Annotated in this window: 51 protein-coding genes and 2 tRNA genes (2 of these 53 running past the window's edge); 38 read left to right on the top strand and 15 right to left on the bottom strand. The window is 74.1% G+C overall.

The window, feature by feature from the left end:
* Nucleotides 1–877, top strand: the 3' portion of a protein-coding gene (locus BJP25_RS21035) for an ABC transporter permease (RefSeq protein WP_075976700.1). 416 nt of this gene lie to the left of the window's left edge; 877 of the gene's 1,293 nt are visible here — the last part of the coding sequence; its start codon lies off the left edge, out of view; its stop codon occupies nt 875–877.
* A gap of 63 nt (nt 878–940) precedes the next feature.
* Here the strand turns inward: BJP25_RS21035 and BJP25_RS21030 are convergent, their stop codons facing one another.
* Nucleotides 941–1,972 (bottom strand): methionine synthase, encoded by a 1,032-nt coding sequence (locus BJP25_RS21030; protein ID WP_075976699.1) that lies wholly within the window; start codon nt 1,970–1,972, stop codon nt 941–943.
* Between the two features lie 150 nt (nt 1,973–2,122).
* On the opposite strand from BJP25_RS21030, the gene BJP25_RS21025 reads away from it, so the two are divergent.
* Entirely contained in the window at nt 2,123–3,010 is an 888-nt protein-coding gene (locus BJP25_RS21025) for a serine/threonine dehydratase (protein ID WP_075976749.1), read from the top strand.
* A 23-nt stretch (nt 3,011–3,033) separates the two neighbouring features.
* On the opposite strand, the gene BJP25_RS21020 is transcribed toward BJP25_RS21025, so the two are convergent.
* The gene (locus BJP25_RS21020; RefSeq protein WP_075976698.1) at nt 3,034–3,963 is read right to left on the bottom strand and encodes a LysR family transcriptional regulator; all 930 of its coding nucleotides are present in this window, start codon (nt 3,961–3,963) and stop codon (nt 3,034–3,036) included.
* A gap of 71 nt (nt 3,964–4,034) precedes the next feature.
* On the opposite strand from BJP25_RS21020, the gene BJP25_RS21015 reads away from it, so the two are divergent.
* The 6 genes from BJP25_RS21015 to BJP25_RS20990 all read left to right on the top strand — a co-directional run bounded on the left by BJP25_RS21015 (nt 4,035) and on the right by BJP25_RS20990 (nt 11,034).
* Nucleotides 4,035–4,760 (top strand): succinate dehydrogenase cytochrome b subunit, encoded by a 726-nt coding sequence (locus BJP25_RS21015; protein ID WP_075976697.1) that lies wholly within the window; start codon nt 4,035–4,037, stop codon nt 4,758–4,760.
* 9 nt (nt 4,761–4,769) lie between these two features.
* Nucleotides 4,770–6,710 carry a fumarate reductase/succinate dehydrogenase flavoprotein subunit gene (locus BJP25_RS21010; RefSeq protein ID WP_075976696.1) on the top strand — a complete coding sequence of 647 codons (1,941 nt, stop codon included), beginning with the start codon at nt 4,770–4,772 and terminating at the stop codon, nt 6,708–6,710.
* Nucleotides 6,707–7,450, top strand: a complete 744-nt coding sequence (locus BJP25_RS21005) for a succinate dehydrogenase/fumarate reductase iron-sulfur subunit (RefSeq protein ID WP_075976695.1) — start codon at nt 6,707–6,709, stop codon at nt 7,448–7,450. The genes BJP25_RS21010 and BJP25_RS21005 overlap by 4 nt, the downstream gene beginning before the upstream one ends.
* A 65-nt stretch (nt 7,451–7,515) precedes the next feature.
* Nucleotides 7,516–8,169 (top strand): hypothetical protein, encoded by a 654-nt coding sequence (locus BJP25_RS21000; protein WP_075976694.1) that lies wholly within the window; start codon nt 7,516–7,518, stop codon nt 8,167–8,169.
* Between the two features lie 137 nt (nt 8,170–8,306).
* Nucleotides 8,307–10,502 carry an NAD-dependent DNA ligase LigA gene (gene ligA, locus BJP25_RS20995; protein WP_233158189.1) on the top strand — a complete coding sequence of 732 codons (2,196 nt, stop codon included), beginning with the start codon at nt 8,307–8,309 and terminating at the stop codon, nt 10,500–10,502.
* 19 nt (nt 10,503–10,521) lie between these two features.
* Nucleotides 10,522–11,034 (top strand): GNAT family N-acetyltransferase, encoded by a 513-nt coding sequence (locus BJP25_RS20990; RefSeq protein WP_075976693.1) that lies wholly within the window; start codon nt 10,522–10,524, stop codon nt 11,032–11,034.
* Nucleotides 11,035–11,331: 297 nt separating this feature from the next.
* Here BJP25_RS20990 and BJP25_RS20985 read toward each other — a convergent pair whose 3' ends face one another.
* Nucleotides 11,332–11,985, bottom strand: coding sequence for an ACT domain-containing protein (locus BJP25_RS20985; protein WP_075976692.1), 654 nt, complete (start codon nt 11,983–11,985; stop codon nt 11,332–11,334).
* A 370-nt stretch (nt 11,986–12,355) separates the two neighbouring features.
* On the opposite strand from BJP25_RS20985, the gene gatC reads away from it, so the two are divergent.
* Genes gatC through gatB form a run of 4 tightly spaced genes read left to right on the top strand, consistent with a single transcriptional unit; the run spans nt 12,356 to nt 15,868 of the window.
* Nucleotides 12,356–12,655 carry an Asp-tRNA(Asn)/Glu-tRNA(Gln) amidotransferase subunit GatC gene (gatC, locus tag BJP25_RS20980; protein WP_075976691.1) on the top strand — a complete coding sequence of 100 codons (300 nt, stop codon included), beginning with the start codon at nt 12,356–12,358 and terminating at the stop codon, nt 12,653–12,655.
* Nucleotides 12,652–14,163 carry an Asp-tRNA(Asn)/Glu-tRNA(Gln) amidotransferase subunit GatA gene (gatA, locus tag BJP25_RS20975; protein WP_075976690.1) on the top strand — a complete coding sequence of 504 codons (1,512 nt, stop codon included), beginning with the start codon at nt 12,652–12,654 and terminating at the stop codon, nt 14,161–14,163. Before gatC ends, gatA begins: the two co-directional genes overlap by 4 nt.
* Nucleotides 14,163–14,366: a hypothetical protein gene (locus tag BJP25_RS20970; RefSeq protein ID WP_075976689.1), complete on the top strand. Its 204-nt coding sequence runs from the start codon at nt 14,163–14,165 to the stop codon at nt 14,364–14,366. The genes gatA and BJP25_RS20970 overlap by 1 nt, the downstream gene beginning before the upstream one ends.
* Nucleotides 14,363–15,868 (top strand): Asp-tRNA(Asn)/Glu-tRNA(Gln) amidotransferase subunit GatB, encoded by a 1,506-nt coding sequence (gene gatB / locus BJP25_RS20965; RefSeq protein WP_075976688.1) that lies wholly within the window; start codon nt 14,363–14,365, stop codon nt 15,866–15,868. The genes BJP25_RS20970 and gatB overlap by 4 nt, the downstream gene beginning before the upstream one ends.
* A gap of 422 nt (nt 15,869–16,290) precedes the next feature.
* On the opposite strand, the gene BJP25_RS20960 is transcribed toward gatB, so the two are convergent.
* On the bottom strand, nt 16,291–17,478 hold the full coding sequence (locus BJP25_RS20960; RefSeq protein WP_075976748.1) for a PQQ-dependent sugar dehydrogenase: 1,188 nt from the start codon (nt 17,476–17,478) through the stop codon (nt 16,291–16,293).
* A gap of 20 nt (nt 17,479–17,498) precedes the next feature.
* Nucleotides 17,499–18,419, bottom strand: coding sequence for an alpha/beta fold hydrolase (locus BJP25_RS20955; RefSeq protein WP_075976687.1), 921 nt, complete (start codon nt 18,417–18,419; stop codon nt 17,499–17,501).
* Between the two features lie 82 nt (nt 18,420–18,501).
* Between BJP25_RS20955 and BJP25_RS20950 the strand changes: the two genes are divergently transcribed.
* On the top strand, nt 18,502–19,413 hold the full coding sequence (locus BJP25_RS20950; RefSeq protein ID WP_075976686.1) for a 2-hydroxyacid dehydrogenase: 912 nt from the start codon (nt 18,502–18,504) through the stop codon (nt 19,411–19,413).
* An 18-nt stretch (nt 19,414–19,431) separates the two neighbouring features.
* Complete coding sequence (locus BJP25_RS20945) at nt 19,432–20,058, top strand: DoxX family protein (RefSeq protein WP_075976685.1); 627 nt, start codon at nt 19,432–19,434, stop codon at nt 20,056–20,058.
* Nucleotides 20,059–20,164: 106 nt separating this feature from the next.
* Here the strand turns inward: BJP25_RS20945 and ilvD are convergent, their stop codons facing one another.
* Together ilvD and BJP25_RS20935 are read right to left on the bottom strand one after the other, a co-directional pair.
* Nucleotides 20,165–22,009 carry a dihydroxy-acid dehydratase gene (ilvD, locus tag BJP25_RS20940; RefSeq protein ID WP_075976684.1) on the bottom strand — a complete coding sequence of 615 codons (1,845 nt, stop codon included), beginning with the start codon at nt 22,007–22,009 and terminating at the stop codon, nt 20,165–20,167.
* A gap of 95 nt (nt 22,010–22,104) precedes the next feature.
* Complete coding sequence (locus BJP25_RS20935; protein WP_158075696.1) at nt 22,105–22,644, bottom strand: PH domain-containing protein; 540 nt, start codon at nt 22,642–22,644, stop codon at nt 22,105–22,107.
* A 336-nt stretch (nt 22,645–22,980) separates the two neighbouring features.
* On the opposite strand from BJP25_RS20935, the gene BJP25_RS20930 reads away from it, so the two are divergent.
* The 3 genes from BJP25_RS20930 to ilvC are packed head-to-tail and all read left to right on the top strand — an operon-like array spanning nt 22,981 to nt 26,423.
* Complete coding sequence (locus tag BJP25_RS20930; RefSeq protein WP_075976682.1) at nt 22,981–24,798, top strand: acetolactate synthase large subunit; 1,818 nt, start codon at nt 22,981–22,983, stop codon at nt 24,796–24,798.
* Between the two features lie 58 nt (nt 24,799–24,856).
* The gene (gene ilvN / locus BJP25_RS20925; RefSeq protein ID WP_075976681.1) at nt 24,857–25,363 is read left to right on the top strand and encodes an acetolactate synthase small subunit; all 507 of its coding nucleotides are present in this window, start codon (nt 24,857–24,859) and stop codon (nt 25,361–25,363) included.
* A gap of 46 nt (nt 25,364–25,409) precedes the next feature.
* On the top strand, nt 25,410–26,423 hold the full coding sequence (gene ilvC / locus BJP25_RS20920; protein WP_075976680.1) for a ketol-acid reductoisomerase: 1,014 nt from the start codon (nt 25,410–25,412) through the stop codon (nt 26,421–26,423).
* Between the two features lie 56 nt (nt 26,424–26,479).
* Here ilvC and BJP25_RS20915 read toward each other — a convergent pair whose 3' ends face one another.
* Nucleotides 26,480–27,184 (bottom strand): hypothetical protein, encoded by a 705-nt coding sequence (locus BJP25_RS20915; protein ID WP_075976679.1) that lies wholly within the window; start codon nt 27,182–27,184, stop codon nt 26,480–26,482.
* Between the two features lie 140 nt (nt 27,185–27,324).
* On the opposite strand from BJP25_RS20915, the gene BJP25_RS20910 reads away from it, so the two are divergent.
* The 7 genes from BJP25_RS20910 (at nt 27,325) to BJP25_RS20880 (ending at nt 35,960) form a co-directional block, all read left to right on the top strand.
* On the top strand, nt 27,325–27,600 hold the full coding sequence (locus tag BJP25_RS20910) for a DUF397 domain-containing protein (protein ID WP_075976678.1): 276 nt from the start codon (nt 27,325–27,327) through the stop codon (nt 27,598–27,600).
* Between the two features lie 1,685 nt (nt 27,601–29,285).
* Nucleotides 29,286–29,453, top strand: a complete 168-nt coding sequence (locus tag BJP25_RS34285; protein WP_158075695.1) for a hypothetical protein — start codon at nt 29,286–29,288, stop codon at nt 29,451–29,453.
* Between the two features lie 111 nt (nt 29,454–29,564).
* Nucleotides 29,565–31,157: a phosphoglycerate dehydrogenase gene (gene serA, locus BJP25_RS20900; protein ID WP_075976676.1), complete on the top strand. Its 1,593-nt coding sequence runs from the start codon at nt 29,565–29,567 to the stop codon at nt 31,155–31,157.
* A gap of 239 nt (nt 31,158–31,396) precedes the next feature.
* On the top strand, nt 31,397–32,434 hold the full coding sequence (locus BJP25_RS20895) for a 3-isopropylmalate dehydrogenase (RefSeq protein ID WP_075976675.1): 1,038 nt from the start codon (nt 31,397–31,399) through the stop codon (nt 32,432–32,434).
* Nucleotides 32,435–32,748: 314 nt separating this feature from the next.
* Nucleotides 32,749–34,416 carry a citramalate synthase gene (gene cimA / locus BJP25_RS20890; protein WP_075976674.1) on the top strand — a complete coding sequence of 556 codons (1,668 nt, stop codon included), beginning with the start codon at nt 32,749–32,751 and terminating at the stop codon, nt 34,414–34,416.
* Between the two features lie 29 nt (nt 34,417–34,445).
* Nucleotides 34,446–35,048 (top strand): lipoprotein, encoded by a 603-nt coding sequence (locus BJP25_RS20885; protein ID WP_158075694.1) that lies wholly within the window; start codon nt 34,446–34,448, stop codon nt 35,046–35,048.
* A 138-nt stretch (nt 35,049–35,186) separates the two neighbouring features.
* Nucleotides 35,187–35,960, top strand: coding sequence for a fumarylacetoacetate hydrolase family protein (locus BJP25_RS20880; RefSeq protein WP_075976672.1), 774 nt, complete (start codon nt 35,187–35,189; stop codon nt 35,958–35,960).
* Nucleotides 35,961–36,072: 112 nt separating this feature from the next.
* Here the strand turns inward: BJP25_RS20880 and BJP25_RS20875 are convergent, their stop codons facing one another.
* Nucleotides 36,073–37,299, bottom strand: a complete 1,227-nt coding sequence (locus BJP25_RS20875) for an FAD-dependent oxidoreductase (protein WP_075976671.1) — start codon at nt 37,297–37,299, stop codon at nt 36,073–36,075.
* A gap of 97 nt (nt 37,300–37,396) precedes the next feature.
* On the opposite strand from BJP25_RS20875, the gene gltX reads away from it, so the two are divergent.
* The 4 genes from gltX to BJP25_RS20855 all read left to right on the top strand — a co-directional run bounded on the left by gltX (nt 37,397) and on the right by BJP25_RS20855 (nt 40,238).
* Nucleotides 37,397–38,881 carry a glutamate--tRNA ligase gene (gltX, locus tag BJP25_RS20870; RefSeq protein ID WP_075976670.1) on the top strand — a complete coding sequence of 495 codons (1,485 nt, stop codon included), beginning with the start codon at nt 37,397–37,399 and terminating at the stop codon, nt 38,879–38,881.
* Nucleotides 38,882–39,203: 322 nt separating this feature from the next.
* Nucleotides 39,204–39,911, top strand: coding sequence for an HAD family hydrolase (locus BJP25_RS20865; RefSeq protein ID WP_408607173.1), 708 nt, complete (start codon nt 39,204–39,206; stop codon nt 39,909–39,911).
* 98 nt (nt 39,912–40,009) lie between these two features.
* A tRNA-Gln gene (locus BJP25_RS20860) sits at nt 40,010–40,081 on the top strand.
* Between the two features lie 84 nt (nt 40,082–40,165).
* Nucleotides 40,166–40,238 (top strand) — tRNA-Glu (locus tag BJP25_RS20855).
* Between the two features lie 618 nt (nt 40,239–40,856).
* Here the strand turns inward: BJP25_RS20855 and BJP25_RS20850 are convergent.
* Nucleotides 40,857–41,558 (bottom strand): IclR family transcriptional regulator, encoded by a 702-nt coding sequence (locus tag BJP25_RS20850; protein WP_198943566.1) that lies wholly within the window; start codon nt 41,556–41,558, stop codon nt 40,857–40,859.
* A 62-nt stretch (nt 41,559–41,620) separates the two neighbouring features.
* Between BJP25_RS20850 and leuC the strand changes: the two genes are divergently transcribed.
* The 3 genes from leuC (at nt 41,621) to BJP25_RS20835 (ending at nt 44,658) form a co-directional block, all read left to right on the top strand.
* Nucleotides 41,621–43,054 (top strand): 3-isopropylmalate dehydratase large subunit, encoded by a 1,434-nt coding sequence (leuC, locus tag BJP25_RS20845; RefSeq protein ID WP_075976668.1) that lies wholly within the window; start codon nt 41,621–41,623, stop codon nt 43,052–43,054.
* A 14-nt stretch (nt 43,055–43,068) separates the two neighbouring features.
* Entirely contained in the window at nt 43,069–43,671 is a 603-nt protein-coding gene (gene leuD, locus BJP25_RS20840; RefSeq protein ID WP_075976667.1) for a 3-isopropylmalate dehydratase small subunit, read from the top strand.
* Nucleotides 43,672–43,935: 264 nt separating this feature from the next.
* Entirely contained in the window at nt 43,936–44,658 is a 723-nt protein-coding gene (locus BJP25_RS20835) for an HU family DNA-binding protein (protein ID WP_075976666.1), read from the top strand.
* A gap of 433 nt (nt 44,659–45,091) precedes the next feature.
* Here the strand turns inward: BJP25_RS20835 and BJP25_RS20830 are convergent, their stop codons facing one another.
* From BJP25_RS20830 to cofC, 3 genes are all read right to left on the bottom strand, one after another.
* Nucleotides 45,092–45,955, bottom strand: coding sequence for an NUDIX hydrolase (locus BJP25_RS20830; protein ID WP_075976665.1), 864 nt, complete (start codon nt 45,953–45,955; stop codon nt 45,092–45,094).
* 3 nt (nt 45,956–45,958) lie between these two features.
* The gene (locus tag BJP25_RS20825; RefSeq protein WP_075976746.1) at nt 45,959–48,061 is read right to left on the bottom strand and encodes an RNA degradosome polyphosphate kinase; all 2,103 of its coding nucleotides are present in this window, start codon (nt 48,059–48,061) and stop codon (nt 45,959–45,961) included.
* Nucleotides 48,062–48,194: 133 nt separating this feature from the next.
* A complete protein-coding gene (gene cofC / locus BJP25_RS20820) occupies nt 48,195–48,857 on the bottom strand; it encodes a 2-phospho-L-lactate guanylyltransferase (protein WP_075976664.1) in 663 nt (220 codons plus the stop codon).
* 90 nt (nt 48,858–48,947) lie between these two features.
* Here cofC and BJP25_RS20815 point away from each other — a divergent pair, with 90 nt between their 5' ends.
* From BJP25_RS20815 to BJP25_RS20805, 3 genes are all read left to right on the top strand, one after another.
* A complete protein-coding gene (locus BJP25_RS20815) occupies nt 48,948–49,694 on the top strand; it encodes a lysophospholipid acyltransferase family protein (RefSeq protein WP_084794281.1) in 747 nt (248 codons plus the stop codon).
* A gap of 63 nt (nt 49,695–49,757) precedes the next feature.
* Nucleotides 49,758–50,708: an NAD(P)H-dependent glycerol-3-phosphate dehydrogenase gene (locus tag BJP25_RS20810; protein ID WP_233158188.1), complete on the top strand. Its 951-nt coding sequence runs from the start codon at nt 49,758–49,760 to the stop codon at nt 50,706–50,708.
* 121 nt (nt 50,709–50,829) lie between these two features.
* A complete protein-coding gene (locus BJP25_RS20805) occupies nt 50,830–51,930 on the top strand; it encodes a cystathionine gamma-lyase (protein WP_075976662.1) in 1,101 nt (366 codons plus the stop codon).
* A gap of 478 nt (nt 51,931–52,408) precedes the next feature.
* Here BJP25_RS20805 and pdxR read toward each other — a convergent pair whose 3' ends face one another.
* A complete protein-coding gene (pdxR, locus tag BJP25_RS20800; protein WP_075976661.1) occupies nt 52,409–53,842 on the bottom strand; it encodes a MocR-like pyridoxine biosynthesis transcription factor PdxR in 1,434 nt (477 codons plus the stop codon).
* Between the two features lie 34 nt (nt 53,843–53,876).
* Between pdxR and BJP25_RS20795 the strand changes: the two genes are divergently transcribed.
* Entirely contained in the window at nt 53,877–54,551 is a 675-nt protein-coding gene (locus BJP25_RS20795; RefSeq protein WP_084794279.1) for a pyridoxamine 5'-phosphate oxidase family protein, read from the top strand.
* Here the strand turns inward: BJP25_RS20795 and BJP25_RS20790 are convergent.
* Complete coding sequence (locus tag BJP25_RS20790; RefSeq protein ID WP_075976744.1) at nt 54,529–54,999, bottom strand: cysteine dioxygenase; 471 nt, start codon at nt 54,997–54,999, stop codon at nt 54,529–54,531. The two genes, BJP25_RS20795 and BJP25_RS20790, sit on opposite strands and share 23 nt — an antisense overlap.
* Nucleotides 55,000–55,295: 296 nt before the next feature.
* Here BJP25_RS20790 and BJP25_RS20785 point away from each other — a divergent pair, with 296 nt between their 5' ends.
* From BJP25_RS20785 to BJP25_RS20775, 3 genes are all read left to right on the top strand, one after another.
* Nucleotides 55,296–55,895 (top strand): sigma-70 family RNA polymerase sigma factor, encoded by a 600-nt coding sequence (locus tag BJP25_RS20785; protein WP_075976660.1) that lies wholly within the window; start codon nt 55,296–55,298, stop codon nt 55,893–55,895.
* Complete coding sequence (locus tag BJP25_RS20780; protein WP_075976659.1) at nt 55,892–56,638, top strand: anti-sigma factor; 747 nt, start codon at nt 55,892–55,894, stop codon at nt 56,636–56,638. Before BJP25_RS20785 ends, BJP25_RS20780 begins: the two co-directional genes overlap by 4 nt.
* A 93-nt stretch (nt 56,639–56,731) precedes the next feature.
* Nucleotides 56,732–56,925 carry the 5' end (the start) of a D-alanine--D-alanine ligase family protein gene (locus tag BJP25_RS20775; protein WP_075976658.1) on the top strand. The gene runs 901 nt beyond the window's last position, so only the first 194 of its 1,095 coding nucleotides appear in the window; it begins with the start codon at nt 56,732–56,734; its stop codon lies beyond the right edge, outside the window.

The following is a 56,925-nucleotide window of genomic DNA, read 5'->3' as shown; positions in this document are numbered from 1 at the left end:
CGCCCCCGGCGACCGTCCCAAGCCCGACGGGCAGGCCATCTCGCTCATGCTGACCGGGCTCATCGGGGACATCCGGCAGTTCCGGCCGTTCCCGCAGCAGTCGGGGCAGTGGTTGTCCTTCGACGGCGCGCCATCCCTGTCACCGGGGCTGGTGCTCAACAAGGAGGCGGCCGCGGGCCTCTCCCGGTACACCGTGCCCGCGCAGTTGCACGTCGACGGCGCCCCGGTCGACGCGACGCCGCGCATCCTCGGCGTGGTGGACGACGGGTCCAGCCAGCCAACGGCCTACCTGCGCGCCGATGAGCTGCACACCTGGCTCGACCCGGCCCGCGGGGCGCAGATGTCGCTGTATCTGTGGCCCTCGGCGGAATCGGTGGTGCACACGCTGCGGGCGCGGTTCGAGGCGGTGGGCTCGCGGGACGGCATCTACGAGCGCACGATCGACTCCCAGGAGCGCATCGGCTCGCAGTTGGCCCTGATGCGCTGGATCTTCCTGGGGATGGCCGTGCTCGTGCTGCTCATCGGCGTCGCGGGAATCCTCAACGTCGGCCTGGCGACGGTGGGCGAGCGCGTGGAGGAGTTCGCGCTGCGCCGGGCGGTCGGCACGCCGAGGGTGCTGCTGGCCGGGATCGTGCTGAGCGAGACGCTGATCACCGGGTTGCTCACGGCGGGGTCGGCGATCGGCGCCGGGGCGCTGGGGTTGCAGGCCGCCGAGCGGCTGTTCGGGTCCCAGCACGCCATGCTGCGCGACCTCGGCTTCCCCTGGCAGGCGGGCGTCGCCGGGATCGTCGCCGGTGTCGCCGCGGGCGTCCTCGGGGGGCTGCTGCCCGCGATCCGGGCCGCCCGCATCCCCATCGCCGCGGTGATGCGGGCCTGAACGGGCGGCGTGGAGCCGTGTCCGGCCGGTCGGGGGGTCGTGGCGGAGGATGAGACCCCCAGTTCACCAGGACTCGGGGTCCTCCGCGAACACCCGCCCCAGGTCCCGGGTGAGCGCGAGCGCCTTGCGCGCCCACGCGGGCGAGGCGCCCCCCAGCCCGCACGTGGGGGTCGGCACGGCCAGCTCGGGCAGCCGCACCCTGGCGAACCCCAGCCGGTCGGCCAGGGCGAGCGCGGGGGCGCCCAGCTGCCGCAGGGTCGGGGTGCTCGCCGGGTCGGTGCTCGGGACGACGCCGAGGAAGAACACCGCCCCGGAGTCCCACGTCTCGCCCAGCTGGTCGAGGTAGGCCGCGGACGCCCCGCCCAGCAGCGTCACGTCGAACGAGATGCCCGTGGCCCCCGCCTCGCGGAACAGCGCCACCGGCGGGCGCTTGGCGCAGCAGTGCACGACGACCGGCTGACCGGAGGCCTTCTTCGCCGCGTCCACCACCCGCTCCAGCACCTCGCGCGCCTCCGGCTCCGGCACCGGAGCCACCGTGCCGAGCCCCGAGGGCGTGGGCAGCGCGCCCGCGAGCACCGCCGTGATCGACGGCTCGTCGACCTGCACGACCACCTCGGCGCCGGTGCGCCGCTTGACCTCCGCGACGTGCCGGGTCAGCCCCTCGCCCAGCGACTCGGTGAACTCCCGCAGCGCGCCGGGGTCGGTGAGCACCCGGTGGCCCCGGGGCAGCTCCACGTTCGCCGTGAGCGTCCACGGGCCCACGACCTGCACCTTGACCAGCCCCGGCTTGGTCGTCGCGGCGGCCTCCTCCAGCGCGTCGAGGTCCCAGCGCATCAGGTCCTCGGCGCGCCGGTGGTCGACGCCGGGGTGCGCGGTCCAGCGGTAGCCCGAGGGCACGACCTCCACCGGCAGGTCCACCAGCAGCCCCGCGGTGCGCCCGACCAGGTCCGCGCCCAGCCCCCGGCCGGGCAGCTCGGTCAGGTGCGGGAAGTCGGGCAGTTCGCCGAGGACCACCGCGGCGGCCTCGCGGGGGTCGGTGCCGGGGAGGGACCCGATCGAGGTCGCCGCGCCCGCGGGCCAGGGTGTCGCGCTCATCCCGGAAGTGTGTCCGATGCCGCGACCTACAGTGGGGACGACCCCCCGGGCGCCGCGCACGGCGGCACCCCGCGCCGGGCAGTGCGGAGGCAGGCAGTGAGCAGGGCAGTGGACGGGACCACCGGGCGCGCGGCGGTGGACGCGGCGGCCGTGGACGCGGCGGCGGTGCGGGCGGCGGCCGGGCGGATCGCCCCGCACGCCCGGCGCACCCCCGTCCTGCGCACCGAGGTCGGCGGCAGGCCCGTGGTGCTGAAGCTGGAGCACCTCCAGCTCAGCGGGTCCTTCAAGCTGCGCGGCGCGCTCAACGCCCTGCTCGCGGGCGGCCTGCCCGACGCCGTCGTCACCGCCTCCGGCGGCAACCACGGCGCGGCGGTGGCCGCCGCCGCCCGCCTGCTCGGCGTCCCCGCCACCGTCTTCGTGCCCGAGTCCGTGCCGGAGGTCAAGGCCCGCCTGATCGAGGCCCAGGGCGCCCGGCTCGTGCGCGGGGGCGCGACCTACGCCGACTCCGCCCTGGCCGCGGTCGCCGCCGCCGACGCAGGCGGCGCGCTGTACCTGCCCGCCTACGACCACCCGCTCGTGGTCGCGGGCCAGGGGACCTGCGCGGCGGAGGTCGTCGCGGAGGTCCCGGAGGTCGACAGCATCGTCGTCGCGGTCGGCGGCGGTGGCCTGGCGGCGGGCACGGCCCTCAGCGGCGTGCGCACCGTGGCGGTCGAGCCCACCGGGTGCTGCGCCCTGCGCGACGCCCTCGACGCGGGCCGCCCCGTCGACTCCGCCACGGACTCGATCGCCGCCTCGGCCCTGGGCGCGACCAGGGTCGGCGACCTGCCGTTCGCCGTGCTCCGCGACGCGCAAGCGCTTTCGGTGCTGGTCGACGACGCCGACATCCTGGCCGCCCGCGACCTGCTGTGGTCGGAGTTCCGGCTGGCCGTGGAGCCCGCCGCGGCGGCCCCGCTGGCCGCCCTCCTGGCCGGTGCGGTGCCCGGCGACCTGCCCGCCCTGATCGTGTGCGGCGCCAACTCGCAGTGGCTCGCCGGCTGAGCGACCCTGCCTGCCGGGCCCGGTCAGCGGTCCGCGGCGGGCACCTCGACGCCGACCGGCAGCGCGTCGGCGGCCACCAGCGCGTCCAGGTGCCCCAGCAGCACCGACCGGAACGCCCGCGCGGCCGCCGTCGGGGGCACGTCCGTGCGGTGCGCCAAGGCGATGGTGCGCCGGATGCCCGGTCCGGACAGCGGGGTGGCGCGCAGCCGCGGCCGCCCGGGCAGCACCAGGCTCGGCACCAGCGCCAGGCCCAGGCCCGCCTCGACGAACCGCAGCACCGCGTCCATCTCCCCGCCCTCCACCGCCAGCACCGGCTCGAACCCGGCCGCCCGGCACGCCTGCAACGTCGTCTCGCGCAGGTCGTAGCCGGTGCGGAACATGCACAGCGGCCTGTCCCGCAGGTACTCCAGCGGCACCTGGTCGGGCAGGTCGTCGGCCGCCGAGGCCACCACCAGGTGCTCGCGCAGCACGGGGGTGCTGGTCAGCGCCGGGTCCACGCCCTGCGGCGGGACGATCACCATGGCCAGGTCGAGCTCGCCGCCGAGCAGGGCCGCGGTCAGGTCGCGGGAGCCGCCCTCCTCCACCAGCAGCCGGATGCCCGGGTACTGGTCGTGGAAGGTGCGCAGCGCGTCGGCGAGCACGCCCACGCAGACGCTGGGGGTGGCGCCCAGCCGGATGCGGCCCCGGCGCAGCCCCACCAGCTCCGCGACCTCCTGGTGCGCGGTGTCCACGTCGGACAGGATGCGCTTGGCCACCGGCAGCAGCGCCTCGCCAGCCGGGGTCAGGGTGATGTTGCCCCGGGCGCGGGAGAACAGCGGCGCGCCCAGCTCCGACTCCAGCGCCTGCACCTGCTTGCTCAGTGAGGGCTGCGCCACACGCGCCCGCTGCGCCGCCCGCGTGAAGTGCCGCGTCTCGGCCACTGCCAGGAAGTACGCGAGCTGCTGGAGCGTCATAGCCCCAGGCTATCGTGTCGAGCCCGATCATGTATTGGACGACTTGTCGCGGGCGCTCCTAGCGTGGCGGCATGACCACCACCCAGGTCGCGGGATCCCAGCAACGGCACCGGAAGCGGCAGTCGGCGCTGCTGCGCCTGTGGTCGTCCACGGTCGGCAAGAAGGCCGTCATGGCGGTGTCCGGCGCGGTCCTGCTCCTCTACGTCGTCGCGCACATGGCGGGCAACCTCAAGGCGTTCGCGGGACCGGGCGCGCTCGACTCCTACGGGCGCTTCCTGCGCGAGTTCGGCGCACCCGTCCTCGGGCACGGCGGGCTGCTGTGGGTGGTGCGCGTGGTGCTGCTGCTCGCCGTGGTGCTGCACATGACCGCCGCGGTGCAGCTCGCCCGCCGGGCCCGCCGCGCCCGCCCGGTCGGCTACGCCAAGCGCGCCAAGGTCCAGGGCAGCTACGCCGCCCGCACGATGCGCTGGGGCGGGGTGATCATCGCCCTGTTCGTGGTCTACCACCTGCTCGACCTCACCGCGGGCGTGCTCAACCCCAACGGCGTGCCGGGCCAGATCCACGCCAACGTCGTCGCGGACTTCCAGCACTGGTACGTGGTGCTCGCCTACACCCTCGCCGTCGTCGCGCTCGGCTTCCACCTGCGGCACGGGGTGTTCAGCGCGCTGCGCAGCCTGGGCGTCGCCAGCGCGAAGCGGGCCGCCGCCGTGCGCGCCACCGCCCTGGGCGTGGCCGTGGTGGTCACGGCCGGGTTCCTGTCCGTGCCGTTCGCCGTCCTCTTCGGAATCATCGCCTAGGAGCCCGCCGTGCACCCCTCCGCAGAGCAGCCCTGGACCGAGGGCGAGCCGATCACCGACACCCGCGCGCCGGACGGCCCGCTGGAGACCCGCTGGGAGCGCCGCCGGTTCGCCGCCCGCCTGGTGAACCCGGCCAACCGCCGCAAGCTCACCGTCATCGTCGTCGGCACCGGCCTCGCGGGCGGGTCCGCGGCGGCGACCCTGGGCGAGCTGGGCTACAACGTCCTGTCCTTCTGCTACCAGGACAGCCCCCGCCGCGCGCACAGCATCGCCGCGCAGGGCGGCATCAACGCCGCCAAGAACTACCGCGGCGACGGCGACAGCGTGCACCGGCTGTTCCACGACACCGTCAAGGGCGGCGACTTCCGCTCCCGCGAGTCCAACGTCTACCGCCTCGCGCAGGTGAGCACCCAGATCATCGACCAATGCGTCGCCCAGGGCGTGCCGTTCGCCCGCGAGTACGGCGGGCTGCTCGACACCCGCTCCTTCGGCGGCGCCCAGGTCTCCCGCACCTTCTACGCGCGCGGCCAGACCGGCCAGCAGCTGCTGCTCGGCGCCTACCAGGCCCTCGCCCGCCAGGTGCACGCCGGGACGGTGAAGACCCACCCGCGCACGGAGATGCTGGACCTGGTCGTCTCCGACGGCAGGGCGCGCGGTGTCGTCGTGCGCGACCTGGTCACCGGGGAGATCTCCGCGCACCTGGCCGACGCCGTCGTCCTCGCGACGGGCGGCTACGGCAACGTCTTCCACCTGTCCACCAACGCCAAGGGGTGCAACACCACCGCGATCTGGCGCGCCCACAAGAAGGGCGCCCTGTTCGCCAACCCCTGCTACACCCAGATCCACCCCACGTGCATCCCCGTCAGCGGCGACCACCAGTCGAAGCTGACGCTGATGAGCGAATCCCTGCGCAACGACGGGCGGGTGTGGGTCCCCGTGCAGGCGGGCGACACCCGCGCCCCCGGCGACATCCCCGAGGACGAGCGGGACTACTACCTCGAACGCCTCTACCCGTCGTTCGGCAACCTGGTGCCGCGCGACATCGCCTCCCGCGAGGCCAAGGACGTCTGCGACGCCGGGCGGGGTGTGGGCCCCGGCGGGTTGGGGGTGTACCTGGACTTCGCCGACGCCATCGCCCGCCTCGGCAAGGACGCCGTCGCCGCCAAGTACGGCAACCTCTTCGAGATGTACCAGCGCATCACCGACGAGGACCCCTACGAGGTGCCCATGCGCATCTACCCCGCCGTGCACTACACGATGGGCGGGCTGTGGGTGGACTACGACCTGCGCAGCACGATCCCCGGCCTGTTCGTCATCGGTGAGGCCAACTTCTCCGACCACGGCGCCAACCGCCTCGGCGCGAGCGCGCTCATGCAGGGCCTGGCGGACGGGTACTTCGTGCTGCCCGCGGTGATCGGCGACTACCTGGCGGACGGGCCCTTCGGCGCCGTGCCCGACCGCGACGTGGACGCGGTGGAGGACGACGTCCGCGCGAAGGTCGCCGCGCTGCTGGCCGTCGACGGCGACCGCACCGCCGAGTCGTTCCACCGCGAGCTGGGCAGGCTCATGTGGGACCTGTGCGGGATGGAGCGCAGCGCCGAGGGCCTGCGCAAGGCGCTGGAGCGCATCCCCGCGCTGCGCGCCGAGTTCTGGCGCCGGGTCAAGGTCACCGGCTCCGGCGACCGGCTCAACCAGGAGCTGGAGAAGGCGGGCCGGGTCGCGGACTTCCTGGAGCTGGCCGAGCTGATGTGCGTGGACGCCCTGCACCGCACCGAGTCCTGCGGCGGGCACTTCCGCGTCGAGTCGCAGACCCCCGACGGCGACGCGCGCCGCGACGACGAGCACTTCGCCTACGTCGCGGCCTGGGAGCACACCGGCGCCGAGCCGGTGCTGCACCGCGAGCACCTGGGGTTCGAGGCAGTCACCCCGTCCGTGAGGAGCTACCGGTGAAGTACACGCTGAAGGTGTGGCGCCAGTCCGGCCCGCAGGACGCGGGCGGGTTGGTGGAGTACGAGGTGGACGACGTCAGCCCCGACATGTCGTTCCTGGAGGTGCTGGACGTCCTCAACGAACGGCTCGTCCTCGCGGGCGAGGACCCCGTGGCCTTCGACCACGACTGCCGCGAGGGCATCTGCGGGATGTGCGGATTGATGATCGACGGCGTGGCGCACGGCCCCGAGCGCGCCACCACCACCTGCCAGCTGCACATGCGCCACTTCGACCCCGCGCACCCGATCGTCGTCGAGCCGTGGCGGGCCGCGCCGTTCCCGGTGGTGCGCGACCTCGTGGTCGACCGGTCCGCGCTCGACCGGATCGTCGAGGCGGGCGGCTACATCTCCGCGCCCACCGGCTCGGCGCCGGAGGCGCACGCCGTCGCGGTGCCCAAGCCGGACGCGGACGCCGCGTTCGAGGCGGCGGCCTGCATCGGCTGCGGCGCCTGCGTGGCGGCCTGCCCCAACGGGTCGTCGATGCTGTTCACCGCGGCCAAGCTCACCCACCTGGGCAAGGTGCCGCAGGGGCAGCCCGAGCGCTGGTCCCGCGCCAGGGACATGCTCGACGCCCAGGACGACCTGGGCTTCGGCGGGTGCACCCAGACCGGTGAGTGCACCGCCGTGTGCCCCAAGGGCATCCCGCTGACCACCATCGCCACCCTCAACCGGGACGTGCTCACCGCCGCGTTCCGCGACTGAGCGCCACCCGGCGGGGGAATCGCGGAACGGCACCACCGGGCCGGGCCCGCGGGCACAATCGGGGCATGACGTGGTTCCGCCTGCCCCAGCGCTCCGCCAAGCCCGCTCCCGCGCCCGAGCGCCCCGACCCGGCCGAGGCGGCCGCGCGGTTCTGGGACGGCTGGCACGAGCTGCTGCCGGAGGTCGCCGCCGCGCTGGGGGAGGGCGAGCCGCACCGGGTGGAGAACGCCCTGTGCGAGCTGGTCGCCGCGCTGCACCCGGACCTGCACTTCTCCCTCGACCGGGGGCAGGTGGCGATCTACTCGCTGGTGGTCTCCGGGCAGGAGGACCCGGCGCTGCGCCCGGTCACCGACGCCTGGAAGGCCGCTGCGCCGCCGGACGGCACCCTCTGGGAGTACCACGACTCCGTCCCGCCGGTGCCCGACCCCACCGGGGTGGTGGTGAACCTGGGCCCGCACCGGGTCGCGCTTGCGGACGTGCGGGTGCACGTGCAGGTGGACGAGGCGGCGGGCGTGGTCGACGTGGCCGTGCACCACCCGGTGCTCGCGGAGCTGGACGAGCCCGCCCGCGCCGCGCTCACCTTCCTGCCGCTCGACGCCGCCCTGGGCGAGCGGCTGGCCGGGCGGCGGCTGCGCAGGGTGGAGACCGCCGCGACCGAGCCCGTTGACTGCGTCGACCTGCTTGAGCTGCGCAGACTCGTGCGGGCGATGACCGGCTGAGGGCGGGTTTTGTCGTCCCCCGGCGATAGTGTGGGGGTGTGAACGGAGCTGAGCAGGACCCCCGCCACGACCCGACCGGCGACCTGGCGGACCCCACCGCGGACCTCACCGCCGTCCCCGCGCGGGCCGGGGGTGCCGTGGAGGTCGAGGGCGTCGAGGACGTGCCCGCGGACGTGCGGGAGCGCCACGCCGCCCTCAGCGAGGAGCTGCTGGGCCACCAGTTCGCCTACTACGTCCGGGACGCGCCCACCATCTCCGACGGCGAGTTCGACGAGCTGCTGCGCGAGCTCCAGGCGATCGAGGAGCGCCACCCCGCGCTGGTGACCCCGCAGTCGCCCACCCAGCGCGTCGGCGGCACCTTCTCCACCGAGTTCGCCGCCGTGGACCACCTGGAGCGGATGCTCAGCCTGGACAACGCCTTCGACGTCGACGAGGTGGGCGCCTGGGTGGACCGGGTGCGCAAGGAGGTCGGCGACGGCGCGCACTACCTGTGCGAGCTGAAGATCGACGGCCTGGCGATCAACCTGCTCTACGAGGGCGGTCGCCTCACCAGGGCCCTCACCCGCGGCGACGGCCGCACCGGCGAGGACGTCACGCTCAACGTCCGCACCATGCGCGACGTCCCCGAGCGGCTCACCGGCACCGACGAGTTCCCCGTGCCGGAGCTGGTGGAGGTGCGCGGCGAGGTGTTCCTGCGGGTGGAGGACTTCACCGAGCTCAACGCCGCGCTGGTCGAGGCGGGCAAGGCGCCGTTCGCCAACCCGCGCAACACCGCCGCCGGGTCGCTGCGGCAGAAGGACCCGAAGGTCACCGCGTCCCGCCCGCTGCGGATGATCTGCCACGGCCTCGGCAAGCGGGTGGGGTTCGAGCCCACCGCCCAGTCCGAGTCGTACCGGGCGCTGGCGGCGTGGGGGCTGCCGGTGTCCGCGCACACCAGGGTGATCGCCGACCCGGCGGAGCTGGCGGGCCACATCCGGTACTGGGGCGAGCACCGCCACGACGCCGAGCACGAGATCGACGGTGTGGTCATCAAGGTCGACGAGGTGGCCGCGCAGCGGCGGCTGGGGTCCACCTCGCGCGCGCCGCGCTGGGCCATCGCCTTCAAGTACCCGCCGGAGGAGGCGACCACGACGCTGCTCGACATCCGCGTCAACGTCGGCCGCACCGGTCGGGTGACCCCGTTCGCGGTGATGGCCCCGGTGAAGGTCGCGGGCTCCACCGTCGAGCTGGCCACCCTGCACAACGCCGCCGAGGTCGAGCGCAAGGGCGTGCTCATCGGGGACCGGGTGGTCATCCGCAAGGCGGGCGACGTGATCCCCGAGGTGCTGGGCCCGGTCGTGGAGGCCAGGCCCGCCGACGCGCGCGCCTTCGCGATGCCCACCGAGTGCCCGGAGTGCGGCACCGCGCTGCGGCACGAGAAGGAGGGCGACGTCGACATCCGCTGCCCCAACGCCCGCACCTGCCCGGCGCAGCTGCGCGAGCGGCTGTTCCACCTGGCGGGCCGGGGCGCGTTCGACATCGAGGTGCTCGGCTACGAGGCCGCCGCCGCGCTGCTCGCCTCGGGCGCCATCGCCGACGAGGGCGACGTCTTCGACCTCACCGAGGACGACCTGCTGGGCGTGGACCTGTTCCGCACCAAGGCCGGTGAGCTGTCGGCCAACGGGCACAAGCTGGTGCGCAACCTGGCCGCCGCCAAGGACCGCCCGCTGTGGCGGGTCCTGGTCGCGCTGTCGATCCGCCACGTCGGCCCCACCGCCGCCCGCGCCCTGGCCCGCGAGTTCGGCTCGGTGGCCGCCGTCGCCGAGGCCGACGAGCAGGCCCTGGCCGACGCCGAGGGCGTGGGCCCCACCATCGCCGCCTCGGTGCGCGAGTGGTTCGCCGTCGACTGGCACCGGGAGGTGGTGGCGAAGTGGACGGCCGCGGGCGTGCGGGTGGCCGAGGACCGCGACGAGTCCACCCCGCGCACCCTGGAGGGCCTGTCCATCGTCGTCACCGGCAGCCTCACCACCCACTCCCGCGACGAGGCCAAGGAGGCCATCCTCAGCCGCGGCGGCAAGGCCTCCGGCTCGGTGTCGAAGAAGACCGCCTTCGTCGTGGTGGGCGAGGCCCCCGGCACCAAGTACGACAAGGCCCTCCAGCTCAAGGTCCCCGTCCTCGACGAGCGCGGCTTCGCCGTCCTGCTCTCCGACGGCCCCGACGCCGCCCGCCCCCTCGCCACCACCGGCGACCCCACCGCCGGAGCCGCCCCGGCCGACGCCGGAGCGGGCACCGACCCCGCCGCGGGCGCCGACGGATCCACCACCCCCGACGATTCCCTCGACACCCCCGCCTGACGAGCACAGGGAGCCCCCCGTGTCCGACATCTCGGTCAGACCCGCCCGAGTGGACGAACTGCCCGCCATCGGCGCCCTCACCATCGCCGCCTACCGCGCCGACGGCTACCTCCCCGAGTCGGGAGACCCCACCGGCTACGCCGCCACCCTCTCCGACGCCGACTCCCGCATGCGCTCCGCCGAGCTCCTGGTCGCCGTCGACACCACCGGCACCCTCCTGGGCACCGTCACCATCGCCCTCCCCGGCACCCCCTACGCCGAGATCAGCCGCGAGGGCGAACTGGAGTTCCGCATGCTCGCCGTCAGCACCCGGGCCCGCAACCGCGGCGTCGGCGAAACCCTCGTCCGCGCCGTCTTCACCCGAGCCCGGGAACTGGCCCTGCCCACCATCGTCCTGTGCAGCTCCCGCACCATGTCCACCGCCCACCGCCTCTACGAACGCCTCGGCTTCCGCCGCCTCCCCGACCGCGATTGGCGCCCCGGCCCCGAAGTCGAACTGCTCGCCTACGCCGCCCCGGTCCCCACCTCCTGAGCCCCCACCGCACCTCCACGCACACCACTTCCCGCCCCCAGCAGCCAACGCGAAGTAGAGGCGAGCGCCCACAAGCCGAGCCCGGACAGCGGGCTCTGCCCGGTTGGGTGGATCCGCTTGGTCGGGGGAGGCGATCATGTGCTACCCAACGGGACGGGCGGGCGTCTTTTCAGCCCGCCTTTTCCCCGCCCGCAGCACATGATCGCCGTAGGGGCCCCGACCAAGCGGATCCACCCAACCGGGCCACCCGCCCAACTCCCCGAACCAAGCCCGCACCAAGCAGGCCGGCAAGCAGCCTCAGTCAGGCAGCACGACAGCGACGATCCCCGCCAGGTGCGCCAACCGCGCCACCTCGGCCGCCCGGAACATCGGCCCCCCGGGCCGCCCGACCAGCAGCACCCGGTCCGGCTTGCCCAGCGGTGTCGCGGCCAGTTCCGTGCCCAGCTCGCGCCAGGTGGCGGGCACCCAGCTCTCCTCGCCGTCGAGGACGGTGGCCCGGGGGAGGGGCAGCCAGGGCAGGGGGAGGGTCTGCACGTCGGGGGCGGCGGTGGAGGCGGCGATGCGGTTGCCGCCGCCGGGGGTGGCCGCGACGACGAGGGCCCAGCCCGCCCGGACGATCTTGGGCACGCCCTCGGTGAAGATGGCCAGCCCGGACTTGGGGTCGGCGGCCACCTCCTCGACCAGCTCCAGCTCGCGGTGGGTGTCCAGGACGCCCGCGTACGGGCGCACGGCGTCGACCTCGACGCCCTCGATGGACTCGGCGGCGGTGATGAGGACGTCGGGCAGGCGGCCGCCGGGCAGCTCGACCACCAGGTCGTCGATGGCGGTGCCGCCCACGCGCTCGACCACGTCGACGCTGAGGATGTCGGCGCCGATCGCGCCCAGCGCGGTGGCCACCGCGCCCAGGGTGCCTGGGCTGTCCGGGAGCTGGACCCGGATCAGGAACGACAAGGCGAACGCCTCCCGAACTCGGTGCGCGGAACCCTGCCGCCCGCGCCCTGCGCCGACCGCACATTCTCGCAGATGAGCCCGCCCGCGCTCGGTGGGACGCCGCCCGCGGGCCAGGTCACCGGTTCCGGCCGGGGTCGCGCGGACCCCGCCACCGGTGCCCCGCGCCCGCCCCGCCCACCGCCCCGACCTGGCCGCACGGCCCCGCGCCCGGCTGCGGTGCCCGCGGCCGACCACTTCCGCACCACGGTGTAGCACCCCCGCGCGCCCGGGGACAAGGCGCGGGCGCTCGGCAAATAGACTCCCCTGGTCGCGCCGGGACACCGCCCGGCCGCGACGAGGACCGAAGCAGACAACCCCGGGGGTTCGTCGAGTGCCCAGCATCTCCCGCGCCGAGGTGGCCCACCTCGCCAGACTGGCCAGGCTGGCCGTCACCGAAGAAGAGCTCGACCTGTTCGCGGGCCAGCTCGAGAAGATCGTGCAGGCGGTCGCCAGGGTCGGCGAGGTCGCCGACCAGGACATCCCGCCCACCTCGCACGCGGTGCCGCTGACCAACGTCTTCCGCGACGACCTGGTCCGCCCCGGGCTGGTGCAGCAGCAGGCGCTGGCGGCCGCGCCCGCCGCCGAGGACGGCCGCTTCCGCGTGCCGCGCATCCTGGGGGAGGAAGCATGACCGAGCTGACCAGGCTCACCGCCGCCGAGCTGGCCGAGAAGATCCACGGCCGCGAGGTGTCCTCGGTGGAGGCCACCCAGGCCCACCTGGACCGGATCGCCGCGGTGGACCCCGCCGTGCACGCGTTCCTGCACGTCGACGCCGAGGCCGCGCTCAACGCCGCCAAGGCCGTCGACGAGGAGCTGGCCGCCGGGCGCGGTCCGGTGTCGCCGCTGGCGGGGGTGCCGGTGGCGGTCAAGGACGTGCTCGCCACCCTGGGCTCGCCCACCACCTGCGGCTCCCGCATCCTGGAGGGCTGGCTGCCGCCCTACGACGCCACCGTCACCCAGCGGCTCATCGCCGCGGGCCTGCCCGTGCTGGGCAAGACGAACATGGACGAGTTCGCCATGGGCTCGTCGACGGAGAACTCCGCCTACGGCCCCACCCGCAACCCGTGGGACCTCGACCGCATCCCCGGCGGCTCCGGCGGCGGCTCGGCCGCGGCGCTGGCCGCCTTCGAGGCGCCGCTGGCCATCGGCACCGACACCGGCGGCTCCATCCGCCAGCCCGGCGCGATGACCGGCACCGTCGGCGTCAAGCCCACCTACGGCACCGTCTCCCGCTACGGCCTGGTCGCCTACGCCTCCTCGTTCGACCAGGCGGGCCCGTGCGCGCGGACCGTGCTCGACGCCGCCCTGCTGCACGAGGTGATCGCCGGGCACGACCCGATGGACGCCACCTCCATCGACGCCCCGGTGCCCCCGGTCGTCGACGCCGCCCGCCGCGGCGCCACCGGCGACCTGTCCGGGCTCACCGTCGGCGTGGTGCGCGAGCTGGTCGGGGAGGGCCACCAGCCGGGCGTGCTGGCCGCCTTCGAGGCCGCGGTGGCCCAGCTGCGCGACCTCGGCGCCACCGTCGTCGAGGTGTCCTGCCCGAGCTTCGACCTCGCGCTGTCGGCCTACTACCTCATCGCCCCCAGCGAGGCGTCGTCGAACCTGGCCCGGTTCGACGCCATGCGCTACGGCCTGCGCGTCGGCGACGACGGCACCCGCAGCGCCGAGGAGGTCATGTCGCTGACCCGCGACGCCGGGTTCGGCGCCGAGGTCAAGCGGCGCATCATCATCGGCACCTACGCGCTGTCGGCGGGCTACTACGACGCCTACTACGGCTCCGCGCAGAAGGTGCGCACGCTGGTCAAGCGCGACTTCGAGGCCGCGTACGGCCAGGCGGACGTGCTGGTGTCCCCGACCAGCCCGGTCACCGCGTTCCGCATCGGGGAGAAGGTCGACGACCCGCTGGCGATGTACCAGGTCGACCTGTGCACCATCCCGTCGAACATGGCGGGCGGCGCGGCGCTGAGCGTGCCGTGCGGCCTGGTCGACGGGCTCCCGGTCGGCCTGCAGGTGTTCTCCCCGGCGCTGCAGGACCACCGGGGCTACCAGGTGGCGGCCGCCTACGAGGCCGCCCGCGACGCCGCCGACGGCGGCGCCCTCATCCACCGCGTCCCGGAACTGGAGGTCGTGCGCTGATGGCCGCGACGAAGTCCACCACCAAGACCAAGGGCCTGTTCGGCGTCATCAGCTCGGTGGCCGCGGCCACCAGCGCCGCCAACGGGCTGCGCTCCGCCCGCGCCGACGGCGACAAGCTGGCCCTGGTCAACGCCCTGGGCAGCGCCGTCGTGGCGGTGACCGGGCTGCTGCTGGCCGCGCGCGCGCTGCGGGGCAAGCGGTGACCGCTGCGGTCGAGCTGGTCGACTACGACGAGGTCGTCGCCACCTACGACCCGGTGCTCGGGCTGGAGGTGCACGTCGAGCTGTCCACGGCCACCAAGATGTTCTGCGGGTGCCCCACCACCTTCGGCGGCGAGCCCAACACCCAGGTGTGCCCGGTGTGCCTGGCGCTGCCCGGCGCGCTGCCCGCGGTCAACGGCGCCGCGGTGGAGTCGGCCATCCGCATCGGCCTCGCGCTCAACTGCGAGATCGCCGAGTGGTGCCGGTTCGCCAGGAAGAACTACTTCTACCCGGACATGCCGAAGAACTTCCAGACCTCGCAGTACGACGAGCCGATCGCCTACAACGGCTGGCTCGACGTCACCCTCGACGACGGCGAGGTCGTGCGGGTGCTCATCGAGCGCGCGCACATGGAGGAGGACACCGGCAAGTCGCTGCACGTCGGCGGCGCCACCGGCCGCATCCACGGCGCCGACCACTCGCTGCTGGACTACAACCGGGCGGGCGTGCCGCTGGTCGAGATCGTCACCAAGACCATCGAGGGCACCGGCGCCCGCGCCCCCGAGGTGGCCCGCGCCTACGTGCGCACCCTGCGCGACCTGCTCAAGGCCCTCGACGTCTCCGACGTGCGGATGGACCAGGGCTCGCTGCGCTGCGACGCCAACGTCTCGCTGATGGCCAAGGGCGCCGCGGAGTTCGGCACGCGCACCGAGACCAAGAACGTCAACTCGCTGCGCAGCGTCGAGCGGGCGGTGCGGCACGAGATGTGCCGCCAGGCCGCGGTGCTGGGCTCCGGCGGCACCATCCGCCAGGAGACCCGGCACTTCGAGGAGGCCTCCGGCACCACCCGCGCCGGGCGGCCCAAGGAGACCTCCGAGGACTACCGGTACTTCCCCGAGCCCGACCTGGTGCCCGTCGCCCCCTCCCGCGAGTGGGTCGAGCAGCTGCGGGCCACCCTGCCCGAGCCGCCCGAGGAGCGCCGCAAGCGCGTGCAGGGCGAGTGGGGCCTGTCCGACCTGGAGCTGCGCGACCTGGTCAACGCCGGGGCGATCGACCTGGTGGCGGCCACCGTGCAGGCGGGCGCGCCCTCGGGCGAGGCCCGGTCCTGGTGGGTGTCCTACCTGGCGCAGCAGGCCAACAACCGGGGCGTGGAGCTGGGCGACCTGCCGATCACCCCCGCGCAGGTGGCCAAGGTGATCGCGCTGGTGGCCGACGGGTCGCTGACCAACAAGCTCGCGCGCGCGGTCGTCGACGGCGTGCTCGACGGCGAGGGTGAGCCGGAGCAGGTCGTCGAGGCGCGCGGGTTGAAGGTCGTGTCCGACGACTCCGCGCTCTACGCCGCGGTGGACGAGGCGCTGGCCGGGAACCCGGACGTGGCGGCCAAGATCCGCGACGGGAAGGTCGCCGCCGCTGGGGCGATCGTGGGTGCGGTCATGAAGGCGACGAAGGGGCAGGCTGACGCGAAGCGGGTGCGGGAGCTGGTGCTGGAGCGCTGCCAGGTGTGAGCGGGGTGCCTGCGGGGACGGGCTCAGGTGGGCCTGTCCCCGTGGCTCAGTGGGGCCTGTCCCTGTGGGCTCAGTGGGGGCCTGTCCTCGGGGGCCGCGAGTGTGTAACTCGGTGGAGGCGGAGTCAAGGGCGCCCTGCGGGCGTCGCTTCGCGATGGGCTTCGCCCACCCTTGACACCGCCTCCACCGAGCTACGAGCGGCCAGGACTGGGTCAGGCCGGGGGTCTGAGCAAAGCCCATGACTTCTTGCTCAGCTGAGCGGTGTTGGGGGTGCCGGCCTGTTGTGGGGGGCTGGGCGCGTGGGGTTGCGGGGTGGGGGTGGCGTTGGCCGAACGACGGCTCTACCGACCAGTGGGCTCGCCTTCGGCTTCGGGAGGGGAAGGGAAGGGGAGGGGTCTGAGGGTGGGGACGGGAAGGGGGGACTAGTCCTGGCCGCCGCCGTTGCCGGGTTGGGGCTGGACGACGATGATGACGGCTCGGTCGTCGCTGGTGGTGGGGGTGCCGGACTTCTTGTTGGTGGTGCCGCCGATGGCGATCTGCTCGGTCATCAGGTCCAGGCCGTCGAGGCTGCCGAAGCCGTCGGGGGGTTCGAGGGTGACGACGGGTTTGCCGGTGAAGGAGCCGTCGGGGGCCAGGGGGAGGCTTTCCATGTGGGCGGCGGTGGACATGGCGACCCAGAGGAGTTGGGTGGTGGAGGCGCAGCCTGCGACGCCGGGGCGTTCGGTCCAGCGCCAGGCCGGGGCGCCGAGGGGTTTGCCGGGGTCGAGCTTGTAGAGGACGTCGGCTTCGGGGGTGCGGTCGGTGACCCAGGCCTGGGAGCCGTCGAGGGAGGCGCAGACGCCCGCGGGGGAGGACAGGCCGGTCCAGGCGACGAGGCTGCCGGGGGTGGGGTTGTCGGTGGCGGGTTTGCCGTCGGCGGTGAGGCGCAGGACCTTGCCCGCCAGGGAGGTGGGGTTGGCCGCGGCGGCGGCGTTGCCCGCGGTGCCGGTGGCGAGCAGCAGGGCGCCGCGGTGGTCGTTGGCCAGGGAGCCGCGGTTGCCGGTGGTGCCCCGGGGGATGCCGGTGAGGACCGGTTTGGGGGAGTCGCCGGGGGCGATGCGGACCACACGGTTGTCGGTGGGGGTGGTGATGTAGGCGAAGACCAGTTGGTCCTCGACGTAGGTGGGGGACAGGGCCAGGCCGGTCAGGCCGCCGTCGCCGGTGGGGTCCACCGGGACGGTGGCGAACAGGGCCTTGTCCGCGCCCTTCTTCACCAGGTAGATGTTGCCGGTCGCGCGCTCGCCCACCAGGGCGGACGGGTTGGTGCCGTCGCCGGGGAGGGCCGCCACCGCGGAGACGGTGTCCAGGCAGGTTCCCAGCACCGCGGGGTGGAAGTCCTTGCAGCCGTCCGGGGGCGGGACCGAGGTGGGGGGCACCGCCGTGCCGCCGATGCCGCCGCCACCACCGCTGCCGCCGCCCTCCTGGGGGTCCGGGGCGGCCTGCGGGCTCAGCTGCGGGGCCGCCGACCAGCTCGACGGGGCGGGCTGGTCGGTGAAGGTGGCGCAGGAGGACAGCAGCAGGGCAGCCGCCGCCGCGGACGAGGCCGCGAGCACGCGGGACCTGCGCGGCATACCGGACATGGTCACCCACACTAGGCGCGCGGCCGTGAACCCCTGGTGAGCGTGTCGGAGCGGGCCCGCTCCACCGCCGCCACCCGGCGCACCAGCTCCGCCAGCTCCTCGACGACCACCCCGGGCGCCTCCAGCGGGATGAAGTGGCTCGTGGGCACCACCCGGGTCCGCGCGTGCGGCAGGCAGGCGACCGCGGCCACCGCCTGCTCCGGGTCGGCGAGCACGTCGTAGCGGCCCGCGAGCACCGTCACCGGCACCCCGACCCCGGTCAGGTCGCGCTGCGGCACGTCGGCCACCGCCAGCGCCAGGCGCACGTACCAGTCGGCGTCCTGGCCGACGAACCGGCGCACCGCCTTGGCCACCTCGTCCGGGTCCGAGGCCCCGGGCAGCATGAACCCCGAGTGCTGGAGCAGCGTCGCGGTCACCCGGTTGACGGGCACGTTGTGCAGCACGAGGTCCACCAGCGGGCTGATCCCGCCCATGAGCTTGGCGAACCCCAGCCCCAGCGCCCGGCCCACCGGCCGCGGCACCCCCAGCACGCCGAGCATCGCGCCGAACAGGTCGCCGGGCACCCCCGCGGCCAGCAGCAGCCCGGACACCTTCTCCGGGTGGCGGGTGGCCAGCTCGGTGGCCACCATCACCCCCATCGACCAGCCCATCACCACGCACCGGTCGACCCCGGCGTCGGCCAGCACGGCCAGCGCGTCGGCCACGTGGTCGTCGAGGGTGATCCTGCTCTCGTCCGCGGGCCGGTCGGTGCCCAGCGTGCCCCGGTGGTACCAGCTCAGCACGCGCACGCCGGAGTCCGGCAGCAGCAGGGCGGGCCAGGCCTCGGGGATCGTGCCCAACCCCGGGCAGAGCAGGACGACCGGGCCGTCCGAACCGGACTGCCAGGCGAGGACCCGGGTGCCGTCCGCGGACCGGACGTGGTGTTCGCGCATGGTGCCCCCAGTGTGCCGCACCGGCGGCCCGCGGCGGTCGCGGTGGCGCGGGACCGGCCAGGGGGAAACTAGTGTTGTCAGCGTGACGACCACGGTTCTGGTGCCGGACGACCACGGCCTCGCCGTGCTCTCCGGCGTCGACGGCGTGCGCGCTGTCCGCTACGAGACCTTGACCGACCTGCCTGACGGGGCGCGCGGCGCGCAGGTGCTCGTGCCCGACTTCCTCGCCGGGGACCAGGCGGCGCACGTCGGCGCGCTGCCCGACCTGCGGCTGGTGCAGCTGCTCACCTCCGGCGCCGACGCCTGGGTCGGCAAGGTGCCCGAGCACGTCCTGATCTCCACCTGCCGGGGCGCGCACGGCGGCAGCTCGGCGGAGTGGGTGCTCGCCGCGCTGCTGTCGGCCTACCGCGACCTGCCCTTCTTCCGCGACGCCCAGGCCGGGGGCCGGTGGGACCCGCACATCACCGACACCCTCCAGGGCAAGCACGTCGTCGTGGTGGGGGCGGGCGACCTCGGCAGGCAGGTGGAGCGCCGGGTGCTCGCCTTCGACGCCGCCTGCACCCTCGTCGCCACCACCGCCCGCCCGGGTGTGCGGGCCCTGGCCGAGCTGCCCGACCTGCTGCCCACCGCCGACGTCGTGGTGCTGGTCGTCCCCAACACCCCGCAGACCCGGCACCTGGCCGACGCCGCCTTCCTGGCCCGCATGCCCGACGGCGCGGTGCTGGTCAACGTCGCCCGCGGCCCGGTGGTCGACACCGGGGCCCTGCTCGCCGAGCTGACCGCGGGCAGGCTGCGCGCCGCGCTCGACGTCACCGACCCCGAACCGCTGCCCGCCGACCACCCGCTGTGGCGCGCGCCGGGGGTGCTCATCACCCCGCACGTGGCGGGCAGCAGCGGCGGGCACCGGGCGCGCGCCTACGAGGTCGTGGCCCGCCAGGTGGCGAAGTTCCTCGCCGGGGAGAAGCTGGACAACCTCGTGCAAGGGGCGTACTGAGCCGTTAGGGTCCGGCCCGTGAGCAGCGACGAGTTCTACCGGACCTCCGAGGCCACCACCGGCCCCGGGTACGACAGGGTCGGCTACGACACCGGGCCCACGACGACCTTCGCCGCGCCGGACACCGACCACGCCCCCGCGCGCACCCGGCCCCCGCACGAGTGGCACTTCGGCGCGGACCTGGCGCTGTTCGTGCTCCGGGTGACCGTCGGCGCGCTGTTCGTCGGCCACGGCCTGCAGAAGGTGTTCGGCCTGCTGGGCGGTCCGGGCATCGGCGGCACCACCGACCTGCTCACCGGGCTGGGCTTCCAGCGGGCGAACCTGCTGGCCTGGGTGCTCGGCGGCACCGAGCTGGGCGCGGGCGCGCTGCTCGTCCTCGGCCTGTTCACCCCGGCCGCCGCCGCGGGCGTGCTCGGCGTGATGGCCAACGCCATCTACCTGCGCATCGACGTGGGCGCCTTCGCGGGCGGGGTGGAGCTGGAGGCGGTGTACGCGGCGGCGGGCTTCGCGCTGCTGTTCGCGGGCGCGGGCAAGATCTCGCTGGACCGCAACAGCCCGTGGTTCCGCCGCGCGCCCGCGTGGGGCTTCATCTTCCTGCTCCTGGCCGCCGGGCTCACCGTCGTCACCCTCGTCGTGCTGCGCTGAACCCCTCCCGCCCCCCTCGTCCTGCGCCCGAACCGACGCGCCTGTCCTGACGCCGAACAGGGCCGCCCCCCGAAGCCGGGGAGCGGCCCTGGTCGCTCGTCGAGGCCTACTTGGACGGGTCGCGCACGGCGCCGGTGGAGGCGTCGGTGGCCATCCGGGCGTAGGCGCGCAGCGCCTTGGTCACCGGGCGGTCGCGCTCCTTGGGCTGCCAGGGCCGCTCGCTGGCCTCCATCTTGGCCCGCCGCTCGGCCAGCACGTCCTCGTCGACCAGCAGCTCCAGCGCCCGGGTGTGCACGTCGATGCGGATCTGGTCGCCGTCCTCCACCAGCCCGATCAGGCCGCCGCCCGCCGCCTCCGGCGAGATGTGGCCGACCGACAGGCCCGAGGAGCCGCCGGAGAACCGGCCGTCGGTGATGAGCGCGCACTTCTTGCCCATGCCCGTGCCCTTGAGGAACGAGGTGGGGTGCAGCATCTCCTGCATGCCGGGGCCGCCGGAGGGGCCCTCGTAGCGCACCACCAGCACCTCCCCGGCCTGGATGGTCTTGCTGAGGATGACCTGCACGGCCTCCTCCTGGCTGTCGACCACCCTGGCCGGGCCCTGGAAGGTGAACAGCTCCTCGTCGATGCCCGCGGACTTGATCACCGCGCCGCGCTCGGCCAGGTTGCCGCGCAGCACCGCCAGCCCGCCGTCGGCGGTGAAGGCGTGCGCGACGTCGTGGATGCAGCCCGCCTCGGCGTCGGTGTCCAGCGACGACCAGCGGTTCGAGGTGGAGAACGCCTCGGTGGTGCGCACCCCGCCGGGGGCGGCGTGGAACAGCTCCACCGCCCGCTCCGACGGGTTCGGCCCGCGCACGTCCCACTCGGTCAGCCACTGCTCCAGCGACGGCGAGTGCACCGCGTGCACGTCGGTGTTGAGCAGCCCGCCGCGCCACAGCTCGCCCAGGATGGCGGGGATGCCACCGGCCCGGTGCACGTCCTCCATGTGGTAGTCGGAGTTCGGCGAGACCTTCGACAGGCACGGCACCCGGCGCGAGATCGCGTCGATGTCGTCGAGGGTGAACTCGACCTCGCCCTCCTGGGCGGCGGCGAGGATGTGCAGCACGGTGTTGGTCGACCCGCCCATGGCCATGTCCAGCGCCATCGCGTTCTCGAACGCCTTGCGGTTGGCGATGCTGCGCGGGAGCGCGGACTCGTCGTCCTGCTCGTACCAGCGCTTGCACAGCTCCACGATCGTCGTGCCCGCCTGCTCGAACAGCGCCCGGCGCGCGGCGTGCGTCGCCAGCGTGGAGCCGTTGCCCGGCAGCGCCAGGCCCAGCGCCTCGGTGAGGCAGTTCATCGAGTTGGCGGTGAACATGCCCGAGCACGACCCGCAGGTGGGGCACGCCGAGCGCTCCACCGCGGACAGGCCTTCGTCGTCCACCGCGGAGTTCGCCGAGGCGGAGATCGCGGTGATGAGGTCGGAGGAGGGGTACACGACGTCCCCGACCACGGCGGCCTTGCCCGCCTCCATCGGCCCGCCGGAGACGAACACGACCGGGATGTTGAGCCGCATGGCCGCGTTGAGCATGCCCGGGGTGATCTTGTCGCAGTTGGAGATGCACACCAGCGCGTCGGCCTGGTGGGCGTTGACCATGTACTCCACCGCGTCGGAGATCACCTCGCGGGAGGGCAGCGAGTAGAGCATGCCGCTGTGCCCCATGGCGATGCCGTCGTCCACGGCGATGGTGTGGAACTCCCGCGGCACCCCGCCCGCCGCGCGGACGCCCTCGGCCACGATGTCGCCGAGGTCGCGCAGGTGCACGTGGCCCGGCACGAACTGGGTGTAGGAGTTGGCGATGGCCACGATCGGCTTGCCGAAGTCGCTGTCGGTCATGCCCGTGGCGCGCCACAGGGAGCGGGCCCCTGCGGCGTTGCGGCCGTGAGTGGTGGTGCGGGAGCGCAGCGTCGGCACGGCTCCTCCATGATCTTTTCGTAGCTCGGTGACAAGGTCCTGGTGCGACGGGGCCGCGGTCGGCGGTCGTCGGGCGGGGAGCGGTAGGGCTCAGGCTACTCCGCGCCCGCGGGGCCCACGCCCCGCTCGCCCGCGCCGGGCACCCGCGCGCCGCCGCGGCCGTCCTCGGCGGACTGGTCGGGCTCGGCGGGGCTGGCCTGGTCCGCCCCGGCGGGGACCTGGTCGGGGGCGGGCCCGGGGTCCTCGGCGTGCGGGGTCGGGTCCGGCACGCGCCCGCCGCTCATCAGCGACAGCGCGGGCAGGTGGCGCACCCGCACCTGCGGCAGCGCCACCTCGGCGCCGTCGTCGAGCACGGCGGTCACGCCCTGCTTCTCCGACAGCTTCAACCCGCCCAGCCGCTCCCAGCCGAAGCGGGTGGTGCGGGTGGCCGTGCGCGCGACGACGTCGACCTCGGTGACCACGGTGCGCACGCGCACCACCCACGCGGTGATCGCGATGGGCACGAGGTAGACGAGCCAGAACAGCGGCGCGCCGAAGGCGAACGGTGTGGCGCAGATCGCCAGCAGCGCCGGGGCCAGCACGGCGATGCCGGGCACGCGGAACACGAGACGGGTCGGGACCTGCTGCTCTGCCACCCCCTGATGGTGCACCCGGCGCGCCGCGCGCACACGCCCGGGGGTGCCCCGGTGTCCCACGGACGGGTCCACATCACGGGATGGCCGTCCCGCAGAGTTGACGCCCTACTGCGGGCGGGCTAACGTCCTGCGACGTGACCGTCCAGTCCATCCTCGTACTTCCGCCGCGCGTTCGCCGCTGACGGAAGCCACACCCACGCGACGAACGCGCGACCCTCGTGCGACCCCAGTGGTCGGCGGGGGTTTTTTGTTGCCCAGACGAGCCCAGAGCAGCCCAGCACCCAGCAGGCCCGCCACCCCCGGGCCGACCCACCCGAGCACCCGCGAGGCAGACCGATGACCAGCGCAGCACCCCGGCCCCCGGCCGCGGCGACCCCCACCGCGCCCCGCCCCAAGCCCGCCCCGCCGACCGGCACCCCGGTCCGCGTGACCGGCGCCCAGTCGCTCGTGCGCTCGCTGGAGGCGGTCGGGGCGGAGATCGTCTTCGGCATCCCGGGCGGCACCATCCTCCCGGCCTACGACCCGCTGCTCGACTCCACCAAGGTCCGGCACGTGCTGGTGCGCCACGAGCAGGGCGCGGGCCACGCCGCCACCGGCTACGCCCAGGCCACCGGCAAGGTCGGGGTGTGCATGGCCACCTCGGGCCCCGGCGCCACCAACCTGGTCACCCCGCTGGCCGACGCCAACATGGACTCGGTGCCGGTCGTGGCCATCACCGGGCAGCAGTCGCGCAACCTCATCGGCACCGACGCGTTCCAGGAAGCCGACATCTGCGGCATCACCATGCCGATCACCAAGCACAACTTCCTGGTCACCGACCCGGTCGACATCCCGCGCACCATCGCCGAGGCGTTCCACCTGGCCAAGACCGGCCGCCCCGGCCCCGTCCTGGTCGACATCCCCAAGGACGTGCTGCAGGAGACCACCTCCTTCAGCTGGCCGCCGGAGCTGCGCCTGCCCGGCTACCGGCCCACCACCCGCCCGCACGGCAAGCAGGTCCGCGAGGCCGCCAAGCTGATCAAGTCGGCCAAGCGCCCGGTGCTCTACGTCGGCGGCGGCGTGGTCAAGGCCGACGCCTCCGCCGAGCTGCTGGAGCTGGCCGAGCTGACCGGCATCCCGGTCGTGACCACCCTGATGGCGCGCGGGGCGTTCCCCGACTCGCACCAGCAGAACCTGGGCATGCCGGGCATGCACGGCACCGTCCCCGCCGTCGGCGCCATGCAGAAGTCCGACCTGCTGGTCGCCCTCGGCGCCCGCTTCGACGACCGGGTCACCGGCACGCTGAGCAGCTTCGCCCCCGACGCCCAGGTCGTGCACGCCGACATCGACCCGGCCGAGATCTCCAAGAACCGCCGCGCCGACGTGCCCATCGTCGGCGACTGCAAGGAGATCATCGTCGAGCTGATCGCCGCGGTGCAGGCCGAGGCCACCCCGGCCACCGACCTCGCCCCCTGGTGGGCCACCCTCAACGGCTGGCGGGAGACCTTCCCGCTGGGCTACGAGTGGCCCGAGGACGGCACGCTGTCCCCGCAGTACGTCATCGAGCGCATCGGCGCGATCGCCGGGCCCGAGGCCGTCTACGCCGCGGGCGTCGGCCAGCACCAGATGTGGGCCGCCCAGCACATCAAGTACGAGAACCCGCGCACCTGGCTCAACTCCGGCGGCGCCGGGACCATGGGCTACTGCGTGCCCGCCGCGATGGGCGCCAAGTTCGGCCGCCCGGAGGCGGTGGTGTGGGCCATCGACGGCGACGGCTGCTTCCAGATGACCAACCAGGAGCTGGCGACCTGCGCCATCGAGGGTGCCCCGATCAAGGTCGCGGTCATCAACAACGGCAACCTGGGCATGGTCCGGCAGTGGCAGAACCTGTTCTACAGCGAGCGCTACTCCCAGACCGACCTGGGCACCCACAAGCACCGCATCCCCGACTTCACCCTGCTCGCCGAGGCGCTGGGCTGCGTGGGCCTGCGCTGCGAGTCCCGCGAGGACGTCGACCGGGTCATCCAGCGCGCCATGGAGATCAACGACCGGCCCGTCGTCATCGACTTCGTGGTCGGCAAGGACGCCCAGGTGTGGCCGATGGTCGCCGCGGGCACGGGCAACAGCGAGATCATGGCCGCCCGCGGCATCCGCCCGCTGTTCGACGAAGAGTGAGCCGGACCCCCGCCCCGACGGCCCACCCCCCGCGGCCGGAGACCCTGAGAGAAGCACCATGAGCACCCACACCCTGAGCGTCCTGGTCGAGAACAAGCCCGGTGTCCTCGCCCGGGTGTCCGGCCTGTTCTCCCGGCGCGGCTTCAACATCGAGTCGCTGGCCGTCGGCCCCACCGAGCACCCGGACGTGTCCCGGATGACGATCGTGGTCGCGGTCGAGGAGCTGCCGCTGGAGCAGGTCACCAAGCAGCTCAACAAGCTGGTCAACGTCATCAAGATCGTCGAGCTGGAGCCGCACGTGGCCGTGCAGCGCGAGCTGCTGCTGGTCAAGGTCCGCGCCGACGCCACCGTGCGCAGCCAGGTGCTGGAGACCGTGCAGCTCTTCCGCGCCAAGGTCGTCGACGTCTCACCGGAGGCCCTCACCATCGAGGCGACCGGCAACCGGGACAAGATCGACGCCCTGCTGCGCATGCTCGAGCCCTACGGCGTCCGTGAGATGGTGCAGTCCGGCATGGTCGCCATCGGCCGGGGCCCGCGCAGCATCACCGCCACCGCCGTCCGCTGACCACCCCGACACAGCAGGTCCACCCCGAAGGGAAGTACAGAGCACAATGTCCGTCGAGATCTTCTACGACGCCGACGCCGACCTGGGCATCATCCAGGGCCGCAAGGTCGCCGTCATCGGCTACGGCAGCCAGGGCCACGCGCACGCGCTGAGCCTGCGCGACTCCGGTGTGGACGTCCGGATCGGCCTGCCCGAGGGGTCGAAGTCGCGCGCCAAGGCCGAGGAGCAGGGCCTGCGGGTGCTCACCCCGGCCGAGGCCTCCGCCGAGGCCGACCTGATCATGATCCTGGCGCCGGACACCAAGCAGCGCGCGATCTACGAGGCCGACGTCGAGCCGAACCTCAACGACGGCGACGCGCTGTTCTTCGGGCACGGCTTCAACATCCGCTACGACCTGATCAAGCCGCCGTCGAACGTCGACGTCGCCATGGTCGCCCCCAAGGGCCCCGGCCACCTGGTGCGCCGCCAGTTCGTCGACGGCAAGGGCGTGCCCGCCCTCATCGCGGTCGAGCAGGACGCCTCGGGCGGCGCCCAGGCCCTCGCGCTGTCCTACGCGGCCGCCATCGGCGGTGCCCGCGCGGGCGTCATCAAGACCACCTTCAAGGAGGAGACCGAGACCGACCTGTTCGGCGAGCAGGCGGTGCTCTGCGGCGGCGCCTCCGCGCTGGTGCAGGCCGGGTTCGAGACCCTCACCGAGGCGGGCTACGCCCCGGAGATCGCCTACTTCGAGGTCCTGCACGAGCTCAAGCTCATCGTCGACCTGATGTACGAGGGCGGCATCGCCCGGATGCGCTACTCGATCTCCGACACCGCCGAGTACGGCGACCTCACCCGCGGCCCGCGCGTCATCGGCCCCGGGGTGAAGGAGGCCATGAAGCAGGTGCTCACCGAGATCCAGGACGGCACCTTCGCCCGCGAGTGGGTGGCCGAGGACGAGACCGGCCGCGCCAAGTACCAGGAGCTGCAGGCCAAGGGCGAGCAGCACCCGATCGAGGAGACCGGCAAGAAGCTCCGCGGCCTGATGTCGTGGGTGGACCGCCCCATCACCGAGACCGCCTGACCGGGCGCAGCGCACCAGGACGGGGCCCGCGGCAGCAGCCGCGGGCCCCGTCCGCGTCAGAAGTCCGGGTCGCAGCGCAGGGTGATCAGCGCCTCCGGGGCCAGCTCGGGCCGGAACGACCACCCCGGGAACCCGCCCCAGGCGATCGACGTGCGCAGGTACTCGACCAGGCCCACCCGGTCGCGGCCGGCGACGCCGAGCAGGTCCGCGTCCGCGGTGACCTCCCCCAGCGGCACGTCGTGCGTGCCGCCGCTGAGGTTGGCCTTGTGCAGCTCGTCGGGGGCGAGCGCGAACCGGTCCGCCGGGCCCTCGTCGAGCTCGTAGGCCAGGTGGTAGGCGTTGCCCAGGCACAGCGGGTCCGGGTAGTCCGGGCCGGGCGGCAGGGTCGTGGGGGTCGGCTCCTGGTGGTAGGTGAGGAACAGCAGCTCGCAGTCCCCGGCGAACCACACCTCGCCCACGTGGCGCAGGCAGGCCTCCAGCGACAGCGGCAGCCCCACCCGGGTGACCAGGCTGTCGACCAGCGCGTTGTCGGCCCCGGTGGGCGGCTGGTGCGGTTCGACCAGCCGGTCGGAGGACACCCACCCGAGCTCGGGCAGGGCCGCGGCGATCCGGGCGACGTGCTGGCCCACCCGCACCATCGTCTCCTCGGCCACGGCGGCCGCGTCCTCCCACAGCTCGTCCGGCAGCGGGCCGAGCGCGCGCAGCTCCGCCCACACCGCCTCGTGCTCACCGCGCAGGTACCGGCCGTAGTAGGAGGTCACCCGGCGTACGCTACTGAGCGCGACCGGGTGGTCCCGGCAGCGACACGTGCCCGCAGGGGTGAGCGGCGGGCACGGGTGGTGTACACAGCGGTCGGCACCCCGACCGGACCGCCCGGTGGGGAACGCGCGGAGGAGATGCGATGGACAGCGCCCCGATCTACGACGACAAGGCCGAGGTCCGCGGCAGGCTGGACCTGACCAGCGCCGACTGGCAGCGCGCCGCCGAGCCCGACGCCGACCCCGACGGCGAGTACGTCGAGATCGCCTTCGTCCCCCACACCGACGGCAACACCTACATCGCGATGCGCAACTCCAAGCACACCGCCCCCGACGACACCGTCCTCGTCTTCACCGAATCCGAGTGGGACGCCTTCGTCGCGGGCGCCAAGGCGGGCGAGTTCGACGAACCCTGGTGACCCGACCGGGGGGTCGGGGGCGGGGCACGGGTTCGGGGGGACCAGCACAGCGCAGGGGGCAGCACGTGACGACCGACGAACCGGTCTGGCGCACACCGGAACAACTGGCTGGGCGACAACTGGCTGGGCAACGACCACCCCTCCCGGTGGTCCGCCAGCCCGACCCCACCACCGAACCCCCCGCGGGCACCCCCCACCCCCCACCGGTCTGGACCCTCCCCGAAGACCTCCCGACCCCATCCCGCCCGTCCCCACCCCTCGTCCCGGGGCCCTCAACCCCGCCCCCTGCGGCTGCGCCCCCTGAGCCCGCGGGCCCGGCACCCGTGTCCTCGCCCGCGGAGGCGGCGCCCTCCGCCATCCCCGCCCGCCCCGCGCCCGCCGAGGCGCCCGCGGTCGCGCCTGTGCCCGCGGAGGTCTCGCCCGTTGCGCCTGCGCGCGAGACGCCTGCGGCCCCGGCCCGGCACGCCCCCGCCTTCACCGGCACCCTCACGCTGTCCCCCACCCCTCTGCTCCAGGTGGAAGCCCGAGCCGTCGACCCCGCTGAAGAGTTCGCGCGCACCGCCGACGGCACACCCCGGGAACCAGCTCTCCCCAGCGCCTCGGACACCCCACAGCCGTACAACCCCGAGCCCCAGACCCCCGCAGCCGCAAGCCCCGCAAACCCTGACAACTCCCCGCCGCCCGCCGGCCCACCCCCCGCATGGCCAGGAGACCTCCCGCCCACCCCGCAGTGGCCAGGAGACCCCTCAGCAGAGCAAGCCCCCGGGACCTGGCCAGGCGACGCACCCGCACACCCCCCGGTCCCGCCCTCCCCGACCAACCCCCAGGAACACCCCGCGCAAAGCGGGCAACTGCCCATCCCGCCCGCCCCCACCGGCAGCGCTCCGCGTCCGCAACCCCACCCGTCCGGCCCACAGCGCCCGCACGCGCCCAACACCCCCGCGCTGACAGGCCCCCGCCCCCCGCAACCGACCGGCCCGCACCCGAATCCGCCCGCAGGCCAACGCACCCCGCCACCCCCCGCCCCCGATCAGCGGACCCCGCGACCCCCCGCCCCGCAACGCCCACCCGGCCCCGCCCAACGAATCCCCACCGGCGCGGGCCCGCAAAGGCCTCCCGCGCAAGGCCCCGCGCACAACACCCCCCGAGGCCCAGCGACCGGTCAGCAGCCAACCGCCGGTGATCCGCGACGTCCCAACGCCCCTCAACCGCCGCAGGGCCCAGCCCCCCAACCCATGCCGGCACCCGGTGAGCGGCGGCCCCCCGCGCAGCACACCCCCCGCGCGCAAGGCCCTTCCCCCGATCGACGGAACCAGCAGGGCCCCGCGCCCACCCCGCCCCCGCGGCCGGGCGCACTTTCCCCGCCGCCGCAGGGTTCCGGCCCGCGGGACGTGCCGCAGGGCAGGGGCCCGACCACCCCACCCGCCCCGCCCGGTCCACGGCAGACACCCCAGAACCGGGCACCGAGGCAGGACCCGCCCACCGGTCCGCCACCGAACCGTCCACAACCGAACCAACTGCCACCGAACCAACCGCAACCCAACCAGCCGCAACCCCACCGCCCGCGGGCCCCGCGGATCGCGCCGCCGCCTCGGGTGGTCCCCCCGCCCGCGGTGGCGTCGACGTTGCCGCCGCCCCCGCCCGCCGGGGTGGGGGGAGCGGGGTTCGGGCCGGTGGGGTCCGGGGTGTCGCACACCGGGACGACCCCGGTGCCGGTGCGGCAGGAGCCCGCGGACGACCCTGGCCTGGCGGTGGAGCGCAAGAAGTCGCGGCCGACGTTCCTGGTGGAGGGCGAGGACGACGAGGTGTTCGGCAACCACGACCTGACCGCGCCGCCGGTGATCGGGGAGTGAGCGTGTCGCGTGTCTCACCCTGCCGTTGAACGGTTCAGAGACCGGCCTAGACTCGTCGCGGTTACAGAGTGGTAACCAAGACCTTGACTGCTCTCAGCCCAGGAGCCCCGCGTGACTAGTTCGAGCCGTCCTGTCGTCCTCATCGCCGAGAAGCTCGCGCCGTCCGTGCTGGACGTCTTCGGCGACGAGTTCGAGGTCCGCCACGTCGACGGGACCGACCGGCCCGCCCTGCTGGAGGCCGTCGCGGCCGCCGACGCGCTGCTGGTGCGCTCGGCCACCCAGGTCGACGCCGAGGTGCTCAAGGCCACCGACACCCTCAAGGTGGTGGCCCGCGCCGGGGTCGGCCTGGACAACGTCGACGTGCAGGCCGCCACCGACCGCGGCGTCCTGGTGGTCAACGCCCCCACCTCCAACATCGTCTCCGCCGCCGAGCACGCCGTGGCGCTGCTGCTGGCCACCGCCCGGCAGATCCCGGCCGCGCACCAGTCCCTGCAGGAGGGGCAGTGGAAGCGCAGCTCGTTCTCCGGCGTGGAGGTCTCGGGCAAGGTCGTCGGCGTGGTCGGCCTCGGCAAGATCGGGCAGCTGTTCGCCCAGCGCCTCGCCGCCTTCGGCACCACGCTGATCGCCTACGACCCCTACGCCTCGCCCGCGCGCGCCGCGCAGCTGGGCATCGAGCTGGTGGAGCTGGACGACCTGCTCGCCCGCGCCGACTTCATCTCCGTGCACCTGCCCAAGACCCCGGAGACCAAGGGCCTGATCAGCGCCGAGAAGCTGGCCAAGACCAAGAAGGGCGTCATCATCGTCAACGCCGCGCGCGGCGGCCTCATCGACGAGGAGGCGCTGGCCGAGGCCGTGCGCTCCGGCCAGGTCGGCGGCGCGGGCGTGGACGTCTACAGCAAGGAGCCGACCACCGAGTCGCCGCTGTTCGGCGTCCCCGGCGTCACCGTCACCCCGCACCTGGGCGCCTCCACCGCCGAGGCCCAGGACCGCGCGGGCACCGACGTGGCGCGCTCGGTGCTGCTGGCGCTGCGCGGCGACTTCGTGCCGGACGCGGTGAACGTGGCCGGTGGCGCGGTGGGCGAGGAGGTCCGCCCGTACCTGTCGCTGGTGCAGAAGCTGGGCACCGTGCTGACCGCGCTGGGCGCCAAGGCCCCGGCGTCGATCACCGTCCTGGTGCGCGGCGAGCTGTCCAGCGAGGACGTCTCGGTGCTGCCGCTGGCGGCGCTGCGCGGGGTGTTCACCGGCATCGTCGACGAGCAGGTGACCTTCGTCAACGCGCTGTCGATCGCCGAGGCCCGCCAGGTGGCCGTGGAGGTCACCACCGAGTCCGAGAGCCTCAACCACCGCAGCGTGGTGACCCTGCGCGGCGCCTACGCCGACGGCTCGACGATCACCGTCAGTGGCACCCTGTCCGGCCTCGACCAGGTGGAGAAGCTGATCGAGGTGCACGGCCGCGCCTTCGACCTGCGCGCCACCGGCACCGTGCTGCTGCTGGAGTACCCGGAGCGCCCCGGCGTCATGGGCACCGTCGGCACCCTGCTCGGCGAGGCGGGCGTGAACATCGACGCCGCGCAGATCAGCCAGACCACCGACGAGGACGCGGTGATGCTGCTGCGCGTGGACCGCGCGGTGGACCCGTCGGTGCTGGAGTCGATCGGCCACGCCGTCGGCGCCACCGTCGTGCGCTCGGTCGACCTGCGCTGAGCGGGTCACCCGGCAGGCCCCACGGTCCACTCCGTGGGACGCCGTCCTGAGCCCGCGCGGTGCCCGGATCGGTTGGTCGACAACCGATCCGGGCACCGCCCGTGTCTCAGAGCGACGCGGGACGCCCCGCGAAACCACCCGAACAGGTGGCGAGGTGCGGCATCCGGGCGGCCTGCCGGTAGCCTTCCCCTGACTACCAGGCCCTGAGAGTTCGGGCCGATACCCCGGGAGGTGTGTGCATGCGGCTCGCGGTGATCCCAGGTGACGGGATCGGGCCGGAAGTGATCGCCGAAGCGCTGAAGGTGCTGGGCGAGGTCATACCGACCGCCGAGATCACCCGCTACGACCTGGGCGCGGCGCGGTGGCACGCGACCGGTGAGCTGCTGCCGGAGTCGGTGCTCGGCGAGCTGCGCGACCACGACGCCATCCTGCTCGGCGCGGTGGGCGACCCGTCGGTGCCCAGCGGCATCCTCGAGCGCGGCCTGCTGCTGCGGCTGCGCTTCGAGCTCGACCACCACGTGAACCTGCGCCCCGCGCGGCTCTACCCGGGGGTCAAGAGCCCGCTGGCCGAGCCGGGCGAGGTCGACATGGTGGTGGTGCGCGAGGGCACCGAGGGCCTGTACGCGGGCAACGGCGGCCTGCTGCGCAAGGACACCCCGCACGAGATCGCCACCGAGGTCAGCGTCAACACCTCCTTCGGCGTCGAGCGCGTGGTCCGCGACGCCTTCGCCAGGGCCGCGGCGCGCCCGCGCAAGCACCTGACGCTGGTGCACAAGACCAACGTCCTCACCCACGCGGGCTCGCTGTGGTCGCGCGTGGTGGAGGAGGTCTCCCTCCAGCACCCGGACGTCACCGTGGCCTACCAGCACGTCGACGCCACGACCATCCACATGGTCACCGACCCGGCCCGCTTCGACGTGATCGTCACCGACAACCTCTTCGGCGACATCCTCACCGACCTCGCCGCCGCCGTCACCGGTGGCATCGGCCTGGCCGCGAGCGGCAACCTCGACATCACCCGCCGCAACCCCTCGATGTTCGAGCCGGTGCACGGCAGCGCCCCCGACATCGCGGGCCAGGGCATCGCCGACCCGACCGCCGCGGTCCTGTCGGTCGCCCTGCTGCTCGACCACCTCGGCGAGCACGAGTCCGCCCGCCGCATCGAGGCCTCCGTCGCCTTCGACCTCGCCACCCGCGACCACTCCTCCCCCGGCGGCACCTTCGCCATCGGGGACCGGCTGGCCGCGCTGGTGTCGTCGAACGTGCGCACCGGCTGAGCCCGTCGCCGCCAGGAGCCCGTCCCCGCGACCCGGGGGCGGGCTCCTCGCCGTTGCGGGCTGCTCGCGGCCACGCCCCGCCCGGTCGCCGGGTGGCGGCGACCGTCCGGATGCCGGGACGGCGGGCTCAGGAGTTGGTACGCGGGCGGGGGGTGTGGCAGCATCGGAGCGTGGCTCACTCCGCCCTGATCATTATCGACGAGCGCGTCGGCTAGCTCCCCACGACGGAGCACCGGCGCGCAGACCTCTCGCATCCCGCGGGGGGTCTTTTTGTTTGCCCACCAGCACGAACCACTGATCCCAGGAGCTTTGCCGTGACCCGCACGACCCCGGCCGGAACGCCGCTCGGCGACTCGTTCCACGTCTACGACACCACCCTGCGCGACGGGGCCCAGCGGGAGGGGATCTCGTACTCGGTGGCGGACAAGCTGGCCGTGGCCCGGTTGCTGGACGGGCTGGGGGTGGGCTTCGTCGAGGGCGGGTGGCCGGGGGCGATGCCGAAGGACACCGAGTTCTTCGCCAGGGCGGCGGCGGGGGAGCTGGCGCTGCGGCACGCGGTGCTGGTGGCGTTCGGGTCCACCCGCCGGGCCGGGACGACCGCGGAGCGGGACCCGCAGGTGCGGGCGCTGCTGGACTCGCAGGCCCCGGCGGTGACGCTGGTCGCCAAGTCCGACCGCAGGCACATCGAGCGGGCGCTGCGCACCGACGTGGCCGAGGCGGCGGAGATGGTGCGCGACACGGTGGCGTTCCTGGTGCGGGAGGGGCGGCGGGTGTTCCTCGACGCCGAGCACTTCTTCGACGGGTACGCCTTCGACCCGGACACCTCGCTGCGGGTGCTCACCGCGGGGGTGGAGGCCGGGGCGGACGTGGTGGTGCTGTGCGACACCAACGGCGGGCAGCTGCCGCTGGGCCTGGCCGACACCGTGGGCGAGGTCATCGCCCGCACCGGGTTCCGGGTGGGCATCCACTGCCAGGACGACACCGGGTGCGCGGTGGCCAACAGCGTCGCCGCGGTGCAGGCCGGGGCCACGCACGTGCAGTGCACGGCCAACGGCTACGGCGAGCGCGCGGGCAACGCCGACCTGTTCCCGGTGCTGGGCAACCTGGCCGTGAAGCTGGGCATGGACGTGCTCCCCGAGGGCGGGCTGGCGGAGCTGACCAGGGTGTCGCACGCGCTGGCGGAGCTGGCCAACATCGCCCCGGACACCCACCAGGCGTACGTGGGGTCCTCGGCGTTCGCGCACAAGGCGGGCCTGCACGCCAGCGCCATCAAGGTCGACCCGCTGCTCTACAACCACATCGACCCCGAGCGGGTCGGCAACGACATGCGCGTGCTGGTCACCGAGATGGCGGGCCGGGCGAGCCTGGAGCTCAAGGGCCACGAGCTGGGCATCGACCTGGCCGACCGCCCGGAGGCGGTGGACAGCGCGCTGCGCAAGGTCAAGGACCTGGAGGCGCGCGGCTGGTCGTTCGAGGCCGCCGACGCGTCCCTGGAGCTGCTGCTGCGCGGGGAGATCGCCCGCACCGACCCGGACGCCCCGGTCGCCGGGCTGCCGTTCGAGCTGGAGTCCTACCGGGTGATCCTCGACCACCACGCCGACGGCGGGGTCGTCTCCGAGGCCACCGTGAAGGTCCGGGTGGCCGGGCGGCGCGTCATCGCCACCGCCGAGGGCACCGGCCCCGTGCACGCCCTCGACGCCGCCCTGCGCGAGGCCCTGGTCCCGCACCTGCCGTGGGTGGAGGGCGTGGAGCTGGTGGACTACAAGGTCCGCATCCTGACCGGGGGAGCCCGTGCAACCGTCGGCGGCACCGATGCCGTCACCAGGGTGTTGGTGCAGTCCTCCGACCGCGAGCTGGAGTGGACCACCGTGGGCGTCCACGGCAACATCGTGGAGGCCAGCTGGCTGGCCCTCTGCGACGCGCTGGTGCACAAGGCCATGCGCGTGCGGTCGGGGGTCGGCGCGGGCGGCCTGCGCGGGTAGGCCGCCACCGGAGACAGGAGGCGGTCGGGGTGCAGGTCCGAGTCATCGCAGCAGGGGTGTCCCTGGTGTTCGCCACCACCGCGTGCGCGACCGCCCAACCCCGGGGCGCGGCAGCCCCGCCCACCCCGACCGCCCCCGCCACCGCGGCGGACACCTGGCAGGACCAGGCCGCACCGGCCGAGCCCCAGGCCCAGGTCGGCACCCCCGCCTCCCCCTGCCCCATGCCCTTCACCTTCGACACCCCCGCGGGCTGGACCCCCACCCCCGGCGACGCCGAATCCCGCGACGGCCTCTCGGCCACCTGCACCGTCACCGGCCCCCCGACCACCCTGCGCGCCTGGGTCGGCAGCGACCCCGGCTCCACCCCCCGCGGCGCCCTGGAGCGCTTCATCCAGGGCGAGGGCAAGATCACCGACCCCGAGTACCGCGAATCCCCCGTCGGCAGGTCCACCGGGGTCGAACTCACCTTCGCCCACCCCGACACCCCCGGCGCCCGCTCCCGCGCCTTCGCGGTGGCCACCCCCCTGCGCACCCTCGTGGTCTCCCTCAACGCCCCCACCCCCGAGGCCTACCAGCAAGCCCTCCCCGCCTACCTCCTGGCCAAGCAATCCCTCACCCCCACCGAGCGCTAGCCCCAAGCAACCTCCCCTAGAGCCCCCACCCCATCGAGCCCACAAAGCAATCCGCGTTCTCCAAAGCCGCGCAGCGGCTTCCGCCACCGCGCAGCCCCGTCGCAGCTCAGCACCCGCCGAAGTCCTACGCTGACCCCCGTGCGTATCGCAAGGATTGCCCACCCCAAGGACGGTCTCGCCTTCGCCTCCCTCGAAGGCTCCGGCGCCGACGAGATCGCCCGCGAGATCGCCGAGCACCCGTTCGGGACCCCGGTGTTCACCGGTCGCACCTGGAGCCTGGCGGAGTGCAGGCTGCTGGCCCCGACGCTGCCGAGCAAGGTGGTGTGCGTCGGCAAGAACTACGCCGACCACGCCAAGGAGATGGGCGGCGAGGCCCCCGTCGACCCGGTGATCTTCATCAAGCCCTCCACCACGGTGATCGGCCACAACGACCCGATCCGGCTGCCCCCGGAGTCGACGAGGGTGGACTTCGAGGGTGAGCTGGCGGTGGTGATGAACCCGACCCCGCGCGGCGTCACCGCCAAGAACGCCTCCCGCGCGATCCTGGGCTACACCATCGCCAACGACGTCACCGCCCGCGACCAGCAGCAGCACGACGGGCAGTGGACGCGGGCCAAGAGCCACGACACCTTCTGCCCGCTGGGCCCGTGGATCGAGACCGAGCTGGACCCCGCGGACCTCGACATCACCACGACCCTCGACGGCGAGACCAAGCAGGACTCGTCGACGGCGTTCCTGCTGCACGGCATCCCCGAGCTGATCGAGTGGATCTCCAAGGTGATGACCCTGCTGCCCGGGGACGTCATCCTCACCGGCACCCCCGCCGGGGTCGGCCCGATGCAGGCCGGTCAGTCGGTGTCGGTGTCGGTGTCGGGCATCGGCACCCTGACGAACCCCGTCGTCGCCCGCTAGACCGCCGCGCGCCCGGTCGGGTCACCCCCGGCCGGGCGCGGCGCGTTCGCCCGTCTCGTTCGGCGGCCGTGGTGCCAGGTCGGGACTGCGCCGGGTGGCGGGAGGAGAACGGCTAGCGCTTGGCGAACTCCGGGACGGGTTCGCTGAACAGCCCGCGCCCCACCAGCTGCGCGGGCACCCGGGTGAGCACCGGGAAGCGCTGCGCCAGGCGCATCGGCAGCGGCAGCTCGCCCCGGCCCGCGATGTCCACCTCGCCCGCGAGGGTCGGCTGGATGGCGCGCTTGTGCAGGAACCGCTGCAAACCCTGGATGGCCACGGTCGGCAGCAGCCTGCGCAGCCGCACCCTGGCCAGGTCGCGCTCGGTGAGCGCGCCGCGCGCCAGCGGCCCGGCGAGCATCCTCGCGGCGGCGATGGCGTCCTGCACCGCCAGGTTGATGCCCACCCCGCCCAGCGGTGACATCGCGTGCGCCGCGTCGCCCAGGCACAGGAAGCCGTCGAGGTGCCAGCGGGTGAGCCGGTCGAGCTGCACGTCGAGCGTCTTCACCTCGTCCCACGAGGTCAGCGCGCCCACCCGGTCGGCCAGCCAGGGGGCGCCCTCGGCGGTGGCCGCCAGCACCTCCCCGACGTCGCCGCGGCGGGCCTCGGCGTCGGCGCCCTTGGGGATGAGCGTGGCCGCCTGCCAGTAGTCGCGGCGGTCGATGAGCACCACCGCCCGCCGCGCGCTGATCACCGGCACGATGCCGCTGGGGTCGGTGTCGCGGCGGGGCACCCGGAACCACCACACGTCCATGGGCGTGGGGTAGCTGCGCCGGGGCAGGTCGGCGTCGCGGCGCAGCGCCGAGTCGCGCCCGTCGCAGGCCAGCGTCAGCCGGGCGCGCAGCTCCCCGGTGGTGCCGTCGGCGGTCTCGTAGCGCACGCCGGTGACGCGCGCCCCCTCCCGCAGCAGCCCGGTGGCCCGGGTGTTCATCCGCAGGTCGAAGGTGGGTTCCTCGCGGCCCGCCGCGGCCAGCAGGTCGAGCAGGTCCCACTGCGGCACCATCGCGATGAAGTTGTTCGGCCCCGGCAGGGTGCCCAGGTCGGCGATGCGCACCGGGCCCGATGGCGTCGGGACCTGCACATCGGTGATCCGGCTCTGCGGGATCTTGCGGAACGCCGGGCCCAGGCCCAGGTCGTCGAGCAGGTCCAGCGTCGGCGGGTGCACGGTGTCGCCCCGGAAGTCGCGCAGGAAGTCCGCGTGCTTCTCCAGCACCACCACCCGCAGCCCCGCCCTGGCGAGCAGCAGCCCGGCCACCACCCCGGCGGGCCCGCCCCCGGCGACCAGCACGTCCGCGTCGGACATGTCCCCTCCCGTTTTTCAACACCAGTTGAATAAGACGAGCATGCACCCGGCCACCGCCGGGGTCAAGCCGACCGGCCGGGGATACGCTGGACCCGCCATGAGCACTCCAGACGCCACCACCCCAGTCCGAGCCCGCTTCTGCCCGTCCCCGACCGGCACCCCGCACGTCGGGCTCATCCGCACCGCCCTGTTCAACTGGGCCTTCGCCCGGCACAGCGGCGGCAAGCTCGTCTTCCGCATCGAGGACACCGACGCCGCGCGCGACTCCGAGGAGAGCTACGCCGCGATCATCGAGGGCCTGCGCTGGCTGGGCCTCGACTGGGACGAGGGTCCCGAGGTCGGTGGCGACCACGGCCCCTACCGGCAGTCGCAGCGCGCCGAGGTCTACCGCGACGTCGCCGCGAAGCTGCTCGCCGCTGGGGAGCTGTACGAGTCCTACTCCACCAACGAGGAGGTGGAGGCGCGGCGCAAGGAGAAGGGGCAGGACCCCAAGCTCGGCTACGACAACGCCGACCGCGACCTCACCGACGAGCAGAAGGCCGCCTTCCGCGCCGAGGGCCGCGAGCCCGTGCTGCGGCTGCGCGTGCCCGACCGCGCCATCGGCTTCACCGACCTCATCCGCGGCGACATCTCCTTCCCCGCGGGCAGCGTCCCGGACCCGGTGCTCGTGCGCGCCAACGGCCAGCCGCTCTACACCCTCACCAACCCCGTGGACGACGCGCTCATGCGCATCACCCACGTCCTGCGCGGCGAGGACCTGCTGCCCTCCACCCCACGCCAGATCGCGCTCTACGAGGCCCTCCAGCGCATCGGCGTCGCGGAGTTCACCCCGCACTTCGGGCACATGCCGCTGGTGCGCGGCGAGGGCAACAAGAAGCTGTCGAAGCGCGACCCGCAGTCGAACCTGTTCCACTACCGCGACCGCGGCTTCGTGCCCGAGGGCATGCTCAACTACCTGGCGCTGCTGGGCTGGTCCATCGCCGAGGACCGCGACGTGTTCACCATGGCCGAGATGGTCGAGGCGTTCGAGATCGGCAAGGTCAGCCAGAACCCGGCCCGCTTCGACCTGAAGAAGGCCGAGGCCATCAACGCCGACCACCTGCGCAGGCTCGAGCCGCAGGACTTCCTGCGCCGGGTGCTGCCCTACCTGTCGGCCGCGGGCGTGCTGCCCGCCGAGCCCACCCCCGCCCAGGTGGCCACTGTGGACGCCATCGCCCCGCTGGTGCAGGAGCGGCTGGTGGTGCTCTCCGACGCCGCCGGGATGGTCGGCTTCCTGTTCGCCGACGACGACTCCTTCGCCCCGGAACCGGACGCGGCCGCCAAGAACCTCGGCCAGGACGCGGTGCCGGTGCTGGAGGCGGCGATCGCCGCCCTGGACGCCCTCGCGGAGTGGACGACCCCCGGGATCGAGACCGCGCTCAAGGGGGCGCTGGTGGACGGTCTGGGCCTCAAGCCCCGCAAGGCGTTCGGGCCCGTCCGGGTGGCCATCACCGGTCGCACCGTGTCACCGCCGCTGTACGAGTCGATGGAACTGCTCGGGCGGGAGCGCTCGATGGCCAGGCTGCGCAAGGCGATCGCCTGAGCAGACCGCGGTTTCCCCGGTGCGACACCGGTGCAACCGTTGGGATAACGGCGAAGAAGCCCACTTCCCGTAACAACCGCAGCGGCCCCCGCGATAGACCTCGTCGGTCCTCGCGGGGGCCGTCCGCTTGACCGTGTCAGAAGCCGGAACACCACCCGGGCAGACGAATCGGCGGGCCGCCCGCCGCGCCTAGCCTCGCCTGATGAGATCGCCGCTCGCGCCCCCCGCGTCGCCCAGGACCGGCACCGCCGTCCCCGACCGGGAGGCGCGAGCGCCCCGCGCGGACACCCGCCTGCCCGGCACCCCGCCGCTGATCACCGCGGTGTGCCTGGACATCGACGACACCCTCATCGACTTCACCGCGGGCGCTCGCGCCGCGGTGCACCGCCTCGTCGGCCGCGACGACCTGTGGCCCGCCTGGCAGGCCGTCACCGACGAGCACCACGCCCGCGCCGTCGCCGGTGAGTTCGACCACGACACCATGCGCCGCACCCGCACCCGCGCCTTCCTCGCCGACCTCGGCGCCTGGGTGGACGAGGACGCCGTCGCCGTCCTGGAGGACCGCAGGCTCGCCCACATGCGCGGCGGCTGGCGGCTGTTCCCCGACACCGTCCCCTGCCTGGACTGGCTGCGCGCCGCGGGCCTGCGCATCGCCGCGGTGACCAACGCCTCCGGCCCGCACCAGCGCGCCCGCCTCGCCGACCTCGGCCTCGCCCGCTTCTTCGACGCCGTCCTGAGCCCCGCCAGCACCGGCACCGCCAAGCCAGACCCCCGCATCTTCCACGCCGCCTGCGACCAGCTCGGCGCCCCACCCGCCCAGACCCTGCACGTCGGCGACCGCCTCGACCTCGACGCCGAAGCCGCCCGCGCCGCGGGCCTGCACGGCGTCTGGCTCGACCGCACCGCCGCGGGCCCCCCGCCCGACCTCCCCGTCGTCGACTCCCTCGCCGCCCTGCCCGCCCTGCTCGTCACCGAGTACCGCACCCCCACCGTGACCAGCGGCTTCGGCCTCCCCACCCCCCGCCGCTGACCCCCGATTTCACCCCGGCAGGGGGTGTGGTCTAACATCTTTCCCAGCAAGCCGGACGGGCCGCGCGGAGAGATCCGAAGGGCCCGGAAAGCGAGCAGTGGGGTATGGTGTAATTGGCAGCACGACTGATTCTGGTTCAGTTAGTCTAGGTTCGAGTCCTGGTACCCCAGCGGAAGAGCACCCAAGCCGGTGTGCTAGAGTCTCTCCCAGCAGGACAGAGCAAGTGAACAACAGCAAGACCAAGAAAGTTCCAAGGCCCCGTCGTCTAGCGGCCTAGGACGCCGCCCTCTCAAGGCGGTAGCGCGGGTTCAAATCCCGTCGGGGCTACGTCGCCTGGGCGCCCCATGTCTGCGAAAAGCGCAGACATGGGGCGCCTTGCGTTATTTCCGGGGGGCGACCCCCCGGACCCCCACGGTGCGGTGGCTGGGTTGTGGGGGCCGGGGCCTGTTGGGTGGGTTGGGGGCTGGGGGAAGGGAAATGGCGGTCAGTGGGCTGGCTGTGAGATGTCTGGGTGTCTGATTGGGCTTGGCTGGGGGGCGGTGGCTTGTGGGGCGCTTGCTCTTGGTTTGGGTGAGCTTGTGCTCAATTGATCGGTGGGGTGTGGAAGGTGATGGGGGGTGACCGGCGGCCCGGGTGTGGGGGTGCCCGGGTGGGTGGTTGTGCTTGGTTGGGGGAGGCGATCATGTGCTACCCAAACGGGACGGGCGGGCGTCTTTTCAGCCCGCCTTTTCCCGCCCGACAGCACATGATCGCCGTAGGGGCCCCGACCAAGCACAACCACCCAGCCGGGCCCGCGACGCAATTCCCGGTGCTTTGCGGCCGGAGGCCGCTCGCACCCGGGGTCGGTCCGGCTCGGCCAGGGGCGGTGCTTTGCGGCCGGAGGCCGCTCGCACCCGGGTCGGTGCGGAGTGGCGGAGTGGTGGGGTCGGAGGGGTGGGGAGGGGGCTAGAGGCGGTTTTGGAGGGCGTCGGCGGCGGCCAGGAGGTCGGCGGCCCAGCGGGCGCCGGGGCGGCGGCCCATGCGGTCGATGGGACCGGAGACGCTGACGGCGGCGACGACCTGGCCCTGGGCGTCGCGGACGGGGGCGCTGACGCTGGCGACGCCGGGCTCGCGCTCGGCGACGCTCTGCGCCCAGCCGCGGCGGCGGACCTCCAGCAGGGCGCGCTCGCCGAAGACCGCGTCGGCCAGCAGGCTGCGCTGGGTGGCCGGGTCGGACCAGGCGGCCAGCACCTTCGCGCCCGACCCCGCCGTCATCGGCAGCCGGGCGCCCACCGGCACGGTGTCGCGCAGCCCGCTCGGCGGCTCCGCCGAGCACACGCAGACCCGGTGCAGGCCGTCGCGGCGGTAGAGCTGCACGCTCTCGCCCGTGCGGTCGCGCAGCCGCGGCAGCACCGCCGTCGCCGCGTCCAGCAGCGGGTCGGTGGCCCCGCCCGCCAGCTCCGCCAGCGCCGCGCCCGGCCGCCAGCGGCCGTCGGTGCCGCGCCGCAGCAGGCGGTGCACCTCCAGCCCCACGGCCAGCCGGTGCGCCGTCGCCCGGGGCAACCCGGTCTTGGTGCACAACTCCGCCAGCCCGCAGGGCTCCTTGGCCACGGCCTGCAAGACGGCCATTGCCTTGTCCAGAACTCCGATGCCGCTATGCTGTCCCACGTCTCGATACTACTTTCCCGTTATGTGGGAAGTCCAGTCTGTGGGAAGCTGAGTGATGGGCGATGGGCAAAACGCTCGCCGAGAAGGTGTGGGACCAGCACGTGGTGCGTCGTGGCGACGGCGCCGAACCTGACCTGCTCTACATCGACCTGCACCTCGTGCACGAGGTGACCAGCCCGCAGGCGTTCGACGGACTGCGGCTCGCCGGGCGCCCCGTGCGCAGGCCCGACCTGACGATAGCGACCGAGGACCACAACGTCCCGACGGTTGGGATCGATCTCCCGATCGCCGACCCGGTCTCGCGCACCCAGGTCGACACCCTGCGCCGCAACTGCGCCGAGTTCGGCGTGCGGCTGCACCCGATGGGCGACGCGGAGCAGGGCATCGTGCACGTGGTCGGGCCGCAGCTCGGCCTGACGCAGCCGGGCACGACGGTGGTGTGCGGCGACAGCCACACCTCCACCCACGGCGCGTTCGGCGCGCTGGCCTTCGGCATCGGCACCTCGGAGGTCGAGCACGTGCTCGCCACCCAGACGCTGCCGCTCAAGCCGTTCAAGACGATGGCGGTCAACGTCACCGGCGCGCTTCGCCCCGGGGTCACCGCCAAGGACGTCATCCTCGCCGTGATCGCCAAGATCGGCACCGGCGGCGGCCAGGGCTACGTCCTGGAGTACCGGGGCCCGGCCATCGAGGCGCTGTCGATGGAAGCCCGGATGACGGTGTGCAACATGTCGATCGAGGCGGGCGCGCGGGCCGGGATGATCGCCCCCGACCAGACGACCTTCGACTACCTCCAGGGCCGCCCGCACGCCCCCACCGGCGCCGACTGGGACGCCGCCGTCGCGGCGTGGCGGGAGCTGCGCACCGACGACGACGCGGTGTTCGACGCCGAGGTCACCGTCGACGCCGACGCGCTGACCCCGTTCGTCACCTGGGGCACCAACCCCGGGCAGGGCCTGCCGCTGGGCGACCGGGTGCCCGACCCGGAGCAGATCGCCGACGAGAACGAGCGCGTGGCCGCCGAGAAGGCGCTGGCGTACATGGACCTGGTCCCGGGCACCCCGCTGCGCGAGATCGGCGTCGACACCGTCTTCCTCGGCTCCTGCACCAACGGCCGGATCGAGGACCTGCGCGCGGCCGCCGACGTGCTGCGCGGGCGCCGGGTCGCCGAGGGCGTGCGGATGCTGGTGGTGCCCGGCTCGATGCGGGTGCGCGCGCAGGCCGAGTCCGAGGGCCTGCACGAGGTCTTCCTCGACGCGGGCGCCGAGTGGCGGCAGGCCGGTTGCTCCATGTGCCTGGGCATGAACCCCGACCAGCTGGCCCCCGGTGAGCGCAGCGCGTCCACATCGAACCGCAACTTCGAGGGCCGCCAGGGCAAGGGCGGGCGCACCCACCTGGTGTCCCCGCTGGTCGCCGCCGCGACCGCCGTGCGCGGCACCCTGTCCTCCCCCGACGACCTCGCCGCGCCCGCCACCGCGGGCGCGGGCGCGAACTGAGGAGCGCTGCCGACATGAAGCCGTTCACCACCCACACCGGCGTCGGGGTGCCCCTGCGCCGCTCCAACGTGGACACGGACCAGATCATCCCGGCGGTCTACCTCAAGCGGGTCTCGCGGACCGGGTTCGAGGACGGGCTGTTCGCCGCCTGGCGCTCCGACGAGCACTTCGTGCTCAACCAGGAGCCCTACCGGGCGGGCAGCGTGCTCGTCGCGGGCCCCGACTTCGGCACCGGCTCCTCCCGCGAGCACGCCGTCTGGGCGCTGTCGGACTACGGCTTCCGGGTGGTCGTCTCCAGCCGGTTCGCCGACATCTTCCGGGGCAACGCGGGCAAGCAGGGCCTGGTGGCCGCCCAGTGCGAGCAGTCCGACGTCGAGCAGCTGTGGAAGCTGCTCGAATCCGAGCCTGGGACGCAGGTCACGGTCGACCTCCGGGAGAAGGCCATCAGCGCCAAGGACTTCACCTGCCGGTTCTTCGTGGACGACTACACCCGCTGGCGGCTGCTTGAGGGCCTCGACGACATCTCCCTGACCCTGCGCCACGAGGACCTGATCGACGCGTTTGAGCAGGCCAGGCCAGTGTGGAAGCCGGTGACCACCCCCCTGCCCACCGCCTGAGCGGGTGTCCGGATCCCCCTGCTGGACGGGGGATCCGGACACCCCCGGGAACCCTTCGCAAGGGCCCCAACGCCCCTCCGGGACGCCACCGCGCGACCCCCTGAACGGCCCCCGAACCGCCCCCCGGTGGCGGCGGATCGGGGCAGCCAAGGAAAATTCAGGGCGCGTCGCGTGGAAATCGCGCGCATTTAGGCCTATCTTGGCGAGAAGTCGGCTCGATTGGGTCGTAAACGGCAACATGGCTCTCTCACGGAGGACTGAAGGGTGAACAAGGCCCAACTCATCGAGGCGCTGACCGAGCGCCTGGGCGACAAGAAGGCGGCCGGTGCCGCGGTCGACGGTCTCGTCGACGTCATCGTCCGCACGGTCAACAAGGGCGAGAAGGTCAACATCACCGGGTTCGGCGTGTTCGAGAAGCGCGCCCGCGCCGCCCGCACCGCGCGCAACCCGCGCACCGGCGAGACGGTGAAGGTGAAGAAGACCAACGTCCCCGCCTTCCGCGCCGGGACGCACTTCAAGGAGGTCGTGAGCGGCACCAAGAAGCTGCCCAAGGTCACGGCCGCCAAGACCACCGCGCGCGCGGCGGCGGGCACCACGACCCGCGCCACCTCGACCCGCGCGGCGGCGGGCACCACCACCACGCGGACCCGCGCCACCGCGGCGAAGCCTGCGGCGACCACGCGCGCGACCACCACGCGCACCCGCGCGGCGGCGGCCAAGCCCGCCACCACGGCGAAGGCCACCACGACGCGGACCCGCAGCACCACGGCCAAGACCGCCGCGGCGCCGAAGACCACCGCGGCCAAGACGACGGCGGCCAAGACCACCGCGGCCAAGCCCGCGGCGGCGAAGACCACCGCGGCCAAGCGCACCACCACCAAGGCGGCCCCCAAGGCCGCGGCGGCGAAGACCACCTCGGCGGCCCGCAAGACCACGACCGCCCGCAAGACCACCTCCGCGGCCCGCAAGACCACCCCCAAGAAGTAGTTGGCGGCCGGTCCCGAGGACGAGGAACCCCGCGAGAGCCCCGCACGCTTCCCCCGTGCGGGGCTCTCGCGCGTCCGGGGTGCTCCCACCCCAGGGGTGGGAGTGCGGGCGCTCCAGGGCTCGCTGGGGGGTGATCACGGGGCCGCGCAGGGGATCCGGAGGCGGGTCCCGCTGGGGTCAGCGGTCGTGGTGACCCGGTTGCCGCCACCGCGCGGACGTGGTGAACGCCTTTCCGCGTGCCGCGGAAGGGGACCCGTTCCGGGGTTCGGGGAAATGCCCGCACCCCAACCAATCCGGAGAATCTGCTCCGGAAAAGCGCTCACCCCGGTGCGGAACCGCGCGACCGCTTCCCGCACCGGGGGCGCACAACCGCTCCCGTCGAATCCCGCCGCACCACCGCGCCGCGGCGAAAAACCGCCACCGCGACCGCGGATCAGGGCGCCGCGTAATGCGCGCCCACCAACCGCGCGGAGCGGGTGAACGACAGCACCCACACGCTGCCCTTGCGGCACCGGCGGTCCACCGCGACGCCCGTCCCGTCCGCCAGCTCCGCCAGCAGGTCCGGGATCACCCCGCCCTGGCCGCACACCACCGGCGCACTGCCCGCCCGCGCCAGCTCCCGCACCCGCGCCACCGCGCGCCGCAGCGGGGCGCCCTCGGCGAGCGCGGGCTCGGCCGCCACGGGCAGCCCCAGCAACCCCGCCAGCGGCGCCACGGTCGCCTCGCAGCGCACCTTGGGGACCGCGTGCACCGCCGACGGGTGGAACAGCGGCAGCAGGCGCGTGAGGGCCCGCGTCTGCCGCTTCCCCGTCTCCGACAGCGGGCGCTGCGCGTCCGGGCCGTCCCACAGCTCCTTCTTGCCCGCGTGCGCGTGCCGCACCAGCAGCAGCGTCACCACGTCCTGCCCCAGCGCGGTGAACCGGTCGAGCACGCCGCGGTCGTGCGGGTAGGTCAGCAGCCCGGCCGCCGCCGCCGGGGGCAACCAGCGCAGCTCGTCGACCTCGTCGTTGACCTCGAACGAGCCGGTGGTGGCGCGGGCGGAGAAGTAGTCCACCACCTTGTCCACGCCCGCCACCGCGTACTCGACCCGGCCCAGGTGGCCCGCCAGGGCGCACCCGCTGCCGGTTTCCTCGGCCACCTCCCTGGCCGCGGCGGCGATGGTCGTCTCACCCTTGTCGAGCTTGCCCTTGGGCAGGCTCCAGTCGTCGTAGCGCGGGCGGTGCACCACCGCCACCTCGGGTCCACCGCGGGCCCGGCGCCACAGCACCGCCCCGGCGGCGCGGATGTGCGCGGCCATCGGTCAGCCGAGGGCCTTGTGCTTGAGCAGCGTCTGGGTCTGGTGGTCGCGCACCGTCGACTCCCCGGCGGGCGAGGGCTCCCAGTCCCCGGTGGCCGACAGCACCCAGCAGCGGGTCGCCGGGTCCAGCGCCGACTCGAAGATCTCGTCCAGCTGCCGGGTCAGCCGCTTGTCGGTGACCCGCACCTGCACCTCCACCCGGCGGTCGAGGTTGCGGTGCATCATGTCCGCGCTGCCGATCCAGTGCTCCCCGGACCCGGCGAAGGTGAAGATGCGCGAGTGCTCCAGGAACCGGCCCAGGATCGAGCGCACCCGGATGTTGTCCGACAGCCCCGCCACCCCCGGCTTGAGCGCGCAGATGCCGCGCACCACCACGTCCACCGGCACCCCGGCCTGCGACGCCCGGTACAGCGCGTCGATCACCTGCTCGTCCACCAGGGAGTTCACCTTGATGCGCACGCCCGCGGCGCGCCCGGCGCGCTGGTGCTCGACCTCGGCCTCGATCCGCTCGACGATCCCGCGCCGCACCCCGTAGGGGGCCACCAGCAGGCTGCGGTACTCGTCCTGGCGGGCGTAGCCGGTGAGCACGTTGAACAGGTCGGTCAGGTCGGCGCAGATGCCCGGGTCGGCGGTGAGCAGGCCGACGTCCTCGTAGAGCCGGGCGGTCTTGGGGTTGTAGTTGCCGGTCCCGATGTGGCAGTACCGGCGGATCGTCGAGCCCTCCTGGCGCACCACCAGCGCGGTCTTGCAGTGCGTCTTGAGCCCCACCAGCCCGTAGACGACGTGCACCCCCGCCTTCTCCAGCGCCCGCGCCCACTTGATGTTGGCCTGCTCGTCGAACCGCGCCTTGAGCTCGACCAGCGCCACCACCTGCTTGCCCGCCTCGGCCGCGTCGATCAGCGCGTCGACGATCGGGGAGTCGCCGGAGGTGCGGTAGAGGGTCTGCTTGATGGCCAGCACGTGCGGGTCGCTCGCGGCCTGCTCCACGAACCGCTGCACGCTGGTGGAGAACGAGTCGTAGGGGTGGTGGACGAGCACGTCGCCCTCGCGCAGGGTCGCGAACACGCTCTTGGGCGTCTCCCGCTCGCCGAACGCCGGGTGGGTGGCGGGCACGAACGGCGGGTCCTTGAGCTCCTTGCGGTCCACGCCGTAGACCTGCCAGAGGAAGGTGAGGTCGAGCAGCCCCTGCACCACCACGACGTCGTTGGGGTGCACCTCCAGCTCGCGCAGCAGCAGCTCCAGCATGTGCTCGCTCATGTCGTCGGAGACCTCCAGGCGCACCGACGGGCCGAACCGGCGCTGGGCCAGCTCGCGCTCCAGGGCCTGCAGCAGGTCCTCGTCGCGGTCCTCCTCGACCTCCAGGTCGGCGTTGCGGGTGACCCGGAAGGCGTGCACCTCGGTGACGTCCATGCCGGTGAACAGCGCGCCGAGGTGGGCGGCGATCAGCTCCTCCAGCGGCAGGAAGATCGCCACCCGCTCGTCGGCGCTGCGGTCGATCGGCACCAGCCTGGGCACGTTGTCGGGCACCTTGACCCTGGCGAAGCGCTCCGTGCCGCCCTCGGGGTCGCGCACGGTCACGGCCAGGTTCAGCGACAGCCCGGAGATGTAGGGGAACGGGTGCGCCGGGTCGACCGCCAGCGGCGTCAGCACCGGGAACACCTGGTCCCGGAAGTAGTTCGACAGCCGGGTGCGCTCCTCCTCGGTCAGCTCCGACCAGGCCGCGATCCGGATGCCGCGCTCGGCCAGCTCCGGGCGCACCCGCTCGGAGAACGTCCGCGAGTGCTGCTCCACCAGCTCCTGGTTGCGCTTGGCGATGTACGCCAGCTGCTCGCGCGGGGTCAGCCCGTCCGCGCTGCGCACCGACAGCCCCGTCTCGTTCCGCCGCTTGAGCCCGGCCACCCGCACCATGTAGAACTCGTCGAGGTTCGAGGCGAAGATCGCCAGGAACTTGGCCCGCTCCAGCAGCGGCTGCGACTCGTCCTCGGCCAGCGCCAGCACCCGCGCGTTGAAGTCCAACCAGGACAGCTCCCGGTTGAAGTACCGGTCGTCGGGCAGGTCCGTCTCCGCCACCGCGGGCGCGGTCACCGCGGGCGGTGCCGAGGGCACCGACCGCCCCTCGCCCGACCCCTCGACCGGGACCCCGGACTCCGTGCTCTGGCTGCTGTCAGTGCTCACGGCACCCCATTGTCCAGCAAGAACCCCCGGTTGGCCCGTCCCACGACGAACGCGCGGTGAATTCTCACCCCGCCCCCTCCCCACCAGCGGCCCCGCCCCCGACGACCGCGCCCGTCCGCGCCCCGACCCCCAGCGCCACCGCGGCGGCCAGGTCCTCGGCCGTGTCCACGTCGCACCGCAACCCCGCCAGCCCCCACCCCACCGCCACCGCGTCCGCGCCGTGCGCCGCCGCCGACCCCGGCCCGAAGCGCGGGAACAGCCGCCGACCCGCGCCGGACAGCAGCAGCGCCGTCCCCGTGCCCGGCCGGTCGGGCACGAACGCCCGGCGCCCGGCGGCCTCGTCGAACGCGGAGCGCAGGTCGGCCGGGGACACCGCGGGCAGGTCGGCCTGGAGCGCGCCGACCACCGAGCCGGGGTCGTCGGCGCGGAGCTTGGCCGCGCCGAAGGACAGGGCGGCGTTGAGGCCGGGCAGGCCCACCTCGACCACGCAGTCGGCCCCGGTCGGGGCGAGCAGGTCCACGACGCGGGGGTCCTCGCACACCACCAGGACGCGGCGGGCGGCGGTGGTGGCGGCGGCGACGGTGTCGGCGACGACGGCGCCCACCAGCGCGAGGTGGGCCCGGTGGCCGCCGGGGACGGCGCCGCGCAGCCGGGACTTGGCCCGGTCCAGGTGCTTGACGGGCACCACGAGGTCGACCGGTCGCCCGCTGCCCTGTGCTCCACCCACGCCCCGATCGTGCCAGGGCACCCCGTCTGGACCCGCGGGGCCGGGGGAGGGGAGACTTGCGGGCCACGGACGCACGGAGGAGGACCGGAGTTGGGCGAGCGGGAACCGAGCGGGTTCTGGGTCTGGGCGGCGGCGTCGTTCTTCTACCCGCTGAGCTGGCTGGGCAAGCGCGACTACCGCGGCGTGGAGAAGCTGCCCGCCACCGGTGGGGCGCTGCTGGTGATGAACCACGTGTCGCACCTGGACCCGCCCAACGACGCGGTGTTCGTGCACCGCAACCGGCGGGTGCCGCGGTTCATGGCCAAGGACAGCCTGTTCAAGGTCCCCGTCTTCGGCCGCATCCTCGCTGGCTCCGGCGGCATCCCGGTCTACCGGGGGTCCGCCGTGGCCGCCGACAGCCTGCGCGCCGCGCACGCCGCCCTGCGCGAGGGCAAGGTCGTGCTCATCTACCCCGAGGGCACCATCACCAAGGACCCGACGGGCTGGCCCATGCGCGCCCGCACCGGCGCCGCCCGGCTCGCGCTGGAGAACGACGTGCCGGTCATCCCGGCCGCGCGGTGGGGCACCAACGACATCTGGAACGGCTACACCAAGAAGTTCCGCCCGTTCCCCCGCAAGCCGGTCGTCACCGTGCTCGGCGACCCGGTCGACCTGTCGGCCTACCGGGGCAAGCCGCAGACCGCGGCGCTGCTGCGCGAGGTCACCGACCTCATGATGACCGAGGTGCGCGACCTGCTCGCCGAGGTGCGCGGCGAGCGCCCGCCCGCGGAGTTCTTCAACCCGGCCGCCCGCTCCCGGGCCGCCGCGGACACCGACCGCGACGAGGCGGCGGGCTGAGCCGTGGGTGAGCACATCGCCGTGCTCGGCGCGGGGTCCTGGGGCACGGCGTTCGCCAAGGTCATGGCCGACGCCGGGCAGCGGGTGGTGCTGTGGGCGCGCCGGGGCGACCTGGCCGAGGCCATCGCCGGGGACCGGGAGAACGCCGACTACCTGCCCGGGGTGCGGCTGCCCGCCACCCTGACGTCCACATCGGACCCGCGGCGGGCGCTGGAGGGTGCGGGCACGGTGGTGCTGGGCATCCCCAGCCAGACCGTGCGGCACAACCTGACCTCCTGGCGCAGCCTGATCGACCCGGGGGCCACGCTGGTGAGCCTGGCCAAGGGCGTGGAGCTGGGCACGCTCAAGCGGATGAGCGAGGTCATCGCCGACGTGACCGGGGCGGGGGCGGACCGCATCGCCGTCGTGTCCGGGCCGAACCTGGCCAAGGAGATCGGCGCCGAGCAGCCCACCGCGACCGTCATCGCCTGCGCCGACCACGAGCGCGCCGTGGCCCTGCAACGCGCGTGCACCACCGGCTACTTCCGCCCGTACACCATCACCGACGTGGTGGGCTGCGAGCTGGGCGGCGCCTGCAAGAACGTCATCGCCCTGTCCTGCGGCATGGCCGACGGGCTCGGCTTCGGCGCCAACACCCTGGCCACCCTCATCACCCGCGGCCTGGCCGAGACCTCCCGGCTGGGCGCGGCCCTGGGCGCCGACCCCCTCACCTTCGCGGGCCTGGCGGGCCTGGGCGACCTGGTGGCCACCTGCTCGTCCCCGCTGTCGCGCAACCGCACCTTCGGCGCCCGCCTCGGCCGCGGCGAGACCATGGCCCAGGCCCAGGCCGCCGCGGCGGGCCAGGTGGCCGAGGGCGTCAAGTCCTGCTCCTCGATCCGCGAGCTGGCCCTGCGCCACGGCGTCGAGATGCCCATCACCGAGGTGGTCCACCGGGTCTGCCACGACGGGTTCGACCCCCGGGAGATGGCGGGCGCCCTCATCGGCCGCAAGACCAAGCCGGAACGCGAGCGCTGACCCCGCCGCGCCGCCGGTCGGCGCCGACCGGCGGCCCGGCGGCGCCTACCCTTGCGGCGGCGGCGCGCACCGGGTGCGCGGCGGGTCGGGTGCCCCGGATGCCGCGGGATCGGAGCGAGCCATGACCACCACCCCCTCGGGCGACGGAACGCGGTGCGTGCACGCCGGGGAGCCCGCCGCCGAGCCGGGCGCCCCGCTGGTGCCGCAACCCGTGCTGGCCGCGCCCTACCACCTCGGCGACGCGGCGGACTTCTACGGCCGGGCCACCAACCCCACCTGGCGGGCGCTGGAGTCGGCCATCGGCTCGCTCGACGGCGGCGAGTGCGTCGTCTACGCCACGGGCATGGCCGCCATCTCCGCGCTGCTGCGGGTGACCCTGCGCGCCGGGGACACCGTCGTGCTCCCCTCGGACGGGTACTACCTGGCCCGCGCGTACGTGCGGGAGCACATGTCCGCCCTGGACCTGGACCTGCGGCTGGTGCCCACCGCCGCGGACTGGGACGCCTCCCACGTGCGCGGGGCCCGCCTCGTGCTCGTCGAGACCCCGTCCAACCCCGGCCTGGACGTCTGCGACATCGCCGCCGTCGCCGAGCTCGCGCACGCCGAGGGCGCGCTGCTCGCCGTCGACAACACCACCGCCACCCCCCTCGGCCAGCTCCCCCTCGACCTCGGCGCCGATGTCGTCGTCGCCAGCGACACCAAGGCCCTCTCCGGCCACAGCGACGTCCTGCTCGGCCACACCACCACCCGCGACGTCGCCCTGCTCGCCAGGCTCCGCGCCGAGCGCACCGCCTCCGGCGCCGTCCCCGGCCCCCTGGAGACCTGGCTCGCCCACCGCGGCCTCGGCACCCTCGACCTGCGCCTCACCCGCCAGGCCGAGAACGCCGCCGCCCTCTACCGCGCCCTGCGCGACCACCCCCGCGTCCGCGGCCTGCGCTGGCCCGGCGCCGCCGCCGACCCCGCCCACCCCACCGCCCGCACCCAGATGCGCCGCTTCGGCGGTGTCCTCACCTTCGAGCTGGAGTCCGCCGCCGCGGTCGCCGGGTTCCTGGGCGCCGCCCGGCTCGTCGCCGCCGCCACGAGCTTCGGCGGCCTGCACTCCTCCGCCGACCGCCGCGCCCAGTGGGGCGACCCGGTCCCCGAGGGCCTGGTGCGTTTCTCCTGCGGCTGCGAGGACCCGGAAGACCTCGTCGCCGACGTGCTGCGCGCCTTGCGGGCGTGACTTGGGCACGGCCCTGCGCCGTGGCTTCCCTGGGGCTGTGGACAACTCCCGGTCGTTGCGCCGGGGATGTCGGTGGGGTGGAGGAGGATGGAAATCGGGGGATCCCTGGGGGCTGTGGATGGAATCCGCTGCTTGCGGGGGGTTTGTGGTAGGTGGTTTGTGGCGGGGGCTTGCTCGCCTCGCCTTCGGCTTCGGCGGCTGTGAAGAGCCCGGTCGTTTGTTGGCGGCTCGATGCGGTGGTCCTGTTTGGCCGGGGCCCCTGCGGCGATCATGTGCTTGGGGTGGGGGAAAGGTGAGGCCTTCGGCCCCACCCCCCGGTCGTGGGTACCACATGATCGCCTTCCCCGGCCAAACAAGACCACCGCATCGAGCACCTCCGTAGCCGGGCCGCCGGTTGTGGGGGTGGTGGCGTTGTGGGCAAAGACCGCTTCTTCCGGCAGGGGCGTAGCCGGGGTGGTGGGGGACAGGGGCTTGGGGGTCAGGTCAGGGCGGTGCTCAGGAGGTCGACCAGGGTGGGGATGGCGGCGGTGAACTGGGCGCGGGTGGCGGCGGCGTAGCCGATGGCGAGGCCCGCGGTGCGGGCGGGGCCCTGGTGGTGGCGGGCCAGGCCGTCGAGCTGGAGGGCGCGGTGGCGGCCCGCTTCGATGACGGCGCGCTCGGCCGCGGGGTGGGGGAGGGGGATGACGATGTGGGCGCCCGCGTCGTCGCCGAGGGTGGGGAGGTGGGCTTGGTGGAGGGCGGTGACGAGGGCGGCGCGGCGGTCGGAGAGCTCCCGGCGGAGCTTGCGGAGGTGGCGGCCGAGGTCGCCGTTGCGGGCGAGTTCGACGAGGACGAGCTGGCCCGCAGCGGAGGGGGTGGTGCCGGTGTCGTCGCGGTGCTCCAGGACGGTGGTGATGACCGGGCCGGGGCCGACCATCCAGCCGACGCCGAGGACGGGGGTGAGGATCTTGCTGGTGGTGCCCAGGTGCACGACCACGTCGGGGGCCATGGCGGCCAGCAGCGGCAGCGGGGCGACGTCGTAGCGCAGCTCGCCGTCGTAGTCGTCCTCGACCACCAGCCAGGACTCGCGGCGGGCCCGCTCGACCAGCTCGACCCTGCGGGTGGCGGACATGCGCTGGCCCAGCGGGTACTGGTGCGCGGGCGAGCAGTACACCGCCCGGGTGCCCGGCGGGACGGCGTCGACCAGCAGGCCGTCGCGGTCGACCGGCACCGGCACCACGCGCATCCCCGCCGCCTGGAACGTCGCCACCGCGCGCTGGTAGCCGGGGTCCTCCACCGCCACCACGTCCCCCGGCCGCAGGACGGCGCTGGCCAGCTCGAACACCGCCGCGGTGGTGCCGCCGGTGGCCAGCACCGCCTCACCGCCGTGGTGGTCGTCGAAGCCGCTGACCCGCAGGCCACGGTGCCGCAGCAGGTGCTCGGCGACCGCCGCCCGGTAGGCCGGGACCCCGGCCCGCTGGTGGCGCTCCAGCAGAGGGACGTCCGCGGCGCCCCGCCACGCCCGGCGCCACGCCGCGCGGTCCAGGCCCTCCACCCACGGCGCGCCCGGCCGCAGGTCCACCGCGGCGGGCGGGCCCGCGGCGGCGCGCTGCGGGCGCGGGCGGTCGGCGGGGGACCCGGGCGGCGCGGTGGTGACGTAGGTGCCCGAGCCGTGCTTGCCGGTGATCCAGCCCTCGGCGTGCAGCTGCTCGTAGGCCGCGGCCGTCACCGTCCGGCTCACCGACAGCTGGGCGGCCAGCGCGCGGGTCGAGGGCAGCCGGTCACCGCTGCGCAGCGTGCCGTCGGCGGCGAAGGCGCGCAGCTGCTCGGCCAGCTGCACCGCCAGCGGGGTGGGCGAGGCGCGGTCCAGCTCCACCGGGAGCGCGGGCGTGTCTGGCAAAGTGGCCTCCTGGATTCTGCTGGCTGTGGCCATACCAGGATGCCACCTGCTCGTTGATGCTGGTGGGGTGACCACAGCAGCCCACCAGCAGCCCCTGTCGCCCACCGAGCGCTCCACCGTCCGCCGCGGCGCGAAGCGGGCGGTCGCCGACCGCGCTCAGCTGCACGCCGTGCTCGACGCCGGGTACGTCTGCCACCTGTCCACCGTGGTCCGCGGTGCCCCCCTCGTCCTGCCCACCGGCTACGGGCGCGTCGACGACACCCTCTACCTGCACGGGTCCACCGGCGCGCTCAGCCTGCGCACCGCCGCGTCCGGCGTCGAGGTCTGCCTGGCCGTCACCGTCCTCGACGGCCTGGTCTACGCGCGCTCGGTGTTCCACCACTCGATGAACTACCGCTCGGCGGTCGTGCACGGCACCGCCGTGCCTGTCACCGACGAGGCGGAGAAGCTGGCGGGCCTGCGCGCCATCACCGAGCACCTGACCCCCGGCTCCTGGGACCACGCACGCCAGCCCTCGCGCAAGGAGTTGGCCGCGACCGCCGTGCTCGCGGTCGACCTGGCCGAGGCGGCGGTGAAGGTGCGCGCGGGCGGACCCGTCGACGACGAGGACGACGTCGCCGCCGACCGGGCGTGGGCCGGGCACGTGCCGCTGGCGCTGGTCGCGGGCGAACCCGTCCCCGCCGCCGACCTGTCACCCGGTTGGGTGGTTCCGTCGCACGTCACACGGGTTGCGGACCGGTGAGCGGGTCCAGCCGGTAGTGGCCCATCTCGGGCCGGGCCGCGCGGTAGACGTGGATGCTCACCGCGGGGTCCGGCCCGGCGTTGCGCACCTGGTGGACGTAGCCCGGTCCGAACACCCGGGACTGGCCCGCGACCAGGGCGTGCACGGCCTCGCCCGTGCGCCCGGTGCGCGCCACCGACTCGGTGAGCACCCCCGAGACGACGGTGAACGCCCCGGTGCTGCCCGCGTGGTCGTGCAGGTCGGTGGCCTGGCCTGGCAACCAGCCCATCAGCCACACCTCCTGCTCGGCGGTGCGCTCGACCAGGGCGGTGAACCGCTGGTCGGGGTCGTAGCGCAGCAGGTGCGCCCAGGCGGCGCGGTCGGCGGCGACGGCGGTGGCGACCCGGACGGGGTGGGCGCCCAGGAGCGAGCCGGGCGTGGCGGTGGTGCCTGCGGGCACGGCGAACATGGTGGTGTCCTCGCGGGGGTGCGTGCTGCGGGTGCGGCCTGGGATGGGGCGGATCACCGGCGGCGACAGCACGCGCGCGCACCCGGGGTCGCGGAGTACCCGGTGGTGGCGAGGGCGCGGCTGGACACGGGGAGAGCCAACCAGCCAGGCTGGGCGCGGTGCAACCGCGCCCACGGGGTGGGACCCGGGCGGCGGGCGCGGGGCAATCCACCGGGGCCACCGGTCCGAACCAACGGTGGCGGAAAGGCCAGGCGCCGCGGACCCATCCCGCGCGCGGACCACGGGAGCAGGTGCACATGGCGGAACGACTGCGTCACATCGCAGGTGAGCGGGAGGTCGCCCCGGTCGCCCCGCCCGACGCGGGGGGGCTGCTCCAGCAGGTCGCCCGCGGCGACGAGGCGGCCTTCGAGCGGCTCTACGACCTGGTCAGCGGGCCGGTGTTCGGCCTGGTCAAGCGGATCGTGCGCGACCCGGCCCAGTCCGAGGAGGTCACCCAGGAGGTGCTGCTGGAGCTGTGGCGCACCGCCGCCCGCTACACCCCCGACCGGGGCAGCGGGATGACCTGGGTGATGACCATGGCCCACCGGCGCGCGGTGGACCGGGTCCGCTCGGCGCAGGCCGCCACCGACCGGGAGGACAAGGCGCACCGGCGCGAGGCCACCCGGGAGTTCGACGAGGTGTCCGAGGTGGTCAGCACCCGCCTTGAGCACGAGCAGGTCCGGCGCTGCCTGGCCACGCTCACCGACCTGCAGCGGGAGTCGGTCGAACTGGCCTACTACCGCGGACTGACCTACCGGGAGGTGTCCGAGCTGCTGGACACCCCTCTCGGCACCATCAAGACCCGCCTGCGCGACGGCCTGATCCGCATGCGCGACTGCCTGGGGGTGGCCCGATGACCGCCGACATCCACGCTCTGACCGGGGCCTACGCCCTCAACGCCATCCCGGAGGCCGAGCGCGCCGAGTTCGAGCGCCACCTGGCCGACTGCGAGGCCTGCGCGCAGGAGGTGCGCGAGCTGCAGGCCACCGCGACCCGGCTGGGCGAGGCCGCCCACGAGCCCCCGCCGCCGGAGCTCAAGGCCGCCGTGCTCGCCCGCATCGCCGAGGTCCGCCAGCTGCCGCCGCTGGACGACCTGTCCGCCCTGCGCGAGCGCAAGCAGCAGCTGCGCGCGGCGCCGCTGGCCACGAAGCTGTTCGGCATCGCCGCCGCGGTCCTGCTCGTGGTCGCGGTGTCGCTGGGGGTGCTGCTGGTCCGCAACACCAACCAGCTCGACTCCACCCAGCAGCAGGCCGCCGCGGTCTCCGAGCTGCTGTCGGCCACCGACGCCAAGGTCGTCACCGGCACCACCACCTCCGGGATCAACGGCACCGTGGTCGTCTCCCGCGAGCGCGGCCAGGTGCTGCTGCTGGCGGGCAACGTGCCCTCGGCGCCCAGCGGCAAGACCTACCAGGTGTGGCTGATGGGCGACGGCGCGCCGCGCTCGATCGGGCTGATCTCGCCGGACGACGCGGGCCACGCGACCCTGCTCGACACCTCCGGCGTCGGCGCGGCCGACAACGTCGGCGTCACCGTCGAGCCCACCGGCGGCTCGCAGGCGCCGAGCAACGACGTCGTGATGCAGATGGCCCTGCCCGCCTGACCCGCCCCGCCCGCCCGGGCCGCGCCCCCACCACCGGGGGCGCGGCCCGCGCGCGTTCCGGGGGGCGCCGGGGCGCCCGGTAGGGTCCAGACCATGGCCAGCTCTCAGATCCGGGTCGCGGTCGTCTTCGGCGGCCGCTCCACCGAGCACGTGGTGTCCTGCCTGTCCGCGGCGGGCGTCCTCGGCAACCTGGCGGGCGGCCGCTTCGAGGTGGTCCCGGTGGGCATCACCCCCGAGGGCCGCTGGGTGCTCGGCCCGGCGGACCCCACCACCCTGCGCATCGAGGA

This window comes from Actinokineospora bangkokensis (assembly GCF_001940455.1).
Lineage (GTDB): Bacteria > Actinomycetota > Actinomycetes > Mycobacteriales > Pseudonocardiaceae > Actinokineospora > Actinokineospora bangkokensis.
The sequence above is the reverse complement of the archived record's forward strand: the minus strand, read 5'-3'. Positions and strand labels throughout refer to the sequence as shown.

What these genes read in the sequence shown, in the direction of transcription:
- BJP25_RS21030 (WP_075976699.1), bottom strand. Translation starts at nt 1,972, where the DNA reads ATGAGCGCGACACCCTGGCCCGCGGGCGCGGCGACCTCGATCGGGTCC.
- gltX (WP_075976670.1), top strand. Translation starts at nt 37,397, where the DNA reads ATGAGCACTCCAGACGCCACCACCCCAGTCCGAGCCCGCTTCTGCCCG.
- BJP25_RS21020 (WP_075976698.1), bottom strand. Translation starts at nt 3,963, where the DNA reads ATGACGCTCCAGCAGCTCGCGTACTTCCTGGCAGTGGCCGAGACGCGG.
- BJP25_RS20790 (WP_075976744.1), bottom strand. Translation starts at nt 54,999, where the DNA reads ATGTTCGCCGTGCCCGCAGGCACCACCGCCACGCCCGGCTCGCTCCTG.
- BJP25_RS20970 (WP_075976689.1), top strand. Translation starts at nt 14,163, where the DNA reads ATGGCCGCGACGAAGTCCACCACCAAGACCAAGGGCCTGTTCGGCGTC.
- leuD (WP_075976667.1), top strand. Translation starts at nt 43,069, where the DNA reads ATGAAGCCGTTCACCACCCACACCGGCGTCGGGGTGCCCCTGCGCCGC.
- BJP25_RS20785 (WP_075976660.1), top strand. Translation starts at nt 55,296, where the DNA reads ATGGCGGAACGACTGCGTCACATCGCAGGTGAGCGGGAGGTCGCCCCG.
- gatA (WP_075976690.1), top strand. Translation starts at nt 12,652, where the DNA reads ATGACCGAGCTGACCAGGCTCACCGCCGCCGAGCTGGCCGAGAAGATC.
- pdxR (WP_075976661.1), bottom strand. Translation starts at nt 53,842, where the DNA reads ATGGCCACAGCCAGCAGAATCCAGGAGGCCACTTTGCCAGACACGCCC.
- BJP25_RS21000 (WP_075976694.1), top strand. Translation starts at nt 7,516, where the DNA reads ATGACGTGGTTCCGCCTGCCCCAGCGCTCCGCCAAGCCCGCTCCCGCG.
- BJP25_RS20910 (WP_075976678.1), top strand. Translation starts at nt 27,325, where the DNA reads ATGGACAGCGCCCCGATCTACGACGACAAGGCCGAGGTCCGCGGCAGG.
- BJP25_RS20810 (WP_233158188.1), top strand. Translation starts at nt 49,758, where the DNA reads ATGGCCGACGCCGGGCAGCGGGTGGTGCTGTGGGCGCGCCGGGGCGAC.
- BJP25_RS20875 (WP_075976671.1), bottom strand. Translation starts at nt 37,299, where the DNA reads ATGTCCGACGCGGACGTGCTGGTCGCCGGGGGCGGGCCCGCCGGGGTG.
- ilvC (WP_075976680.1), top strand. Translation starts at nt 25,410, where the DNA reads ATGTCCGTCGAGATCTTCTACGACGCCGACGCCGACCTGGGCATCATC.
- BJP25_RS20780 (WP_075976659.1), top strand. Translation starts at nt 55,892, where the DNA reads ATGACCGCCGACATCCACGCTCTGACCGGGGCCTACGCCCTCAACGCC.
- BJP25_RS20930 (WP_075976682.1), top strand. Translation starts at nt 22,981, where the DNA reads ATGACCAGCGCAGCACCCCGGCCCCCGGCCGCGGCGACCCCCACCGCG.
- BJP25_RS20805 (WP_075976662.1), top strand. Translation starts at nt 50,830, where the DNA reads ATGACCACCACCCCCTCGGGCGACGGAACGCGGTGCGTGCACGCCGGG.
- ilvN (WP_075976681.1), top strand. Translation starts at nt 24,857, where the DNA reads ATGAGCACCCACACCCTGAGCGTCCTGGTCGAGAACAAGCCCGGTGTC.
- BJP25_RS20960 (WP_075976748.1), bottom strand. Translation starts at nt 17,478, where the DNA reads ATGCCGCGCAGGTCCCGCGTGCTCGCGGCCTCGTCCGCGGCGGCGGCT.
- BJP25_RS21015 (WP_075976697.1), top strand. Translation starts at nt 4,035, where the DNA reads ATGACCACCACCCAGGTCGCGGGATCCCAGCAACGGCACCGGAAGCGG.
- BJP25_RS20955 (WP_075976687.1), bottom strand. Translation starts at nt 18,419, where the DNA reads ATGCGCGAACACCACGTCCGGTCCGCGGACGGCACCCGGGTCCTCGCC.
- BJP25_RS20830 (WP_075976665.1), bottom strand. Translation starts at nt 45,955, where the DNA reads ATGGCCGCGCACATCCGCGCCGCCGGGGCGGTGCTGTGGCGCCGGGCC.
- BJP25_RS20895 (WP_075976675.1), top strand. Translation starts at nt 31,397, where the DNA reads ATGCGGCTCGCGGTGATCCCAGGTGACGGGATCGGGCCGGAAGTGATC.
- leuC (WP_075976668.1), top strand. Translation starts at nt 41,621, where the DNA reads ATGGGCAAAACGCTCGCCGAGAAGGTGTGGGACCAGCACGTGGTGCGT.